At 30.4% G+C, this 57,671-nt stretch carries 54 protein-coding genes, 1 other RNA gene, 1 riboswitch and 1 other annotated feature (1 of these 57 running past the window's edge); of the genes, 12 read left to right on the top strand and 43 right to left on the bottom strand.

What is annotated here, in order from left to right:
- The 26 genes from LJD34_RS04710 to dnaA form a co-directional block, all read right to left on the bottom strand.
- A partial coding sequence (locus LJD34_RS04710) for an acyl-CoA dehydratase activase-related protein (RefSeq protein ID WP_227359303.1) occupies positions 1-3,987 on the bottom strand: 3,987 nt, incomplete at its 3' end.
- Positions 3,980-4,417 carry a MarR family winged helix-turn-helix transcriptional regulator gene (locus LJD34_RS04715; protein ID WP_052011040.1) on the bottom strand — a complete coding sequence of 146 codons (438 nt, stop codon included), beginning with the start codon at positions 4,415-4,417 and terminating at the stop codon, positions 3,980-3,982. The genes LJD34_RS04710 and LJD34_RS04715, both read right to left, overlap by 8 nt.
- A 106-nt stretch (positions 4,418-4,523) precedes the next feature.
- Complete coding sequence (locus LJD34_RS04720; protein WP_032091126.1) at positions 4,524-5,165, bottom strand: YggS family pyridoxal phosphate-dependent enzyme; 642 nt, start codon at positions 5,163-5,165, stop codon at positions 4,524-4,526.
- A gap of 65 nt (positions 5,166-5,230) precedes the next feature.
- A complete protein-coding gene (locus LJD34_RS04725) occupies positions 5,231-5,767 on the bottom strand; it encodes an ECF transporter S component (protein WP_117782971.1) in 537 nt (178 codons plus the stop codon).
- Positions 5,768-5,775: 8 nt separating this feature from the next.
- On the bottom strand, positions 5,776-6,555 hold the full coding sequence (locus LJD34_RS04730) for a DUF4430 domain-containing protein (RefSeq protein ID WP_119362459.1): 780 nt from the start codon (positions 6,553-6,555) through the stop codon (positions 5,776-5,778).
- Positions 6,539-7,624, bottom strand: a complete 1,086-nt coding sequence (locus LJD34_RS04735; protein WP_032091123.1) for a hypothetical protein — start codon at positions 7,622-7,624, stop codon at positions 6,539-6,541. Before LJD34_RS04735 ends, LJD34_RS04730 begins: the two co-directional genes overlap by 17 nt.
- A gap of 91 nt (positions 7,625-7,715) precedes the next feature.
- A riboswitch (cobalamin riboswitch) is annotated at positions 7,716-7,897 on the bottom strand.
- An 88-nt stretch (positions 7,898-7,985) separates the two neighbouring features.
- Positions 7,986-9,947 (bottom strand): methionine--tRNA ligase, encoded by a 1,962-nt coding sequence (metG, locus tag LJD34_RS04740; RefSeq protein ID WP_227359304.1) that lies wholly within the window; start codon positions 9,945-9,947, stop codon positions 7,986-7,988.
- Between the two features lie 37 nt (positions 9,948-9,984).
- Positions 9,985-10,181 (bottom strand) — a binding site (T-box leader).
- Between the two features lie 103 nt (positions 10,182-10,284).
- Positions 10,285-11,628, bottom strand: a complete 1,344-nt coding sequence (locus LJD34_RS04745; protein ID WP_227359305.1) for a polysaccharide deacetylase family protein — start codon at positions 11,626-11,628, stop codon at positions 10,285-10,287.
- Between the two features lie 80 nt (positions 11,629-11,708).
- Positions 11,709-12,557, bottom strand: coding sequence for a 16S rRNA (cytidine(1402)-2'-O)-methyltransferase (rsmI, locus tag LJD34_RS04750; protein WP_032091120.1), 849 nt, complete (start codon positions 12,555-12,557; stop codon positions 11,709-11,711).
- Positions 12,550-13,287, bottom strand: a complete 738-nt coding sequence (locus LJD34_RS04755) for a tRNA1(Val) (adenine(37)-N6)-methyltransferase (protein WP_032091119.1) — start codon at positions 13,285-13,287, stop codon at positions 12,550-12,552. Before LJD34_RS04755 ends, rsmI begins: the two co-directional genes overlap by 8 nt.
- Positions 13,265-14,107 (bottom strand): stage 0 sporulation family protein, encoded by an 843-nt coding sequence (locus tag LJD34_RS04760; RefSeq protein ID WP_032091118.1) that lies wholly within the window; start codon positions 14,105-14,107, stop codon positions 13,265-13,267. The genes LJD34_RS04755 and LJD34_RS04760 overlap by 23 nt, the downstream gene beginning before the upstream one ends.
- Before the next feature lie 12 nt (positions 14,108-14,119).
- Entirely contained in the window at positions 14,120-15,064 is a 945-nt protein-coding gene (locus tag LJD34_RS04765) for an AAA family ATPase (protein ID WP_227359306.1), read from the bottom strand.
- The gene (tmk, locus tag LJD34_RS04770) at positions 15,061-15,681 is read right to left on the bottom strand and encodes a dTMP kinase (RefSeq protein WP_032091116.1); all 621 of its coding nucleotides are present in this window, start codon (positions 15,679-15,681) and stop codon (positions 15,061-15,063) included. Before tmk ends, LJD34_RS04765 begins: the two co-directional genes overlap by 4 nt.
- A gap of 74 nt (positions 15,682-15,755) precedes the next feature.
- Positions 15,756-16,346 (bottom strand): recombination mediator RecR, encoded by a 591-nt coding sequence (gene recR, locus LJD34_RS04775; RefSeq protein ID WP_022002033.1) that lies wholly within the window; start codon positions 16,344-16,346, stop codon positions 15,756-15,758.
- 9 nt (positions 16,347-16,355) lie between these two features.
- Entirely contained in the window at positions 16,356-18,170 is a 1,815-nt protein-coding gene (gene dnaX / locus LJD34_RS04780) for a DNA polymerase III subunit gamma/tau (protein WP_227359307.1), read from the bottom strand.
- A gap of 50 nt (positions 18,171-18,220) precedes the next feature.
- Positions 18,221-18,673, bottom strand: a complete 453-nt coding sequence (locus LJD34_RS04785; protein WP_032091114.1) for a nucleoside deaminase — start codon at positions 18,671-18,673, stop codon at positions 18,221-18,223.
- 16 nt (positions 18,674-18,689) lie between these two features.
- An RNA gene (gene ffs / locus LJD34_RS04790) (signal recognition particle sRNA small type) lies at positions 18,690-18,778 on the bottom strand.
- A gap of 25 nt (positions 18,779-18,803) precedes the next feature.
- Positions 18,804-19,310, bottom strand: coding sequence for a GNAT family N-acetyltransferase (locus tag LJD34_RS04795; protein WP_117844693.1), 507 nt, complete (start codon positions 19,308-19,310; stop codon positions 18,804-18,806).
- A gap of 40 nt (positions 19,311-19,350) precedes the next feature.
- Complete coding sequence (gene serS / locus LJD34_RS04800) at positions 19,351-20,637, bottom strand: serine--tRNA ligase (protein ID WP_022002037.1); 1,287 nt, start codon at positions 20,635-20,637, stop codon at positions 19,351-19,353.
- A gap of 48 nt (positions 20,638-20,685) precedes the next feature.
- The gene (locus tag LJD34_RS04805) at positions 20,686-21,087 is read right to left on the bottom strand and encodes a DUF4186 domain-containing protein (RefSeq protein ID WP_227359308.1); all 402 of its coding nucleotides are present in this window, start codon (positions 21,085-21,087) and stop codon (positions 20,686-20,688) included.
- Positions 21,068-23,536 carry a DNA gyrase subunit A gene (gyrA, locus tag LJD34_RS04810; protein WP_227359309.1) on the bottom strand — a complete coding sequence of 823 codons (2,469 nt, stop codon included), beginning with the start codon at positions 23,534-23,536 and terminating at the stop codon, positions 21,068-21,070. The genes LJD34_RS04805 and gyrA overlap by 20 nt, the downstream gene beginning before the upstream one ends.
- A 12-nt stretch (positions 23,537-23,548) precedes the next feature.
- On the bottom strand, positions 23,549-25,477 hold the full coding sequence (gene gyrB / locus LJD34_RS04815) for a DNA topoisomerase (ATP-hydrolyzing) subunit B (RefSeq protein WP_032091110.1): 1,929 nt from the start codon (positions 25,475-25,477) through the stop codon (positions 23,549-23,551).
- The gene (recF, locus tag LJD34_RS04820) at positions 25,477-26,565 is read right to left on the bottom strand and encodes a DNA replication/repair protein RecF (RefSeq protein WP_147579812.1); all 1,089 of its coding nucleotides are present in this window, start codon (positions 26,563-26,565) and stop codon (positions 25,477-25,479) included. Before recF ends, gyrB begins: the two co-directional genes overlap by 1 nt.
- On the bottom strand, positions 26,552-26,767 hold the full coding sequence (yaaA, locus tag LJD34_RS04825) for a S4 domain-containing protein YaaA (RefSeq protein ID WP_022002042.1): 216 nt from the start codon (positions 26,765-26,767) through the stop codon (positions 26,552-26,554). Before yaaA ends, recF begins: the two co-directional genes overlap by 14 nt.
- Positions 26,768-26,966: 199 nt before the next feature.
- Positions 26,967-28,076, bottom strand: coding sequence for a DNA polymerase III subunit beta (gene dnaN / locus LJD34_RS04830; RefSeq protein WP_227359310.1), 1,110 nt, complete (start codon positions 28,074-28,076; stop codon positions 26,967-26,969).
- Between the two features lie 143 nt (positions 28,077-28,219).
- A complete protein-coding gene (dnaA, locus tag LJD34_RS04835; RefSeq protein WP_147579814.1) occupies positions 28,220-29,551 on the bottom strand; it encodes a chromosomal replication initiator protein DnaA in 1,332 nt (443 codons plus the stop codon).
- A gap of 1,025 nt (positions 29,552-30,576) precedes the next feature.
- Between dnaA and rpmH the strand changes: the two genes are divergently transcribed.
- The 5 genes from rpmH to LJD34_RS04860 are packed head-to-tail and all read left to right on the top strand — an operon-like array spanning position 30,577 to position 33,596.
- Positions 30,577-30,711: a 50S ribosomal protein L34 gene (rpmH, locus tag LJD34_RS04840; protein WP_022002045.1), complete on the top strand. Its 135-nt coding sequence runs from the start codon at positions 30,577-30,579 to the stop codon at positions 30,709-30,711.
- 41 nt (positions 30,712-30,752) lie between these two features.
- Positions 30,753-31,094: a ribonuclease P protein component gene (rnpA, locus tag LJD34_RS04845; protein ID WP_032091106.1), complete on the top strand. Its 342-nt coding sequence runs from the start codon at positions 30,753-30,755 to the stop codon at positions 31,092-31,094.
- Positions 31,091-32,002: a YidC/Oxa1 family membrane protein insertase gene (locus tag LJD34_RS04850; protein ID WP_227359311.1), complete on the top strand. Its 912-nt coding sequence runs from the start codon at positions 31,091-31,093 to the stop codon at positions 32,000-32,002. Before rnpA ends, LJD34_RS04850 begins: the two co-directional genes overlap by 4 nt.
- 14 nt (positions 32,003-32,016) lie before the next feature.
- Positions 32,017-32,616, top strand: coding sequence for a protein jag (locus tag LJD34_RS04855; protein ID WP_032091104.1), 600 nt, complete (start codon positions 32,017-32,019; stop codon positions 32,614-32,616).
- A 35-nt stretch (positions 32,617-32,651) separates the two neighbouring features.
- Complete coding sequence (locus LJD34_RS04860; protein WP_032091103.1) at positions 32,652-33,596, top strand: AEC family transporter; 945 nt, start codon at positions 32,652-32,654, stop codon at positions 33,594-33,596.
- Between the two features lie 28 nt (positions 33,597-33,624).
- Here LJD34_RS04860 and LJD34_RS04865 read toward each other — a convergent pair whose 3' ends face one another.
- The gene (locus LJD34_RS04865) at positions 33,625-35,232 is read right to left on the bottom strand and encodes a VanW family protein (RefSeq protein WP_227359312.1); all 1,608 of its coding nucleotides are present in this window, start codon (positions 35,230-35,232) and stop codon (positions 33,625-33,627) included.
- A gap of 161 nt (positions 35,233-35,393) precedes the next feature.
- Between LJD34_RS04865 and mnmE the strand changes: the two genes are divergently transcribed.
- From mnmE to LJD34_RS04880, 3 genes are read left to right on the top strand one after another with little or no spacing between them, the layout of a single operon-like run.
- Entirely contained in the window at positions 35,394-36,728 is a 1,335-nt protein-coding gene (mnmE, locus tag LJD34_RS04870; RefSeq protein ID WP_227213309.1) for a tRNA uridine-5-carboxymethylaminomethyl(34) synthesis GTPase MnmE, read from the top strand.
- The gene (locus tag LJD34_RS04875; RefSeq protein ID WP_227279114.1) at positions 36,694-36,951 is read left to right on the top strand and encodes a hypothetical protein; all 258 of its coding nucleotides are present in this window, start codon (positions 36,694-36,696) and stop codon (positions 36,949-36,951) included. Before mnmE ends, LJD34_RS04875 begins: the two co-directional genes overlap by 35 nt.
- Before the next feature lie 5 nt (positions 36,952-36,956).
- Positions 36,957-37,778, top strand: a complete 822-nt coding sequence (locus LJD34_RS04880; RefSeq protein WP_227359313.1) for a mechanosensitive ion channel family protein — start codon at positions 36,957-36,959, stop codon at positions 37,776-37,778.
- 422 nt (positions 37,779-38,200) lie between these two features.
- Here the strand turns inward: LJD34_RS04880 and LJD34_RS04885 are convergent, their stop codons facing one another.
- Positions 38,201-39,313, bottom strand: coding sequence for a 5-methyltetrahydropteroyltriglutamate--homocysteine S-methyltransferase (locus tag LJD34_RS04885; protein ID WP_227359314.1), 1,113 nt, complete (start codon positions 39,311-39,313; stop codon positions 38,201-38,203).
- Positions 39,314-39,538: 225 nt separating this feature from the next.
- Between LJD34_RS04885 and LJD34_RS04890 the strand changes: the two genes are divergently transcribed.
- Positions 39,539-39,691 carry a hypothetical protein gene (locus tag LJD34_RS04890; RefSeq protein WP_155522374.1) on the top strand — a complete coding sequence of 51 codons (153 nt, stop codon included), beginning with the start codon at positions 39,539-39,541 and terminating at the stop codon, positions 39,689-39,691.
- 93 nt (positions 39,692-39,784) lie between these two features.
- Here LJD34_RS04890 and LJD34_RS04895 read toward each other — a convergent pair whose 3' ends face one another.
- The 3 genes from LJD34_RS04895 to LJD34_RS04905 are packed head-to-tail and all read right to left on the bottom strand — an operon-like array spanning position 39,785 to position 42,634.
- Positions 39,785-40,681: a BglII/BstYI family type II restriction endonuclease gene (locus LJD34_RS04895; protein ID WP_118632175.1), complete on the bottom strand. Its 897-nt coding sequence runs from the start codon at positions 40,679-40,681 to the stop codon at positions 39,785-39,787.
- A 28-nt stretch (positions 40,682-40,709) separates the two neighbouring features.
- A complete protein-coding gene (locus tag LJD34_RS04900) occupies positions 40,710-41,141 on the bottom strand; it encodes a very short patch repair endonuclease (protein ID WP_227359315.1) in 432 nt (143 codons plus the stop codon).
- Positions 41,142-41,143: 2 nt separating this feature from the next.
- Entirely contained in the window at positions 41,144-42,634 is a 1,491-nt protein-coding gene (locus LJD34_RS04905) for a Sau3AI family type II restriction endonuclease (RefSeq protein WP_227359316.1), read from the bottom strand.
- A 187-nt stretch (positions 42,635-42,821) separates the two neighbouring features.
- On the opposite strand from LJD34_RS04905, the gene dcm reads away from it, so the two are divergent.
- Positions 42,822-44,102 (top strand): DNA (cytosine-5-)-methyltransferase, encoded by a 1,281-nt coding sequence (dcm, locus tag LJD34_RS04910; RefSeq protein WP_227359317.1) that lies wholly within the window; start codon positions 42,822-42,824, stop codon positions 44,100-44,102.
- A gap of 135 nt (positions 44,103-44,237) precedes the next feature.
- Positions 44,238-44,732 carry a hypothetical protein gene (locus LJD34_RS04915; protein ID WP_227359318.1) on the top strand — a complete coding sequence of 165 codons (495 nt, stop codon included), beginning with the start codon at positions 44,238-44,240 and terminating at the stop codon, positions 44,730-44,732.
- Between the two features lie 118 nt (positions 44,733-44,850).
- On the opposite strand, the gene LJD34_RS04920 is transcribed toward LJD34_RS04915, so the two are convergent.
- From LJD34_RS04920 to LJD34_RS04940, 5 genes are all read right to left on the bottom strand, one after another.
- Positions 44,851-45,072 carry a hypothetical protein gene (locus tag LJD34_RS04920; RefSeq protein ID WP_227359319.1) on the bottom strand — a complete coding sequence of 74 codons (222 nt, stop codon included), beginning with the start codon at positions 45,070-45,072 and terminating at the stop codon, positions 44,851-44,853.
- A complete protein-coding gene (locus LJD34_RS04925) occupies positions 45,059-46,672 on the bottom strand; it encodes a recombinase family protein (RefSeq protein ID WP_009203313.1) in 1,614 nt (537 codons plus the stop codon). Before LJD34_RS04925 ends, LJD34_RS04920 begins: the two co-directional genes overlap by 14 nt.
- A 297-nt stretch (positions 46,673-46,969) precedes the next feature.
- Entirely contained in the window at positions 46,970-47,821 is an 852-nt protein-coding gene (locus tag LJD34_RS04930; RefSeq protein WP_009203312.1) for a metallophosphoesterase family protein, read from the bottom strand.
- 495 nt (positions 47,822-48,316) lie between these two features.
- On the bottom strand, positions 48,317-48,553 hold the full coding sequence (locus LJD34_RS04935; RefSeq protein ID WP_005335589.1) for a helix-turn-helix domain-containing protein: 237 nt from the start codon (positions 48,551-48,553) through the stop codon (positions 48,317-48,319).
- A gap of 2 nt (positions 48,554-48,555) precedes the next feature.
- Positions 48,556-48,972 carry a sigma-70 family RNA polymerase sigma factor gene (locus LJD34_RS04940; protein WP_005335591.1) on the bottom strand — a complete coding sequence of 139 codons (417 nt, stop codon included), beginning with the start codon at positions 48,970-48,972 and terminating at the stop codon, positions 48,556-48,558.
- A 582-nt stretch (positions 48,973-49,554) separates the two neighbouring features.
- Here LJD34_RS04940 and LJD34_RS04945 point away from each other — a divergent pair.
- Positions 49,555-49,911 (top strand): helix-turn-helix domain-containing protein, encoded by a 357-nt coding sequence (locus LJD34_RS04945; protein WP_005335595.1) that lies wholly within the window; start codon positions 49,555-49,557, stop codon positions 49,909-49,911.
- Here the strand turns inward: LJD34_RS04945 and LJD34_RS04950 are convergent.
- From LJD34_RS04950 to LJD34_RS04980, 7 genes are all read right to left on the bottom strand, one after another.
- Entirely contained in the window at positions 49,908-50,291 is a 384-nt protein-coding gene (locus tag LJD34_RS04950) for a metal-dependent transcriptional regulator (RefSeq protein ID WP_005335597.1), read from the bottom strand. The genes LJD34_RS04945 and LJD34_RS04950 overlap by 4 nt on opposite strands.
- A 38-nt stretch (positions 50,292-50,329) precedes the next feature.
- Positions 50,330-52,063 (bottom strand): ABC transporter ATP-binding protein, encoded by a 1,734-nt coding sequence (locus LJD34_RS04955; RefSeq protein WP_009203311.1) that lies wholly within the window; start codon positions 52,061-52,063, stop codon positions 50,330-50,332.
- Positions 52,064-52,068: 5 nt separating this feature from the next.
- The gene (locus tag LJD34_RS04960; RefSeq protein WP_005335600.1) at positions 52,069-53,883 is read right to left on the bottom strand and encodes an ABC transporter ATP-binding protein; all 1,815 of its coding nucleotides are present in this window, start codon (positions 53,881-53,883) and stop codon (positions 52,069-52,071) included.
- A gap of 132 nt (positions 53,884-54,015) precedes the next feature.
- Positions 54,016-54,963, bottom strand: a complete 948-nt coding sequence (locus tag LJD34_RS04965; protein WP_008788620.1) for a helix-turn-helix domain-containing protein — start codon at positions 54,961-54,963, stop codon at positions 54,016-54,018.
- 125 nt (positions 54,964-55,088) lie between these two features.
- Positions 55,089-55,994, bottom strand: coding sequence for a conjugal transfer protein (locus LJD34_RS04970; protein ID WP_005335602.1), 906 nt, complete (start codon positions 55,992-55,994; stop codon positions 55,089-55,091).
- A gap of 14 nt (positions 55,995-56,008) precedes the next feature.
- Positions 56,009-57,013, bottom strand: coding sequence for a lysozyme family protein (locus LJD34_RS04975; protein ID WP_009203310.1), 1,005 nt, complete (start codon positions 57,011-57,013; stop codon positions 56,009-56,011).
- Positions 57,010-57,671, bottom strand: the 3' end of a protein-coding gene (locus tag LJD34_RS04980; RefSeq protein ID WP_040344134.1) for a CD3337/EF1877 family mobilome membrane protein. Its footprint extends 1,468 nt past the window's final position; the window shows 662 of its 2,130 coding nt (coding positions 1,469-2,130); its start codon lies off the right edge, out of view; the stop codon is at positions 57,010-57,012. Before LJD34_RS04980 ends, LJD34_RS04975 begins: the two co-directional genes overlap by 4 nt.

Genomic DNA, 57,671 nt, shown 5'->3' on the forward strand with positions numbered 1-57,671 from the left:
ACCTTCACCTGTTTGGTTACCAATTGAAACAACTTCTTTAGCTTTATCAGCAAGATGTTCAATAGAAGCTGGTGGAGCAAAACGTTTTGATTTTTCTAAAGCTTTGATCATATCTTTTCTTAAGAAATCAACGGCTTTAATTGCGAATTCACATAGCTTAGTAGCTTTAGCTGTCGCATTGAAATGTTTTCTTTCAAATGTTGTTGAATAGAAACAATATTGGAAGAAATCAATTAAATCTGGCATAACCGCTTCTCCACCTTCTCTTTCAATAATATCAACAATTTGATTATTAGCAGTTGGATGGAATTTAACAAGGATTTCTCCTACTAAACCAACTCTTGGTTTCTTGATATCCAATAAAGGTAATTCATCAAAATCTTTTACGATTTGATAAACATTTTTCTTAAATTCTTTCATGCTACCTGTTTCAATATTTTTCATACATTTTTCTACCCATGATTGATAAAGTCTATTAGCACTTCCTTTTTCTTTTTCATATGGTCTTACACGATAAAGGACTCTCATGAATAAATCTCCATACATTGCACCGATAATAACTTTCTTAGCAAGAGGATAAGTAATCTTAAATCCTGGATTTGATTCAATACCTTGTAAGTTAGCACTAATAACTGGTACTTGTTCTAAACCAGCATCTTTTAAAGCTTTACGGATAAATCCGATATAGTTTGTCGCACGACATCCACCACCTGTTTGAGAAATGATCAAGGCTGTTTTGTTGACATCATATTCACCGCTTGTTAAAGCTTCCATCATTTGTCCAGCAACAAGGATACTTGGATAGCAGGCATCATTATTAACATATTTTAATCCTGCTTCTGTAGCTCCTTTATCTACTGATGGTAAGACTTTTAAGTTATAACCACTTTCTTGCATTGCTTTTTCAACAAATTGGAAATGGATTGGTGACATTTGTGGACATAGAATCGTCCAACGATCATCTTTCATTTCTTTAGTGAATGGTACTTTCACTGGTTTATATTTTTTAGATAAATCAATTTCTTTATTTTCTTGTTTATCAATTGTTGCTTTTAAGGAACGGATACGGATACGAATAGCACCTAAGTTACTTCCTTCATCAATTTTAATAAGTGTATAAATCTTGTTTCTCGCATTTAAGATTTCAGCTACTTGATCTGATGTTACAGCATCTAACCCACAACCAAATGATGTTAATTGAATTAATTGTAAGTTTGGTTGAGATGAAACAAAGGATGCTGCATGGTACATTCTTGAGTGATATGTCCATTGATCCACAACACGTAATTCTTCTAATTCTTTATCTAAATGACAAACACTGTCTTCTGTTAAAACAGCCATGCCTTCACCAGTAATTAAATCAGCTAATCCATGGTTGATTTCTGGATCGACATGATATGGCCTACCTGATAAAACAACCCCTGTCATATTATTTTCTTTTAAGTAAGCAAGGACTTTTTCTCCTTCTCCTTGGATATCTAAACGACATTGTTGTAATTCTTCATAAGCATGTTCAATCGCTGCTTTTAATTCTTTATCACTAATACCAAATGATTTAAATTCATCTTTTAAGTTTGTAAACATTGTTTTACGATTACTTAAATCTATGAATGGATTTCTAAAGATGATTTCATTTATTTCTAAGTTATCTACGTTATTTCTAATAACTTCTGGATAAGAAGTTACGACTGGACAGTTGTAATGATTTCCTTGAGTAACATTTTCTTTTCTTTCATAAGCAACTGAAGGATAGAAAATATATTTAATTCCTTTTTCAATTAAACTTTCAATATGTCCATGTGATAATTTAGCTGGATAACATACACTTTCTGATGGAATAGATTCAATTCCTTTTTCATAGATTTTTTTACTTGAACGTGGTGATAAGACTACTCTGAATTTTAAATCAGTAAATAATGTATGCCAGAAAGGATAGTTTTCATACATATTTAAAACACGAGGAATTCCTACTGTTCCACGTTTTGCTTCTTTAGCCGTTAATGAACGATAATTGAAAACTCGACGATATTTATAATCATATAAGTTTGGTAATTGTTTTGATTTAGGAGGTAAGTTTGCTCCTCTTTCACATCTGTTTCCACTGATATGTTCACTACCATCATTAAATGAAGAAACTGTTAACATACAATGATTTGTACATTTTTGACAATAACGAATTGTACTTTCATAACCGAAAGCATCAACTTGTTCCTTATTAAGTAATGTTGTTCCTTGTCCTTGATATCTTTCTCTAGCAATTAAAGCAATACCAAAAGCACCCATTAATCCAGCGATATCTGGACGAATCGCTTTGATTCCTGTTTCTTGTTCAAAAGCTCTTAAAACAGATTCATTATAGAATGTTCCACCTTGTACTAATACTGATTTACCAATACTTTCAGGCGAACGTAATTTAATAACTTTATATAAAGCATTTTTAATAACAGAATAAGCAAGACCTGCAGAAATATCTTCAATCTTAGCTCCTTCTTTTTGTGCTTGTTTTACTTTAGAGTTCATAAATACAGTACAACGTGATCCTAAATCAATTGGTGCTGTTGATTGTAAAGCTAGATTAGCGAAATCAGCAACATTATACCCTAATGATTTTGCGAATGTTTCAATAAATGAGCCACATCCTGATGAACAAGCTTCATTTAATAAAATATCTTGAATAATACCATCTTCGATCTTGATAGCTTTCATATCTTGTCCACCGATGTCTAAGATAAATGAAACATCATCTTTAAAATATTTAGCGGCTGTAAAGTGAGAAATTGTTTCTACTTCACTGACATCCATTTTAAATGCAGATTTAATTAAAGCTTCACCATATCCAGTTGAACCAGCATGAACAAGTTCTACTCCTTTAGGTAAGATTTCATAGATTTCTTTTAAGATCTTACGAACAACTTCAATTGGATTTCCTTCATTAGATGAATAGAATGTATATAACACAGAACCATCTTCATCAACTAATACAGCTTTAGATGTTGTCGAACCAACATCTACACCTAAGAAAGCTTTTCCTTGATATGTATTTAAATCTCTTTTCTTTACTTTAGTACGATAATGTCTATTTCTAAATTCAATACGATCTTCTTCTGTTTCAAATAATGGTTTCAAAGTATCAGTTTCATCGGAAATACCATCTTTTAATGATTCTAAAATAGTAACAAGTTGATCAATTGATGTTTGATTCACTTTATCTTCTCTAGCAAGTAAACAAGCTCCCATAGCAACGAATAATTGTGAGTTTTGAGGAAAGATAACATCTTCATCTTTTAAATTTAATGATTCAATAAAACGTGTACGTAATTGATCTAAGAAATAAAGAGGACCACCTAAGAAAGCAACTTTACCACGAATAGGTTTACCACAAGCAAGACCACTAATTGTTTGATTAACAACTGCTTGGAAAATAGAAATAGCGATATCTTCTCGAGCTGCCCCTTCATTGATTAATGGTTGGATATCTGTTTTAGCGAATACACCACAACGAGATGCAATTGGATAAATTGTTTCATAGTTTTTAGCAAGTTCATTTAATCCAGCAGCATCTGTTTGTAATAAGGAAGCCATTTGATCAATAAATGCTCCTGTACCCCCTGCACAAGTCCCGTTCATTCTTTGTTCAAGAGTTGATTCAAAGTAAGTGATTTTAGCATCTTCTCCACCTAATTCAATTGCTACATCACATTCAGGAATATAAGTTTCCACTGTTTTTGTACAAGCAATCACTTCTTGAACAAATTCTACATTTAAATGTTTTGATAAAGATAAACCACCTGATCCTGTCATCACTACTTTAACTGGTAAGTTTCCATAGTGTTCTTGAACTTCTTTAATTAGACTTTCTATTGCTGGTTTAACATCAGAATAGTGTCTTTGATATTTTGAATAGATACATTGATGTTCTTGATCTTCCACATATAATTTTACTGTTGTTGATCCAACATCAATTCCCATGTAATATAATTTATCCATTTTTTGACTCCTTTACTAAATTAAGTGTCATTTTAGAAATTGTATCTCTAAATTGTTTCACTTCTTTTTCATCAATTCCATCTAACATAATTTTTTCTAATTGAATAACATGATTATCAATCTTTTCTACTGTACTATACGCATGTTCAGTTGCTTTGATTTTTTTCATACGTTTATCATTTTCAACAGGTTCTTTTGTGATATATCCGTTCTTTTCTAAAGAATTTAAAAGACCTGTTGCAGTTGATCTTCTAATATTAAAATATTTTTCTATGTCTTTTTGATAAACTTCTTCATCATTTTCACATAAATAAATAAGAATTAACCCCTGCGGTCCTGATAACATACAATCAATACCATGAATATCATCTAAATAACGTCCCATATATTTAGACAAAACACGTATTTCCATTCCTATTCGATGTTCCATAAATGTCTCCTTTTTTGTTCGGCTGCTAACATTATACGCTTTTGTCACACTATGTCAAATTATTTGAAATTAATTACTAAAACAAAAAAAATAGATATTTTCATATCTATTTAAATAATGCACTTCCTATACGAATCATTGTAGAACCATGATTTAAAGCTTCATGATAATCATTAGACATTCCCATTGATAACTGATCCAATTGATACATTGGATAATCTTTTTGAAGTCTTTGTAAAAGCTCTTGTGTCATTTTAAAATACTTTTCAGTTTCACTACTTTCAATATGTGGTGCCATCATCATAAGTCCTCTTACTTTGACATGAGGATAATCTTTTAAACTATTAAATACTTCATCAATTTCTTCTACTTCAAAACCATGTTTACTTTCTTCTTTAGCAATATTCACTTGAATTAAAACAGGCATTTCTAAATCTCTTTTAGCTGCTTGTTTTTCTATTTCTTTTAATAAAGAATAACGATCAACAGCATGAATTAAAGTTACTTTATCAATAATATATTTAACTTTATTAGGTTGTAATGTTCCAATAAATTGAAACTCACCATTTCCATGATAATTTTCATACTTTTCTAAAAAAGCTTGTACTCTATTTTCTCCAAAACATGTAACTCCTAATTTTTCTAATTTTTCAATTTCTTTAACATCTACATATTTTGTAGCTGCAACTAATTTTGCTGGTTTTACTTCTTCTAATATCTTTTTAACTGCTTCTTCATTTACAATCATAAAACTCTTCCTTTCATGATAAATTCTTACTTTATTATAATTCAATCAAAAAGAAAAACAAGAACTTAGTCTTGTTTTAATCTTATTCTTTCTGATTCCTTTTTTAATACTTTCATTAAAATAGGTGCACATATTAAATAAAAACAAAAATTACCTACTGCATGAAAAGTATCAAATAACAATCCTGCCATATAATAAACAATATATAAAGAAGGACCACCTAACATTAATTGTTCTAGAGAAACAACTATACCAAAGACATATCCCATCAAAAAGGAAAAAATGGCCATTGGAAATAACTTAGGTTCTTTATGTATTTTCTTTAAAAAATCTAATAAAACCTGTGTAATCAAACAAATAACGACCCACGCAAGAATTTGAAAAAAAGTCCATGTTCCCATACCTAAAAACAAATTAGAAACAACAGTTGTAACAATACTTAATTTAACTCCAAAACCTAATCCAAATAACATAACTGAAATAATAATGATAGATGTAACAGGCTTAATATTAGGTAATGCTTGCAGATATATACGTGAAGCAATATTAACAGCTGCCAATATTCCTATTAAACTAATTTCTTTTACTTTACTCGAATGCATATAGTCTCCTATTCATAGTTAACATAATACCAAACAACTTTATCGCCATCTTTTAAATTGTATTTAATTGCTGCCATATTAGGGGCAACACCATTAACACTATACATCCATCCAGACATTGGCCCATGTTGCTTTTCTTTTAAACCACCTATTCCTGAAACATAATAATCACTACCCTCAACTTCTTTACCATTTTTAGCTGCTATAATTTTTAATACACTTAAAGCATTACTATTTTTATCAACATTTAAAGTACCAGCCATCATTGTATTTCCCATTCCAATTACTTGAATATTTATTGTAATTTTTTCATTAGTTGGTTGTTGATTCGATGAACTATTGGTTGATGAATTATTTGACTGATTATTACTTGTTTGTCCACTATTTGATTGAGATTGATTCGTAGAACTTTGAGAATGACCTGCACTACTACTTTTACTATTGCTTTGAGTTGTAGATGATGATTTACTATTTGATTTATTTTCATCATTTGTTTTTGTTTCATCTGTTGATTGTGTTGATGATTGACTGTCATTTTGTGTAGATTCACTTGTTTCTTGTGTTTGATCAGTTGTCTCTTGTTTCTCTTCTTTTTTAGTTTCCTTAGTATTTTTTTCTTTCTTATTTTTTGTAGTGTCTACTTGTGCTACTTGATTGGTTTTATAATTTCCAGTAACACCATTATAAATAGAAAAACTACCAATAAAAACAAAAGAAATTGTAATAAATAATATTACAATTCTTTTTGTTTTATCCATATTTTTTATTTTATTAATGAACTCTTTCATATTCTTTTCTTAATACTAAGAATAATCCACCAGACACCATTGATAATGAAACAAAGATAACAACATTAGTTTCATCTCCAGTTTTTACTGAAGTTGTTTTTTGATTTGTTGTTTCAACTTTATTTGTAGATTGGCTATCTTTTTTTGTATCTGTTGGTTGTGCTGGTTTTGTGTTATCAGGTTGTTCTGGATTCATCATTTTATCATAAGCTTTTTTAGCTTTAATAATAACTGATCCATTTTTATATGTTCCTAATGTTTTAGCTACTTCTGCAGTTGTATATTCTGCATTATAACCACTTGGGAATGATCCATCACTTAATTGTGTATTTAATAGACAATCTACTGGATGAACAGTATAACTATCATTTAATAAAGCATTTGTATCATATGCGAACATTCCTTCTAATACTTGTGATTGAGTATCTACATTATCAGCAGTAACCCATCCTGTTGTTGTCATTGTTGTATTATTTTTAATATAATCAATTGCTTTATTGATAGTAGTCGCATATTTTTCTTTATTCACAACTGCTAAACCTTCAATAACCCATCCTGTAGTATCATAATCAGCGTAATAAGTTCCGCCCCATTCATAACCACAAACACTAGATGATGCTAAATCTGTATTTAACTTATCAGCAAGTAAATTTGTTTTTTCTGATGATGTAGCATATAAAGCATATAATGTCCAAATATCTGAAGAAGCTCCCCAGCTACCTTCAACATTACCATTTTCATCAATTTGGCTTTCTAATGTTTCTTTGTCTTCTGTAGGATCAATTCCTAATAAAACTTCTGTTACAATTTTTTTAGAAAGTGATGTTTTACTAAAATCTACTGAAGAAATATCAAATTGATTGCTTTCTGCTTCTAACCCTAAAGATTCTACAGCAAGAATTTTATCTGCATTATTTAAATTGTTGTTATTTTTATAATATTCAACAACTTTAGAATAAGCAGCGTTAATTTTTGATGTATCATATGATGTTGCTGATACACCAGAAATGGCAGTCATGAAACATACAACTGAAATCATAAAACTGCATACAATTTTTCTCATTTTCATATTCTTTCCCCTTTCAAATTAAATAACTCCTAAATAAAAACTAGGCATAGTTATCCTAGTTTATCTAGAAGAACTACTTTATACTCCGTAAAGTGTATCCTTAGATATAGGCAAGTATTCCGACTCTGTTTCATTGTTTAAGCGTCTTCCCAGTTTCCCAGTGACTTTTATGCTTATTCTCCACATTACGGCGGCGGGACCGTTCAGGTATTTCACCTGATTCCTTTTTAATTTAAATATATAATATTTAAAACCTATAAATATTATTCAATTTTACTTTGTACTTGGACATTATATTATAATTGATAAAAAAAATATAGACAGAATAGAAAAAAATCGCATGAAATCATGCGATTTTAGATTATCTGATTGTTGTACCTACTGGTAATTCTCCTGCATCTACAACACCTAATACTTTTTTATCTCCACCGGCAAGAACCATACCTTGAGATTCTACACCTCTTAATTTAGCTGGTTTTAAGTTTGTGACAACAATAACTTTTTTACCAACAAATTCTTCTGGTGAATAAACATCAGCAATACCACTTACGATTTGTCTTGGTGTTTCTTCACCAACATCAATTTGGCTTACTAATAATTTATCAGCATTTGGATGTTTTTCACATTTAATAACTTTTCCTACTTTTAATTGAATTTTAGAAAAGTCATCAATTGTAATTTCTTCTTTTGTTTCTTTAGCTTCTTTTTCTTTCTTTTCTTTTACAGCTTTGATAGAAGCTTTTTGTTTTGCTTCAATAACTTCTACTTTTTTAGCAACTTCTTTTGGATCTAATCTAGCAAATAACATTTCTGGTTTTTCAACTACTTTTGTTCCTGATGCATAGTTTCCAAATTCTTTTAAGCTTTCAAAATCACGTTGATCTGTATTAATTTGATCTAAGATTTTTGTAGCTGTTGAAGGCATATATGGATATAGCATAACTGCTGAGAAACGAATTGATTCAATTAAGTTATATAATACTGTAGCTAAACGATCTTTTTTAGTTTCATCTTTAGCTAATGCCCATGGCATTGTTTCATCAATATATTTATTTGTTCTTCTTAATAAGTTGAAGATTTCATCTAATGCATTTGATGCTTTGAATTCATCCATTTTAGCAATAGATTTAGCTGGCATAGCTAACGCTAAATCTTTTAATTCTTGATCTACGTCTTCACATACGTTTTTGTTTTCTACAATACCACCAAAGTATTTATTAGACATAGCAATTGTTCTATTAACTAAGTTTCCTAAAACGTTAGCAAGATCACTATTAATTCTTTCTACTAATAAATCCCATGTAATACTTCCATCATTATCATATGGAATTTCATGTAATACGAAATATCTTACTGCATCAACACCAAAGATATCTACTAAATCATCTGCATAGATAACATTTCCTTTTGATTTAGACATTTTACTTTCACCTTGTAATAACCATGGATGTCCAAATACTTGTTTAGGTAATGGAATATCTAATGCCATTAACATAATTGGCCAATAAATTGTGTGGAATCGAACGATATCTTTACCAATTAAATGTAAATCAGCAGGCCAGTATTTTTTATATAATTCACCATGATTTCCATCTGCATCATATCCAAGTCCTGTAATATAGTTTGTTAAGGCATCAATCCATACATAAACAACATGTTTAGGATCAAAATCAACTGGAATAGACCATTTAAATGATGTTCTAGAAACACATAAATCTTGTAATCCAGGTTTTAAGAAGTTATTCATCATTTCATTTTTTCTTGAAACTGGTTGAATAAATTCTGGATGATCTTCGATATGTTTAATTAAACGATCTTGATATTTAGATAATTTAAAGAAGTATGCTTCTTCTTTAGCATCATGTACATCTCCCCCACAATCAGGACATTTACCATCAACTAATTGTGATTCAGTAAAGAATGATTCACATGCTGTACAATATTTACCTTCATAATGACCTAAATAAATATCACCTTTGTCATATAACTTTTTAAAGATTTTTTGTACTTGTTTTTCATGATATTCATCAGTTGTTCTCATGAATCGATCATATGATGTATCCATCATATCCCAAATATTTTTAACTACACCTGCAACTTGATCTACATATTGCTTAGGTTCAATTCCTGCTTCTTTAGCTTTAATTTCAATTTTTTGTCCATGTTCATCTGTTCCTGTTTGGAATCGAACATTGTACCCTTCTTGTCTTTTAAAACGAGCAATTGCATCAGCTAAAATAATTTCATAAGTATTTCCAATATGAGGTTTACCTGAAGTATAAGTAATTGCTGTTGTAAGATAATAATCTTTTTCGTCTTTCATCTTCTAATCTCCTTTATAAAAATAAAAAACGCCCTTATAAAAGGACGAATAATCGCGGTACCACCTTTTTTACACATTGCTGTGTCACTCAAAACTTTAACGCAGTTAACGATTATTTCTAACTATTTGAAATAACTACTCCTGGGCCATCTCTTAAAGTTTAACATACTGATTTTCACCAGCCATCAGCTCTCTAAATGTCTTGCTTTAACATCTTCCATTCTTCGTATTTATTGTATCCTTATTAACTTTATCAAACCCTTAAATCAATGTCAATGAGTTTCATTGAAAGAAAATATGTTTCACGTGAAACAAAAATAGTATAGCCTAAACTATACTATTTATATTCAGAATGTCCTTTATATTTTAATAAATCTGATACAGTAACGAATTGATAACCTTCTTTACTTAATTGATCTAAAGCCATTTCTAATCCAGCAACAGAATTTTCATGAATATCATGAATCAAGACAATATTACCATCACCAGTTTTAGACTTAGCATCTCTAATAATATTATCACATACGATTTGAGCACCATTTGTTACTTTACTATAACGCCAATCTTCTGTATCTCCATCCCATAGAATCATACTTAAACCATAAGAATAGAATGCAGATTTAACTGTATCATTTTTTGCTCCATAAGGTGGTCTTATTAATGTTGGTTCTGTTCCACAGGCTTTAAAACATGCTTCTTGTGTTTTCTTAATTTCTTCATCTAAAGCAGTAGCATCTAATTTTGTAAGTTGTGCATGTTGATATGTATGACTTGCTATCTCATGTCCTCTTTCATAAACTGATTTAACAATATCTGGATAAAGATTCATGTTTTGACCTAATTCGAAGAATGTTCCTCGACCGTTATATTTTTCAAATGCATTCATTGCTCTTTCTGTTAATGTTTTATGTGGTCCATCATCCAATGTAATAGCAACCATTTTTTTCTTTGGATCTACTTTCATTAACTTAGGTGCTTTGACATCTAATGGTGCATTAGATGGAATATTTTTATTTGCTAATTTTATGTAATCTTTATTTTCTTTATAATTAATAGTAATTTTATTTTTTAGTTTTTGATCTGTAAAATATGTAAAACTATCTTGATCTACTTTAATAGAAGTTGATTCTTTATCATACTCACTCACTCCTAAAGTATTTAATAAATCACCATATTTACCATGTAAACAATCTTTTAATGTTAACAATTGATTTGTTTTACAATCATATGTCATTATAGATTTTGTTGCTTTTGTTTTTGTCTCATCTTCATTAATACGCTTATAATCTAATTCAACAACAACATATTGTTTATAAATCTTTTTACAAGAGTAATCTAGATATAATATATCTTTTTGATCCTTTCTCTTTTTTTCCGATTTTAAATATGTGCTATATGATTCTTTAATAATTTTATTTAAATTCTTTTCTTTTAATTTAGGATAGTATAATGAAATGTAAAAATCATCATTTTCTTTTTCATAGTGTTGTACTGTTCCATATTGTTTATTTGTTTCATTATAAGTATTATAATCTTCATATTTATTTTTCTCATTAAATAGTAAAAAATAAATACCCCCCAATATTAATATCACAACCAATAATGTAATAATTACAGGTATGGATTTTAATCTTCTTTTGCTTCCATGTCTACCATAATTGTAGCTTTGTTTACTATACATATTTCCTTGTTCCTCCTGCTTATAGTATACCACAAATATATAATTTTATCTTTTGTTTCACGTGAAACAAAAAAATACCATTATTTAGAATGGTATTCTTGATAAACACTATTTTTATTAAGATTTCTTTGTTTAGCAACTTCTTTAATTGCATCTTTAGTAGACATTCCTTTTTCAATATACATATCTACGTCTTCCTTGATTGTTGTTTCAAAAGTTATTTCTTCTTCTACTTCTTGACTACCTTCAACAACAATAACCATTTCTCCTTTTAATTCTTCTAAAATAGAAATAATTTCAGAAATATGACCTCTGATGATTTCTTCATGTTTTTTAGTAATTTCTCTACATAAAGCAATATTTCTATCTCCTAGAATATCTAACATTAAATTTAATGTTTTTTTAATTCTATGTGGTGATTCATAAAAAACAATTGTTTCTTTATATTTTTTTAAATCAATTAATTCTTTTTTCTTTTTCTTATCTAAATGATCTAAAAAACCATAAAACATAAATGGTTGTGGAGCAATTCCTGAAACAACTAAAGCATCTAAACAAGCATTACATCCTGAAATAGGAACAACATTTATTTCATGTTCTATTGCTTCTTTAACTAATTCATATCCAGGATCAGAAATAGCAGGATAACCGGCATCACTTACTAAAGCAATATCATTTCCTTCTTCTAATAATTGTATAAGTTTAGGAATTGATTGTTTTATGTTATGTTCATGATGAGAAATAAGTTTTGTTGAAATTTCAAAATGATTTAAAAGCTTAACAGTATTTCTTGTATCTTCTGCAGCAATATATTTTACATTTTTTAAAGTATTAATAGATCGATATGTCATTTCATCTAAATTACCAATAGGTGTTGCTACTAAATATAATGTTGGTCTTTCATTTTCAAAACTCTTTTGTCTATTCATCTATCTTCTCTCCAAACATTCTTCTTACTTCATTACTGTAACTTCCATCATCATTATGTGCATATAATGGTGGTTCGATTTTTAATCCTTTTTTTCCTTTATACATTCCTTCTACTAATAAGACATGTGAATCTCTATTCATTTTAGGATATACAAAACGTATTCTTTTAGGTTCAATATCATATTTTTGCATAATATTTAAAATATCAATCATACGATCAGGTCGATGAACAATTGCAAATCTTCCTTTGTTATCTAATAAATAAGCTGCCGCTGAAATAATACCTTCTAAATCAATTTTTATTTCATGACGTGCTATTGTTAAATATTCATTATCATTTAAATTACTATTTTCCCCTACTTCAAAAAATGGTGGATTGCAAACAATCAGCTGTGCTTTTGGTAACTCTTTGACAACATCTTTAATATCTCCATGAACGATTTCGATTTGGTCATTTAAATCATTCATCTCAACATTTCTTCTAGCAAGATCAACCGCTTCATCTTGAATTTCTATACCTATAATTTTTTTAAGTGTTCTTTTTGAAAGCAATAATGGAATAGCAGCATTATTTGTACCAAAATCAACAATATTTTTTACATCTTTATTGATTGTACAAAACTGTGATAATAAAACAGTATCCAAAGAAAAGTTAAACATATCTTTTCTTTGGATAATTTTCAAATCATTATGTGCTAATAAATAATTAATGACTTCTTGGTTTTCCATTTTTCTTTCCTGCATGATTATTTTTATCAAATTTAATTTCGTCTAAACCAACGAATACAATTCCATTATTTGTTTCAATTTTAACAAGATCATTAATAACATTTAATCCTGTTACTTTTACATCTTTATCTTGATATTTTACATGTGATCCTATTTTAGGAAAACGTTCTTTTTCTAAAGAATAAATTTCATCTTCATATTTTAAACAACACATTAATCTTCCACATGCACCTGATATTTTTTCTATATTAATTGCTAACATTTGATTTTTAGCCATATTAATAGAAACTCCATTAAATTCTCCTAAAAGAGTTGAACAACATAATGGTAAACCACATGTTCCAATTCCACCAATTACTTTTGCTTTATCTCTTGGACCAATTTGTCTTAACTCTATTCTGCATTTGAAAACAACAGCTAATTCCTTTAATAGTTCCCTAAAATCAACACGATCATCGGAAGTGTACATAAAAATAACTTTTGCTTTATCTAATGTATATTCACAATTAGTAAGTTGCATATTAACATCATATCTTGAAACAATTTCTTTACATGTTACTAATGCTTGTTTTGCATCCCTAACATTTTTTTGATAATTTTCTATATCTTTTTTTGTAGCTTTTCTAACTATCTTTTTTAATTCTGTATCTAAATTAAATTCTGATATATCTTTTAATTCCTGTGATATTTCTCCAAGTTCTAATCCTCTAGCAGTTTCTACAACTACTCGGTCATCTTTTTTTAATTTTAAATTTGTGGAAAAATAATAGATCTTACCAGCACTTTTAAATTTTACACTTGCAAGTTTAATTTCTTCCATATAAATTCCTTTCTATATTCTATACATCATACTATCCATAAGTAATGGAATATTAGCATTTGTATCTAATAAGTATGATGTTTCTAATAATAATTCAATTTTCTTTATTATATCATTGTTATCATATGTTAGTGAATTAAAAAATTCTACGTGATTACAAAAAACAGCTTTTTCATTTTGTTTCACGTGAAACATATCCTTAAGTGCAAGAATAATTAAATTAATAAATAATTTAATATTTTCCTTTTCTTTATGATCTTTAAGCATATGAATTTGTGTGTTTATGATAAGATTTTCTCTATATAAAAATAAATCCTCAATAAAATTAATTGCTTGTAACATAATATCATCAAAATTATCCTGATTTAAATTTTCTAAATCATCTTCATCTTTAATAATATAAGATAAGACACTTGCTTTTTCTTCTTCATATCCTTTAGCAATCAATTTTTCTTTAAGTACTTCTTTATTATCTGGTTTTAATTCTATAACCTGACATCTAGATATAATAGTTGGTAAAATACGATTGATATTTTTAGTTGTAAAAATTGCATAAATACCTTCTGTTGGTTCTTCTAATATTTTAAGTAAAGCATTCATAGCTTCTTTGGTTGTTTTTTCAACATTCTTTAAAATATAAACTTTTGCCTTACCTTCAAGAGAAGACTTTTTGAAAGTTTCTTGTATATTTTCAATGTGTTTCTTTTTAATACTTTCCTCTTCTCCATCAATTTCTATAATATCTGCATATTGATGGTTTAATACTTTTTTACAATCTATACATTGTTCACAAGCTAAGGTTTCATTACATATAAGTGACATTGTTAGAAACTGTAATGGTTGATCAGTATTATTTCCAACAAGTAAGAATGCATGTGGTATTTTTTTTAAGTTAAATTCATTTTCAATAATTCTATAGAATAAAGGTTGATTTTCTTTTAAATAATCTTTGATCATAATATTTTCTTAATTTCCTTTAAGGCATCTTGTACAACATCTTCAACCTTTTGATCTGCATTGATTTTTACAATACGATCACTATATTGTTTACAAATTGTTAAATAACCTTCATAAACATTTTTATGAAAATCACTTTTTTCTAAATCTAATCGGTTGGTTTCTCTTTGATTAACTTTAATTCTTTCTAATCCTTTTTTATAATCAATATCAAAAAATAAAGTTTTATCTGGCATAACATCGTTTATCGCAAATAAATTCATATTATAAACTTCATCAATTCCTAGATTTCTAGCAACACCTTGATAAGCAAGTGAACTATCTACAAAACGATCACATAATACAATATACCCTTCTTTTAAAGCTGGTAATACTTTTTCTACAAGATGTTGTCTTCTTGCTGCTGCATATAATAAAGCTTCTGTACGTGCATCCATTTTTGTATTTTTCTTATCTAAAATAACATTTCTTATTTGTTCAGCAATATCAACCCCACCTGGTTCTCTTGTAAGTAAGACTTTATATCCTGATTCATTTAATATTTTTACAAGTTCTTTAGAAACTGTTGTTTTTCCACTACCTTCTGGTCCTTCTAATGTAATAAACTTTCCTGTCATAATACTTCTCTCCTCTTTCTTCATTATTATAACTGATTTTTCTATTTAAACAAGAAAAGACCTCTTGCAAGGTCTTATATTTTCTTTCTTCCTTCTAAAGATTTTAATAATGTTAATTCATCTGCATAATCAATATTACTTCCTATTGGTAATCCATTAGCAATTCTACTTGTTTCTATTCCTTTTTTCGCTAACAACTTAGCTAGAAACAATGCTGTTGTTTCACCTTCTCTTGTAGGATTCGTTGCAATAATCACTTCTTTAACTCCATCAAGTCTTTCAAATAAAGAATTAATATTTAAATCATCTATCGTTTTACCATCAATCATAGAAATCGTCCCATGTAAAACATGATATAATCCATGATATTCTCTTACCTTTTCCATAGCAAAAACATCTTTAGGACTTTCTACAACACAAATAACTGATTGATCCCTTGTTTCATCTTTACAAATTTCACAAAGTTCACCTTCACAAATATGTCCACATTTTTTACAGTAATGGATATTATCTTGAAAATGAGCTAACACATTTGCAAACTCTTGGACATATTCTTTATCCATTGATAAAACATGATAAGCTAATCTTTCTGCAGATTTACCACCTATTCCTGGTAGTCTTTTAAAACATTCAACTAAATCTGTAAATGACTTTGGATAATTCATAATACACTCCTATTCTTCAAATTCAACAATCTCATCACCAAACATATCAATCGCATATTGTTGAGCTTCTGTAAGTTCTACAACCGGTTCATGATATTCATCAATATGATGTAAAACAATTGGTTGTGGTTGTGGTAATTTTTTTTCTTTATTAAGTTGAATAAATTTTTGTCTCATATTTGGCCAATCTGCTTCCATTACTGCAATAAAATCATATTCTGATCCTAAAACTTCCTTTAAGAAATTTTTTAATGGATAATAATTTTCTGTATAGTTAATACTATTCACTTCTGGTTGATATTTCAATGTCAAAATAAAACCTTTTTCGCCAGCAGCTACAGGTTTAGCATCACATAGCATATTTGCATATTTAGCAGTATTAAGATTATAACAATATCTTCTAATAACTGGCCATTTATCTTGAATATCATTTAAAACTGTTCTTTTCGCCTGTACTAAAATATTTAAAATGTCATTAAAGTCTACTTCTATTTGAGCTGTTGTTTTTACTTCTTTTACTTCTTCTTTTACTTCTTCTTTAGCTTCTTCCACAGGAGTTTCTACTTGTTCAACTTTCGGTTCTTTCTTTTCTTCTACCTTTTCTTGTAAATCTTCTTGAGGTTCAATTACTGGTTCTTGTACCTTTTCTACTGGTTTTTCAACCACTTCTTCTTGTTGAACTTCAACCAATGTTTCATGTGAAACATTTTCAATAACTTTTGGTTCTTCTACAACAACTTCTTTATGTTCATTTTCAATTTGATTACATATCTTTAATAAAGCTAATTCAAAATATGTTGATGAATCTACAGCCTGTCCATAATGACTACTTGCATCCATAAAAATATCAATCATTTGAAATGCTTCTTCTACTAATATATAAGGAACAATTTGTTGGATATCGTTTTTATGCAAAACAAATAATAAAGATAAATCTTGCGTGTTTTTAAAAATAATAACATCTTTTAAAACATCTATTAAATCTTGTGTCAATCTCTTTAAATCAATACTTAAAGACATCATATGATCTAATGTTTTTAAAACATTCTTCATATCCTTTGTCAGTAATAATTTAATTAAACGTATTTTTGCATCATTTGCTAATAAACCATAAACTTTATTAATATTTTCTACTGTTAAATGTCTATCATACGCTAAACATTGTTCTAAAATACTTAAAGCATCCCTCATTCCCCCATCAGCCAACTTAGAAATAATTTCAAGAGATTCTTCATCATATTCTACATTTTCTTCTTTTAATACATATTCCAAACGACTAATAATATCATGTTCATCCACACGTTTGAAATCAAATCTTTGACAACGTGAAATGATAGTTGGCAAAATTTTATGTGGTTCTGTTGTTGCTAGAATAAATACGATATGTGCTGGAGGTTCTTCTAATGTTTTTAATAAAGCATTGAATGCTTCAGGTGTCATCATATGAACTTCATCAATAATATAAACTTTATATTTAGCATTAATAGGGGCATATTTTACTTTATCTATCAAATCTCTAACTTCATTGACTCCATTATTACTTGCTGCATCAATTTCAATAACATCAGGATGATCTCCTTGAGTAATTGCTTTACAGTTAGGACATTCATTACATGGAGGATGATCTCCTGTACAGTTAATAGCTTTAGCTAATATTTTAGCAATCGTTGTTTTCCCTGTTCCACGTGGTCCAGCAAATAAATAAGCATGCGCTATTCTATTTTCTTTAATTGCATTTTTTAATGTAATTGTAACATGACTTTGTCCAGCGACATCTTCAAATGTTTGCGGACGATAAGTACGATACAAGGCTTTATATGACATATTCTCAACTCCTATCTCCTACATTATACACGAAAAAAAGATATGAGTAATCATATCTTTTGACGTTTCTTTTTAAAATAGTCTTTTATTAACTTTGAACATTTATCTTTTAAAATATCTGATTGAATCATGGGAATATAATTAAGTTTAGGATCTGGTAAATGAATCAATTTATCTAAAGACATCCATCTTGTATCACTTGCACCATAAACAACTCTTTGAATATGACTTTGAATAATAGCTCCCGAACACATTAAACAAGGTTCTAAAGTTGTATAAAGTGTACATTCATCTAAGCGCCATCTTTCTATTTTTTTACAAGCTTCTTCAATAGCTAACATTTCTGCATGACCATAAGTTTGATTTAAATACTCTCTTTGATTATATGCACGGGCAATAATTTGATCATCTTTTACAATGATACATCCAATTGGCACATCATCATGTTTTAATGCTTTTAAAGCTTCTTGATAAGCTATTTCCATATATTCTTCATCATTCATCTTTTTTTCCTCTAAAAATAAAGACCATCACACATAGACGGTACTTCTTAATGCTGCTACCTTCCGGTCCTGACATGGTTCGAAGCCGCCTATTGTAATGGCAAATATGATTATAGCGTATTTTAGATTTTTAATCAATATATAAATTCATTAAAAGTGCATCATAATACTTTTGATTGACATTAAACATTTGAGGGTATCTCCCTATTTCTTGAAAATTAAACTTTTTATAAAGATTAATAGCTGATAAATTATCCTCTTTCACTTCTAAATCAAGAATTTTTAAAGATGTTTCTTTGATCATTTCTAAAGCTTCTTCCATCATCATTGAAGCAATCCCCATATTCCAATATTCTTTTTTTACAGTGATTGCAAAATGACCAATATGTTTTAATCTTTCTTTTTGTTCACCTTGAATAGATAATAAAGAAACAAGTTCATCATCAATAAAACCACATAAAAGTAAACTATTCTCTTGATCAATAAAATCTTGAATAACTTCCATTTCTTCAAATTCATTTAAATAACATTCATTTAAACCATAAGTTAAGTTATCACTTTCTCCCCCAACCTGATTTAAATAATCAATAATCATTGAAGCATCCTCAATTTCTGCTTCACTTATAAATAATTCCATCTTTCTTTTACCTTTCTATAAAAAAGAGTCACCGAAGTGACTATTTTTTAGGAATAATAATATCTTTACCACCCATATAAGGACGTAACGCTTCTGGAATATTAATAGATCCATCTTCATTATAGTTATTTTCAATAAAAGCAATAACTGCTCTTGTTGAAGCTAAAACTGTATTATTTAAAGTAGAAACATAATAATTTCCATTTTCACCTTTAGCACGAATACCTAAACGTCTAGCTTGTGCATCTCCTAATGTTGAACAAGAACCAACTTCAAAATATTTTTGTTGTCTTGGTGACCAAGCTTCAACATCACATGATTTAACTTTTAAATCAGCTAAATCTCCAGAACAACATTCTAATGTTCTTACTGGAATATCTAAACTTCTAAATAATTCAACTGTATATGACCACATTTTGTCATACCATTCCATAGCTTCTTCTGGTTTACATAAAACAACCATTTCTTGTTTTTCAAATTGATGAACACGATAAATACCACGTTCTTCAATACCATGAGCACCTACTTCTTTTCTAAAACATGGTGAATAAGAAGTCATTGTAATTGGTAATTCTTCTTCTTTAACGATTTGATCTTTAAATTTACCAATCATACTATGTTCAGAAGTTCCAATTAAGTATAAATCTTCACCTTCAATTTTATACATCATAGCATCCATTTCATCAAATGACATAACACCTGTAACAACATCACTACGAATCATGAATGGTGGAATACAATAAGTAAATCCTTTATCAATCATGAAATCTCTAGCGTATGAAAGCATTGCTGATGATAAACGAGCGATATCTCCCATTAAATAATAGAAACCATTTCCACTTGTTCTACCTGAAGCTTCTTTATCTAAACCATTAAAACGAGCAATGATATCAGCATGATATGGAATTTCATACTCAGGTACAACCGGATCTCCGTATTTTTGAATTTCTACGTTTTCTGAATCATCTTTTCCAATAGGTACTGAATCATGAATGATATTTGGTATTTTCATCATGATTTCTTTTAATTCTTTACCATATTCTTCTTCTTTAACTTCTAAATCTTTTAATTCTTCTGCCATAGAAGTTACTTTTGCTTTAATTTCTTCAGCTTCATCTCTTTTGCCTTCTCTCATTAAAGCACCAATTTCTTTAGAATATTTATTTCTTAAACTTCTAATTTCACTTGCTCTTGTGACAACTTCACGATAATCTTTATCTAATTTATAAGCTTCATCTACTAATCCAACTTTTTCATCTTGAAATTTTTTCTTCATATTTTCTTTGACTAAAGTAGGATTTTCTCTAATTAAATTAATATCAATCATTTTCTTTCCCCTTATATTATTAATAACTGCCTTGATTATACATCAAGGCTATTTTCTTTGCAATTCTCTTTTAATCCAAGCCATAATCACTTGAACAATCATCTCTTGTTGACTGTCATTTAACTGTGTATGTGGCTTAATATGATACCACTTATATAAACACCCTCGACAACATGAAGCCGTGGCATGTTGAGCAATAAACACAGGATGATTTTTCATCGGTGTTTGCTTTCCATCATTTAAAATCACAGCCGGTGCTATTCTTTTAGAAATAAAATCTCTGGCGTGTTGTTCTATAACATCTAAGCCTTTTTCATTACAATAATCTTTATACTTTTTAGCAAGATGAAAAGAACTTCTAAACTTTGAATGATCTAAACGATTAAACAATTTTTTTAATTCTTCTCCATTCATTTCTAAAAGAGTCAGATTACTCTGACTCTTCTTCACCTTCTTCTACAACTTCTTCTTCATTTTTAGCAACAACTTCCACAGAAGAAACCTTGCTATCATGTACTTTAATAAGTCTTACACCTTGAGTCGCACGTCCTGCTGTTTTAACTTGTTCCATAGGTAAACGAATCACAATACCATCATCTGTAATAATTAATAAATCTTCATTACCTTCTACTGCTCTAATTGCTACAATTTGTCCATTACGTTCAGTAACATTAATTGTTTTAACACCTTTTCCACCACGATTAGAAACACGATATTCATCAATTGGTGACATCTTACCATAACCTTTTTCCGTAACAACCATAATTAATTGTCCTTCTCGGTTTGTTGTCATACCAATAACTTTAGAACCATCAACATTAATACCTCTTACACCACTTGCACTTCTTCCCATTGGTCTAACATGACCTTCAGAGAATCTTACAAGTTTACCATTACTAGCAGCAATTAAGATTTCATCATCCCCTTTAGTTAATTTAACACCAACTAAAGAATCATCTTCTTTTAACTTAATAGCAATCTTACCTGTTTGTCTAATGTTTTCAAATTCTGAAATATCAACACGTTTAACTATTCCTTGTTCAGTTGCAAAGAATAAATACCAATGTTTATCTTCTTCAATCATTTTCTTATTAATATTAATTAATGATTTAACACTTTCATCTTTATCAAGATTTAAAATATTAACAATTGGTAATCCCTTAGCCGTTCTACCAAATTCAGGAATATTATATCCTTTCAAACGGTATACCTTTCCTTTATTTGTAAAGATTAATAAATCATCATGTGTTGACATATGAATAAGTGAACTAATGACATCATCTTGTGTTGTTGCCATACCTTTGACACCACGTCCACCTCTATTTTGAGATTTATAAGTATCTACTGGCATACGTTTTACATAACCATTATTAGTAAGTGAAATAATAACATCTTCTACTGGAATTAAATCTTCATCTTCAATATCAAATGTACCTTGAATAATTTCAGTACGACGTTTATCACCATATTTTTCTTTCATTTCTAATAATTCATTTCTAATGATTTCTAAGATACGTTCTTCATTAGCAAGAATATCTTTTAAATCAGCAATTGTAATTAATAAATTATTTAATTCTTCTTCAATCTTTTCTCTTTCCAAACCAGCTAAACGTTGTAATTGCATTTCTCTTACAGCTTTAGCTTGTTTATCAGACATTCCAAATTCATCCATTAATCTTTGTTGAATGATTTCAGTTGTTCTACTTGTACGAATTAATTGAATAATTTCATCGATATGATCTAAGGCTTTCTTTAAACCTTCTAAAATATGTGCTCTTGCTTCTGCTTTATTTAATTCAAATTGTGTTCTACGACGAATAACTTCTTCTTGATGTTGTAAATAATATTGAATTAATTCTTTAAGTGTTAAAGTTTTAGGTTCATTATTAACTAAAGCAATATTATTGACACCAAATGTTGTTTGTAAAGAAGTTAATTTATATAATTGATTTAAAATAACTTCTGCTTGAACATCTCTCTTTAATTCAATGACAATTCGAATTCCTTCACGGTTTGATTCATCACGAACATCACTAATACCTTCAACAACTTTATCACGTGCTAAATGCGCAATCTTTTCGACTAATCTTGCTTTATTTACTTGATAAGGAATTTCATAAGCAACAATTCTTTGTCTACCCTTATGTTCTTCAATTTCTGTTTTAGCACGCATAACAATAAGACCATTACCTGTTTCATAGGCTTTTTTAATAGCGCTCTTTCCTAAAATATATCCACCAGTTGGAAAATCAGGTCCTTGAATATAATTTTCCATTAATTCTAAAACAGTAATATCAGGATTTTTACTTACCGCAATAACGGCATCAATCACTTCACCAATATTATGAGGTGGCATATTTGTAGCCATCCCAACAGCGATTCCTGTTGTCCCATTGACCAATAAGTTAGGAATACGACAAGGTAATACCGATGGTTCTCTTTCTTCACCATCATAGTTTGGAATAAAATCAATCGTATCTTTATTGATATCTCTCATTAATTCCATTGAAATTTTAGACATTCTCGCTTCAGTATAACGCATAGCGGCAGCGCCGTCACCGTCAATTGAACCAAAGTTTCCATGACCATCTACAAGCATATAACGATATGAGAAATCTTGTGCCATTCTCACTAAGGCTTCATAAATTGAAGAATCTCCATGAGGGTGATATTTCCCCATAACTTCCCCAACGATACGCGCAGATTTCTTATACGCTTTATCACTATAACAACCAAGTTCATTCATACCATAAACAATACGTCTTTGAACTGGTTTCATTCCATCTCTTACATCAGGTAATGCACGTGCTACGATAACTGACATGGCATAATTCATGAAAGAAGTTTTCATTTCTGATGTTAATTGAATTTTTCTAATTCCTTTTTCTTGATTATCCATTTTCTACTCCTTCTAAATATCTAAATCAGTTACATATTTTGCGTTTTCTTGAATAAATTCTCTACGAGGTTCAACTTTTTCTCCCATTAATACATCAAAAATCATATCAGCTTCCATTGCTTCATCTAATTCAATACGATTTAAAATACGATGTTCAGGATCCATTGTTGTTTCCCATAATTGGTCCGCATTCATTTCTCCTAACCCTTTATATCTTTGGATAGAATATTTTGCACCTTCACCTAACTTTGTTCTTAAATCATCTAATTCTTCATCACTATATAAATAATGTTCTTCTTTTCCATGTTTTAATAAATAAAGTGGAGGTTGAGCCGCATAAACAAAGCCACCTTCAATTAAAGGTTTTAAATAACGATATAAGAAAGTTAACATTAAAATACGAATATGTCCTCCATCGACATCGGCGTCGGTCATAATAACGATTTTATGATAACGTAATTTATTAATATCAAAATCTTCACCAATTCCTGTACCAAAAGCAGTAATCATGCTACGAATCGTATCACTTGATAAAACACGATCTAATCGCGCTTTTTCAACATTTAAGATTTTACCACGAAGCGGTAAGATAGCTTGAATACGACGATCTCTACCCATCTTAGCACTACCTCCGGCAGAATCCCCTTCGACAATGAAGATTTCACATTCACTAGCATCTCTTGATGAGCAGTCAGCTAATTTCCCAGGCAATGATGTAATTTCCATTCCTGTTTTTCTTCTTGTCATTTCACGTGCTTTTTTCGCAGCTAAACGTGCATGAGAAGCAACGATTGCTTTTTCAACAATAATTTTGGCAGTATCAGGATTTTCTAATAAAAATTGATCCAATGATTTAGAAATAATATTTGAAGCAATTTTTCTTACTTCTGCATTTCCTAATTTTGTTTTTGTTTGTCCTTCATATTGAGGATCAGGATGTTTAACAGAAATAATCGCTGTTAAACCTTCACGACAATCTTCTCCTGATAAAGCATCATCTTTTTCTTTTAAGAAGTTTCCTTTTCTTGCATAGTTATTAATAACCCTTGTAAGAGCTAAACGGAAACCTTCTTCATGTGTTCCTCCTTCATGTGTATTAATATTATTACAGAAAGAGTAAATATTTTCTTGATAACCATCATTATATTGCATTGAAACTTCAATCTTAATATCATTTTGCATATCTTCTACATAAATGATTTCATCATGAATTGGTGTTTTATTTTTGTTGATATAAGCAACATATTCCTTAATACCACCTTCATACATATAATCATGTTCACGATTTTGTCCATCTCTTAAATCAGTTAAACTAATTCTTAATCCCTTATTTAAGAAAGCAAGTTCTCTAATTCTTTGTCTTAAAACTTCATAATCATAAGTTGTTGTTTCTTTAAAGATTTCAGCATCTGCTTTAAAAGTAACCTTTGTTCCTTGCTTATCAGTATGTCCTAATTCTTTTAATGGTGCAACTGGTGTCCCACCATTTTCAAATCTTTGATAGTATTCTTTTCCATCACGATAAACATTGACTTCTAGCCATGAAGATAAGGCATTAACAACAGAAGCACCTACACCATGCAATCCACCGGAAACTTTGTAGCCTCCGCCACCAAATTTACCACCAGCATGTAAAACAGTAAAAATTGTTTCAACTGTTGATTTACCTGTCTTAGCGTGTTTTCCAGTTGGCATTCCACGACCATCATCAATAACTTCAACTACATCGTCATCTTTCAAAATCACTTTAATATGACTTGCATACCCTGCTAAAGCTTCATCGATTGAGTTATCAACAATTTCCCAAACCAAATGATGTAACCCTCTAGATGATGTTGTACCAATATACATACCCGGTCTTTTTCTAACAGCTTCTAATCCTTCTAATACTTGGATATCTGACTCATCATAGCTATGTTGTACTTTATTTTCTTCTGCCATCATTTTTCCTCCCTATGATTAATATTAATTTTCTTAGCTTCTTTAATAACATGATGTTCTATTCCATCTATTGATGTTGTTGTAATAAACGTTTGAATACGATTATTTAAAATATCTAAAAGTTTTGTTTTTCTTTGATCATCTAATTCTGATAAAACATCATCTAATAAAAGAATAGGATATTCTCCAATTTCTTCTTTTATTAATTCTATTAAAGCTATTTTCATACTTAAAACAATTGTTCTTTGTTGACCTTGAGAAGCAAACTGATGTGCACTCTTATTATCAATAAAGATCTTCATATCTTCCTTATGAATTCCATAATAAGTACTTAAATATCTTGAATCTCTTTCAAATCCTTTTTGATAAAGTTTTAAAATATCTTCTTTATTAACATTTTTAATAAAACATTCATACTGCAATTCAACGATCTCATGACAATTTGCAATATTTAAATAAATATCTTTTACTTTTAAAGATAAACGTTCGATAAAATTATTTCTTTTTTCAATAATCTTAATTTGAACTTCAGCTAATTGCTCATCTAAAGTTTCTAGATATTCATCATATTTACCTCTTCTTTGATTCAATAATTTAAGATACTGATTTCTTTCCTTTAATAATCGATTATACTTAGTAAGATAAAAAACATAAATTGGTGAGATTTTAGATAACTCCAAATCTAAAAACTTTCTTCTAATACTCGGAGAACCTTTAACCAATGATAAATCATCTGGTACAAAGACAACCGCATTTAAATAACCTACATAATCTGAAATCTTTAAAATATCTTTTCCATCTACTTTTGCTTTTTTGGATTCCTTAGATAAAATAAGTTCTAATTGATGCATTCTTTCATTAGAAAAAACATTTCCTTTTACTTTTGCAAAGTCATGATCAAATTGAATCATTTGATCATTGATATGTGTTCTAAAAGATTTACAGACAGATAATAAATAGATTGCTTCGATAATATTCGTTTTCCCTTGAGCATTCCCACCAATTAAAATATTAATTCCTTGATCAAACTCAATAAAAAAATGATTATAATTTCTAAAATCAGTCAGTTCTAAATTATTGATGCGCATTTATACAATAAAAATTTCCTTCAAATTCAACTTGATCACCATCATGAAGCTTTTTTCCTCTTCTAAGTTCCACTTCACCATTGACCTTTACTTGACCATCTTTAATAATCATTTTTGCTTCAATCCCACTAGATACAAGATTAACAAATTTTAAAAATTGATCTAATTTAATATATTCATCTTTAATTGGTATTTCTTTCATACTTAACCTTCTTTTCTCTATAATTGTACTAAGTTAGTATATCATAAAAATCATAAAAATTCAAAATATTGCGCTATATTCGCTATTTTTATTTATGAATAGAAAAATACTTTTTTGATAAAAAAGCTCTTAAAATAAAAATTACTCCCCAAATAAACAATTAAAAGGAAAATTTACAAAAAAAAGAAGCTTTCGCTTCTTAATATGTTCTAACTGGTAAAACAAGTTGTAATAATTCATCAGAATCAAAATCTTTAACGATGAATGGTTTCATTTCTCCAGTGAATAATATTTTTATTTTATCACCACTAAATGATTTAATAGCATCACTTGCATATTTACAACTAAATGAAATAGTAAGTGGTTCTCCTTTATAGAAAGAAGAAGCTAAATTTTCTTCTACTGAACCAATTTCTTGTTGATATGAAGATAAAATAACTTGTTCATTAGACATATCTAATTTCACAATATTATTTTGTTCATTTAATAATAATGAAACACGGTCAATCGCATTTAATAAATCAGCTCTATTAATATCTAATTCATAATCAAATTCTAAAGGAATCAATCGAGCTGTATCAGGATAAGATCCATCAATTAAACGTGTTTGAATAATATTTTTATCAAACACAAATAATACTTTACGTTCAGATACATATAATTCAATAAGTTCATCTTTTTCAATAATCTTACTAATTTCATCTAAACTTAATTTAGGAATCGTAATATTAAAAGTCACATCTTCATCAATAGAAATAATCTTTTTAGATAAACGATAACTATCAGTAGCAACAACTTCTAAAACATGATCATGCGCTTTAAAATTGATACCAGTTAAAATAGGTCTTGTTTCTTTATCACTAGCAGCAAACTTTGTTTCTCCAATAATATTTTTTAATACAAGAGCATTCATCATAAAATGAGTTCCTGTTTTACTTAAATCAATACGTGGATATTCAATAGCATCAGTACCATTTAAGCTGTATTCAATTTGACTTCCTTTAATACGAGTAAGTAAACCATCAATAATTTCAATTTCAATATCATCACTATTGATCTTTCTTACAATATCAAAGATATAACGACTATTTAAAACAACTGCTCCTTCTTTAAGGATTACTAAGTCATCATCTTCATCAATAATTGTTTGAATAGTGATATCACTATCACTTCCTGTTAAGATAAGTTGATGAGCTTGTAAATCAAATTTAATCCCTGTTAAAACAGGTAAAGGACTACGAACAGATACAGCTCTTGTTGCTTTAGCAAGTGCGTTTAATAATTTGATTCTTTTAATTCTAAAATGCATATTTGCCTCCTGTTATTTATATATTTAAAAATAAGTCATTATTACTATTAGCATGTGAACAATGTGCATAAATATAAAATATGTTGATTTTATCAATGTTTTTTATATGAATATCAATGTGCACATATTGTTGATATTAGTCACTATATTGTGCCTAACTTTTGTTTAAGCTTATCTACAGCGAGTTTATAATCTGGATCTTTTTTGATTTTTGTTTCTACTCTTTTACAAGCTTTCATAACTGTAGAATGGTCTCGATTGGAAAAAGTTGTTCCAATTTCACTAAAAGTAATATCCAAAAGTTCCCTCATTAAATACATACATATTTCACGAGGTGTTACCAAGTTTCTCGTTCTATTTTTAGAAATAATTTGACTAATGGTTAAATAATAGAATTCAGCGGTTGTTTTTAAAATGAATTCTTTTGTTAGTGGTTCTTGTGCTTTTTTTATAGTTTTTTGATCTTTAAAGACTTCAGATGCAAAATTCATATCTATGTAATTAGTTGATTCCATGATACTACAGAAGAATAGTCGTTTTAATTGACCTTCTAAAGAACGAATATCATTACAATAATTCATAACCATGAAGTCTAAAACATCATCTGTAATAATTAAATCTGTATTACCTAGATTTTCTATTTTCTTCTCTAAAATTGCCTTTGCTGTTTCAAATTCAGGTGGATCTATTCCAAAAGATAGACCTGATTTAAAACGACTAATTAAACGTTCTTCAATTCCTTGAAGTTCATCAGGCATTTTATCACTTGTAATAACAATTTGATGATTGTTATTAATGATTTCATTAAATATATGGAAGAACATCTCACTACTTTTTTCTTTTCCAAATAAAAATTGAATATCATCAATTAATAAAATATCAAGATTTCTATAATAACTATAAATCTCATCTGTTGTATTTGTTTTTATAGAATTAATAATTTCATCTACAAAATCCTTAGAAGTAATATATCTTACTAATAAATTAGGATTTGTTTCTTTTGCTTTATTTCCAATAGCATTTAATAAATGTGTTTTTCCAAGCCCTGGATGACTATATAAAAATAAAGGATTAAAGTTCATACCAGGTTTAGTTGATACAAGTAAAGCAGCATTTTGTGCCATACGGTTTGAATTTCCTACGATAAAATTAGCAAATGTCATATCAGGATGAAGATGACTATCGATTTTAGGAACCCTTTTTTGTTTAGATTTTTTATATTCTTCTACTTCTAATACTTTGATTTTTATTGGTTTAGAAAAAGAATTAGAAAGAATAGATTCTATTTCTGCTTGTTTTTCTAAAATAGCATCAATATTCCATTTTAATTCAGTGGTGATAATAACTTGATTATCTTCAATTTCTTCTAGAGTTGCAGGTTTAAATAGTGAGTCCAAGATGATCTTATCATCAACTATTTTATTTTTTTCTAAAGTTTCTACACAAGATGACCAGATTTTGTTTAAATCTTGCACAATTTTCAACTCCCTTTCGACTCAATTATATAAAAGATGTGAACTCTTTTAAAGGAAAAATACTGTCTGCACAATAGCTTCACAATTTTATTCACAAAAAATGTGAGAAATATCAATCATTTAGAGTACTTATTCACATTATTCACAACTTCGTTTTTCGCTATGAATTTTATTAAATGTGAACTTAGTGCATATTGTATAGAATAAAAAACAATGTGCACATAGCTGTTCACAATAAAAAATACGCTGATATCAGTATATTTTTTACTAATTCACCCATATGAATAACTCGATTCACCACGTGAATAAGCATGTGCAAAACTTGTCAAAACATAAAATTTAACAAAAAATGAATATTCACAATGTGAATTTTAAGAAAAAATCCGATTTTTCCTAGAAAAATGGAAGAAATGTAAGATAAAGGTTAAGATGAAATAATATTCACTTTAGGATGTGAATATCTAAAATAAAGAGTTTATTCACATTAGATTAGTGACTATTTTGAATATATTGTATAAATATTGATACAAAAGTACGTAAATACTTAGAAGTGCACACTTGATTTTAGGGGGAAAAACAAGGATTTATAAGGAGTTGGAGGAAAATGTGAATAAGTTTTTTTTATGAGCTTTAAAGAAATTCACATGTTGTCGTACGTACTTGATTGAAAAATGTTCACAAATAATGTGCATTTAATAAGAGTTATGCTTAGTGATGGTACTTTTTTTGATAAAAGTACTTATTTTTATACAATTTTCTATCTATTTCGATATATCATAAGATGTGAATAATAAAGTAAGGAAACTTATTCACAATAAAGAGAATTTTTCTAAATTAAAAAAGTTCACAAAAAAATGTGCAAATAATCATTAGAAATTGTTATTCTTATTATTTGTCATCATTAAAAATCATGAATTTAAGAGTAGAAATATAGAATTTAGAATTGACTTGTCACAATAATTCCTATAAGATATAGGAGCATATGTTATTTGTATAAAAAGATAAAAATTTTGGAGGTGTAAAATATGAAAAGAACATATCAACCAAATAAAAGAAAAAGAGCAAAAACTCATGGTTTTAGAGCTAGAATGGCAACTGTTGGAGGAAGAAAAGTAATCGCACGTCGCCGTAAAAGAGGAAGAAAAGTATTAACTGCTTAATGTAAAATCCACTTTTTCGGTGGATTTTTTTCTAAAATTTTATGAAAAAAGAATTTAGAGTAAAAAGAAATGAAGATTTTAGCAAGATTATTGCTAGAAAAAAGAGTTTTGCGAATTCTTGTTTTATTATTTATAAAGATGAAAATCAAATGGGCCACGGACGCGTTGGTATTTCTGTAAGCAAGAAATTAGGAAATGCTGTTACTAGAAATAAAATCAAAAGACAGTTACGCATGATGATTCAAGAATGTTTTCATTTTGATGAAGAAGTTGACTATATAGTAATTGTAAGAAAAAGATTCTTAGATAATACATATATAGAAAATAAAAAAGAATTAGAGTATTTGTACAAAAAAGTAAAGAGAAAGGAGATCAGCAAATGATCTTAGATAACAAAACTAAAAAATATTTTAAAATTATTTGTTTAGTTTTATTTGTTGTAGCCTTAACTGGATGTACAGCAAATCTTGATTCAAGTGGTAAACTGATTGCTAAAAGAGCAATTAATTTAAACACACCATGGTCTATGAAGTCAGGAATTTTTGATTTCTTATTAGTTATTCCTATTTCTAAAAGTATTATTTATTTAGGAGATGTTTTATTAAATAATATCGCTTTAGGTGTTGTATTAATTACTATTTTAATTAATATTATCATTTTACCAATTATGATTAAATCGACAGTATCTCAACAAAAGATGCAATTGATTCAACCAGAAATGGAAAAAATTCAAAATAAATATAAAGGTAGAAAAGATCAAACTTCTCAAATGAGAATGTCTGCAGAAATTCAAGCTTTATATAAGAAAAATGATGTCAGTATGTTGGCTTCATTTACAACATTCTTAACATTACCAATTATGTTTGCAATGTGGCAAGCGGTTCAACGTATTGAAATCTTATATCAAACAAATACGTTTGGTATTAACTTAGGTGCTAAACCAATCGATCACGTATTTAAATTCGAGATTGCCTATATTGTATTACTTGCCATTGTTGCTTTAACTCAATATTTTGCGATGAAAATCAATACAATCATGTCAAAAAGAAATCCAAAATATAGAGAAACATCACAAATGCAATCAATGAACATGATGAATAATTTCATGACATTATTTATCATTTACTTTGCAGCAATTATGCCTGCAGCAATGTCACTTTATTGGATGACAACAAACATTATTACAATTGTTAGAACATGGTATATTTATATTTACCATGTTGAAAAAGCACAAAAAGAAGTTGATCAAGCAAATACAAATTATTTAACAAAAAGACAAAATAAAAAATAAATAGAGGTATTTATATGAAAACTTATACTGGAAAAACAGTAGATGATGCTGTTAGTAAAGCATGCCTTGATTTAGGTGTAACAATTGATCAATTAAATTATGAAGTTACTTTAGAAACTAAAGGTTTATTTAGTAAAAAAGCTGAAATTGCTTGTTGGACAGTAGAAATGGTTCAAGAATATATTGAAAATCTTATAAGAAAAATCTTAACAGATATGCAATTTGAAGTAGAAACTGTTTCTTATGTTCAAGATGGTAGAATTTATTGCAATATTAATACAAGCAATAACTCTATTTTAATTGGTAAAGCTGGTGTCATTTTAAGAGCCATTAACTTAATTATTAAAAATGCTGTCAGTACAACATTTAAAAAACGTTTAGAAGTAAGCGTTGATATCAATGGTTATAAAGAAGAACGTTATAAAAAAGTTGCAAGTATGGCAAGACGTTTTGGTAAAACAGTTTTAAGAACAAAAGCTGATTTAAAATTAGATCCAATGCCTGCAGATGAAAGAAAAGTGATGCATCAAGAGATTGCAAAGATGGATCATTTAAAAACTGAATCTAAAGGTGAAGGAAAAAATAGATATATGACAATCTCATATGTAGATTAAGCCGCTTATGCGGTTTTTTCTTTAGGGAGGAAATAATGGAAAATTTAATTTTTAGTTTAAATGCGACGGTTCCTGTTTTTGCGATGATTATATTAGGGATGTTATTTAAAAAAATAGGAATTATTGATGATGTTTTTGCATCAAAAATGAATAAATTTGTCTTTTTAATACCATTACCAGTATTACTATTTAAAGACTTAGCGACATTAGATTTTAAGGAAATTTGGGATACGAAGTTCGTCTTATTTTGTTTTTTTATTACCATTTTTAGTATTTTAATAGTAACAATACTTTCTTTTTTATTAAAAAATAAAAAGAATCAGGGAGAATTTATTCAAGCAAGTTATCGTAGTTCAGCGGCATTACTAGGAATTGCATTAATTCAAAATGTATATGGAAAAGCAACAATGGCGCCTTTAATGATTATTGGAAGTGTACCTTTGTATAACATTATGGCTGTCGTTGTCCTTTCTTTCTTTTCACCTGAAAGAAAAGGAATAAGTAAAGAAATGTGGATGAAAACTTTAAAAGGTATTATCACCAATCCTATTTTAATTGGAATTGTGATTGGACTTTGTTGGTCATTACTTCATTTACCAATGCCTACAATGTTAGATAAAACAGTCACTTCGATTGGGAATGTAGCTACTCCTCTTGGTTTAATGGCAATGGGTGCCACATTTAATTATAAAAAAGCTTTAGGAGATTTAAAACCAGCCCTTTGTGCTACTTTCATTAAATTATTTGGTTTCTGTACTCTCTTTTTACCATTAGCTATATTCTTTGGATTTAGACAAGAACAACTGATTGCTATTCTTGTTATGCTTGGCTCAGCAACCACAGTATCATGTTATGTTATGGCTAAAAACATGGGACATGAAGGAGTTCTTACAAGTACAGTGGTCATGTTGACAACTTTAATAAGTGGTTTTTCTATTACTATGTGGCTTTATATTTTAAAAACTTTACAATTCTTATAAAAAAATGAGTGATTTTAGTCACTCATTTTTACTGTTGTGTAGTAGTAGGTTCAGCTGGAATTGTTGTTTCCGGTGTAGCTGGAGTTGCTTCAGGTTGTGCTTCAGGAGCTTGTTCAACTTTCATTGTACCCACAGCAATAATTGCTTCATGACCTTTATAATAACTATTGGCTTCTTTTTTCTTTGAAAGTAATTTACCATCTTTATCATAAACTAAACGATAAGAAACGGCTTTACCACCATTAGATCCAGCTTGTTTAGTTACTTGTTGACCTTCAGGAATAGTTGCATCATTTTCATATTTTGTGTTATATGCGACATCCCCTGTTCTTTCACTTGTAAACTTCACATAACTTCCATCAACATCAGTTCCAATAATTTTACATGTTAACTTACCACCAGCATAACTTGCTTCTATTTTAATTGGATAATCTCTATTATTTTTAAATTTAAAATCAGGACCACCCCAAGAAACAGTGGCATCTCTTCCAATTGGTACATAACTTGAAATATACGTATGATTTGTTCTTTCAGTTACTTCTAAATTAGCTAAAACAACAGCATTATATAATGTTGAAGAAGTTTGACAAACGCCACCTCCAACTTCTTGAACAGTTTCGCCATTTAAATAAGCTCCTGCTTCACCAAAACCATTTTCTTTTGTTCTTTTTCCAACTGTTTGATTGTAAGAAAATTCTTCACCTGGAAGTAAGATCACATTACATTTTTCACCAGCAAGTCTAACATTGTTTTTTCTTACAGATGAACCATTTACAGTTGTTGTATATTCACCTAAAACATCTTTAAATAAATTCTTTTCTAAATCTTCTTTAGTAATACTTGGAACAATAGCTTTTGCTTTAACTTCAAATTCTTTTCCTTCTTTAGCTTTATTAAAAGCATTAATTGAATCATCTAAATCATATTTAGCACCATATTGTTCAGCTACAATTTTATAATCATTATTTTTATCTAAAGTCGCATTTTTACCTTTCTTAGATAAAGTCTTATAAATTGTTTTCATAACACTTTCATCTTCTGAAACAGATGAAGGTTTAATCTTTAAAGTTTTATTAAAATCATATTCATTTAAAGCAGTTTGAATTGTGTTATAAACATCTTTTTGTTTAACTGCTTCACCACTTTTACCTTTAGTAAAGATAACTTTTGTTTTTTCAACTTTATAAGTTGTAGGTACTAAAGTTGAATAATCTAAAATACCTGATTTTTTGATATCTTTATTAAGTAGTTTTTGATTTTTAATATCTATAGAAATGTTTTCATTATGTTGTAGTAAGTAATGATATCCTTTTGTAAAGAAATTATTATATTTCTTTTGAATATTATTGATTTGTTTTTTAATATTGACTTTAACATTATCTTTCATATCTATTTGATACTTTTGATCATTCATTTCAAGATTTAATAATAATTGATTTTGATCTTTTTGATACTTATTTTCAAGTTTAGAAATGACCTCTTCTTTAGACATATTATTAACCTTTATGCCATTAATTGTCATATTTTTAATAAACCCTTTACCTGATGCTAGAAAACATAAAATGATATAAATAACCAATATCACTCCTATAACAGCACCTCCGATTATAGGAACTTTTTTATTCAGCTTTTTCATTTTTTCACCCCTATTTGTAAATAATAATATATGATTAAAATATAGAAATCAATCGAAAAAAATCATATATCAAAAATAAAAAATATTTGTTATAATGAGGGAGTTATTTATTGATAAAATCAACAAAATAAGATAGTATCAAAAAGAAAGGTGGTATGAAAATGAATGATGATATTATTGTTGCAGTAGCAACATCAAGACTAGAAGCAGCAATTTCAATTATCCGTTTATCAGGAAAAGATGTTATTGCATTTGTTCAACAGTTTTTTACAGGAAAGATTATAAATAAAGAGAGTCATACCATTACATACGGTTATATAAAAGATAATGGTGAAAAAATAGATGAAGTATTAGTAAATATCTATCGTGGGAAAAGAACTTTTACAGGAGAAGAAATGGTTGAAATCAATTGCCATGGTGGTGTTTATATTACAAATAAAGTAGTTGATCTTTGTTTACATCATGGAGCAAGACTGGCAGAACGTGGTGAATTCAGTAAACGTGCTTTTTTAAATGGACGTATTGATTTATCGCAAGCAGAAGCTATTAGTGATATTATTACGGCTAAAAATAGTTATGCTTCTTCTCTTGCTTTAAAAGGAATTCAAGGAAGTATTAGTCATTTTATTAAAGATTTAAAAGAAGATTTAATTCAAATTATTACGCAAATAGAAGTCAATATTGATTATCCTGAATATGAAGATGTAGAAGAATTAACAGCAGATAAGCTTTTACCAATGTCTACTTCTTTAATTGAAAAGATGAATAAAATCATTGAAGATTCTAAAAATATTAAATTATTAAAAGAGGGAATTCAAACAGCCATCATTGGTAAACCCAACGTTGGTAAATCTAGTTTATTAAATGCGATGTTAAAAGAAGAAAAAGCGATTGTCACAAATATTGCTGGAACAACAAGAGATGTCGTTGAAGGATCAGTAACAGTAGATGGTATTTTATTAAATATGATCGATACAGCAGGAATTAGAGAAACAGATAATATTGTAGAAAGTCTTGGGGTTGAAAAATCAAAAGAAATGATTAAAAAAGCAGATCTTGTTTTATTAGTTATTGATGGAAGTAAAGAACTTGATCAAGAAGATCAAAAGTTACTTGAACTTACAGAAGATACAAATCGTATTATTATTATTAATAAAGCAGATTTAGGTAAGAAAGTTGATTTAGAAGGAATTGAAATATCGGCTAAAGAACAAGATATTTTAGCACTTACTAAAGAAATTAAAAAGAAATTTAATTTAGGACTTATGAGTAATCAAGAAGATTATTATCTTACTAATGCTAGACAAACACAATTATTAGAAAAAGCAGCTTCTTCTTTACAAATAGCAATTGATGCAATGAAGATGTCTATACCATCAGATCTTATTGTAGAAGATCTTTATGATAGTTGGTCTTGTTTAAAAGAAATATTAGGAGAACAAGCAAAAGAAGATTTATTAGATGAATTATTTAAACGCTTTTGCATCGGTAAATAAGATGAATACAAATGAAATATTAGCACAAAGATTTTATCGTTTTTTTAAATATACAAGGAATGTAGCATTAATTGCGTTTATTGTTTTCTTTATATTAAATGCAATTAATACAGGAAATAGTATTTTATATTGGATTTGTTATGGATGTTTAATGGTTTCTATTGTAGGAGCAATGCAATCAGTTTTGTTGTATGTTCTTTCAAAGTATTATAAAAAGAGGTAATTTGAATGGAAAAAATATTTGAACAAATTGATAATTTGTTTGTAAATGGGGTTATTAATGGCATTATTTCAATTGTTATTGCAGGGATTGTTTTAATTGCAATCAATAAATTATTAAATAAGTTTATTAAAAAGAAATGGCCTGATAATTATGTTTTACAAAAAAGAATTAAAAAGATTATTCTCATTACAATCTTTTTAGCAATTATTTGTAGTGAAGTGAAGTTTTTAAAATCATTTGCGACTGCCTTACTTGCATCTGGAGGAATCGTTGCCGTAGTTATTGGACTTGCCAGTCAAGAAGCTGCCGGTAATCTTATTAATGGTGCCATGATTATGGCTTATAAGCCTTATAAGATTGGTGATTTTATTGTTGTTACAGGGCATAATGTTAGAGGAACTGTTATTGATATTTCACTTAGACATAGTGTTATTGAAACATTAGAAAAGACACAAATGATTGTTCCTAATGATATTATGAATAAAGCAATTATAGAAAATATTTCACAAATCGAACATGTTAAAGCAAATTATCTTTATATCGATATTTCTTATGAAAGTGATATAGATCAAGCAATCAAAGTGATTCAAGATCTTGTTGTAAAACATCCTTTATTCATCGATGGAAGAAAAGATAAAAAGGATTCATTAGTCCCTGTGATTGTTTCTGATTTAAAAGATAGCAGTATTCAATTAAGAGCAACAATCACTAGTGAAGATAATGTACAAGGATTCCAGTTACTTGCCGATATTCGTAAAGATTTAGTGACTGAATTTAAAAAGGAAGGTATTGAAATACCTTACCCTCATATGCATATTGTAAAATAGTATACGCCTATGTATTACAAAACAAAAAAAGGAGAAAACATGGATTACCAATGTTATTCTCCTTTTCTTTTTATAAGAACTGTTAAAGATTATTTATTTACAATATTGACGATTCAAGAAAGATAACTTATTATAAATACATAATTTGACATTAGAATATGTACAAATTATAAAAATCAGGTACAACTCTTGGTTTCTCTGCTGCGGAGAGTTTAAATATGAGTAGAATAAGAATTAGTTGTAGGACTTTGAATATCAGAGTCCTTTTTATTAGAAAAAATATAAATCAATTAAAAAGCACCTGATTTAATCAAGTGCTTAAACATTAGCGCATAGGCTGCAATAATAATCATAGGGGTAATCCTTCTATATGGTTGTATTGTATGATATAAAGTCAATGTAATAAAAAAGAAATATGAGGATTATCCCCATACTTCTTCAGCGATTTCTTTTACAAGTTTAAGTTTAGCCCATTGTTGTTCTTCTGTTAATTTATTACCAATTTCACATGAAGCAAAACCACATTGAGGACTTAAATATAAACGTTCTAAAGGAATATATTTAGTTGCTTCATAGATTCTTCTTTTAACAAGTTCTTTATCTTCTAAATCAGGTTTCTTTGTTGTAATAAGACCTAAAACAACTTTCTTATCTCCTGATACTTTCTTTAATGGAGCAAAACCACCAGAACGATGATCATCATATTCTAAGAAATAAGCATCTACATTTTCTTCACCAAAGAGTAAATCAGCAACACCATCATAAGCTCCTGAACTAAAGTAAGTAGAATGATAATTTCCTCTACATACATGAGTATTAATTGTTAGATCTTCAGGTGCACTTGCAACAACTTTATTATTTAAATCTAATAATAGTTGTTTATATTTTTCTAATTCTTCCCCTTTTCTTCCTGTTAAACTTACAGCAAGTTCAGGATTAACCATACCACCCCATACACAATCATCAAATTGTAATTGACGGCATCCAGCATGATAAATTTCTTGAACAAATTCATTGTATGCTTTAACAACATCATCCCCAAAAGCTTCTTCACTACCATAGAAACCTAATGTTTTATCTAATAAATCAGCTCCTGTAAAGAAAGCGTAGAATTGACCTGGTGAAGGAATTGTTTGTTTAGCTACAGTATTTTCATCTTCTAATGCTTTCACAAATTTAAAGTGTTCAACAAAAGGATGATCTTTACAAGAAATCTTTCCTGTCATATAAGTATCATCAATCATAGCTGCTTCTCCATCAAATGTTTGATTGCCATCTACAGTCTTTTTATGTTCAACCCCTTCAAATCCCCACATAAAGTCTAAATGCCAAGTAGAACGTCTAAATTCACCATCTGTGATAGTATGATAACCTAACTCTTTAAGTTTATTTACAAGTTCTACAATACATTCATCTTCTACTTTAGTAAGTTCTTCTTTAGTTATATTATTTAATTCATAATTTTTTCTAGCTTCTTTTAATCTTTCAGGACGTAAAAAACTTCCTACAAATTCATATCTATTTAATTGATTCATATCATTCATTCCTTTCAAACTATGTCTTTATTTTATCAATCAAAACATAGTTTGAATAATACAAATAATAGCTACTTAGATATAGTTTTAAACTATATTCACCATTGTGCATAATGCACAAATGTATGCAATATTCTCATAACCTCAACACATATAATTTTTATACTTTCTTACATATAATATAAGTAACAAAAGGGATATAAAATACTAAGGAGGAACAAAAACATGTGTGTAAACTACTATTCATATTTAACAACTAATCAAGCAGATTCTCAACCAGGTTGGGCTAAAAAAGACAGATTCGATTCGAGCAACACAACATTATCAAAAATTAAAAATCACGTTGTTAAAAACTATTTCTCTAAACTATTTAAATAATATATAATATTGAAAAACCTGCACGAGATGCAGGTTTTTTAGTGGTGTTTAAATATCAGTTAATAATATGTTCGTTATATCAACATGCATTGATTATTTATTTTCATATTTAGATATGATTTTTTCTATATCAATTTTAGAAATAAAATCCTTAAGATTAAAATATTTTTCTTTTTGAGATGGACTTAATTTTTTGTAAACAGTATTAGGAATTATTTTTACTTCTATATTTTTTATTTTAATAGAATTATTGATTATATTTCCATCGATTACTATATTATTTTCTTCAAAAGGTATATTTTTTTCTTTTAAAATTTCAGTAATATATTTAACCTTCGTTTTTGTGTTTTTAGGAAGAGTGTTTTCAGGCGATAAATCTGCGTTATTATATATTGTCTTATTATGAATAGAATAATTATCTAAAGACTCTAAACCAATGATCATTATAGGAACAGTTAATTGATTTTGCATAGGTTTTAGATGTTGAAGGTATTTTTCATAGCTGCCAATAGCTCCATCAAACCCACCGGTTCTTTTAAAGTCGTCAGTTGCACAAATTATTACACCTGCAGAAGTGTTGATAGCTTTTTCTACGTGATTCAATTCACTGGCAAGCACTAATTTTATTAAGTTCCATGCAACAGCACTTCCGTGATTAAAAGCAACTTCTATTGCAATTTCTGGTGATGCAAAATCTATTGTCCATGGATTTTTATCATTTGTACTTGATGGTCTATATTCACTTTCATTAAAAATAGGAACTTGCGAATGCCAGTGTTTCTTTTTTGTTAATTTTTCATCAATCAATGTATTTATTGGCTCTGAAAAGCTCTTAATATCATTTCTTGTGGAATTATTAAAATATGTGCATATTTCTTCTTCTGTAATATTATCTAAAACATTAAGTATTTGGGAATAATCTTCTTTATATTTCTCATCATTTTCAAAAATAACTTCAGCATTTCTAAATGAATATTTTTTGTATTTCATATTTTCTCCTTAATTAAAGTATTAAAAATTATTGATTATTTATATCATCAATTAAACAAATAACCTCTTCTACACATTGATTGCAGTATTTTATTACGTCATTACTCCAAAAGTGTATAGGATACCATTCCATTTGCCTTAGTAATTTATCATTTTTTAAATCTCTATCAATATTTTCTTGTATTTTTTCAATCCAGTAATCTTTATTATTTTTTAATTTAGTCTTTCTTTGTTCAAAATCTTTACCATGCCAAAATTCACCATCTATAAAAATTGCTATTCTATATTTAGTTAAAGCAATATCTGGTGAGCCAGGTAATTCTTTATAATTTAATCTATATCTATACCCTTTATGCCATAAAGATTTAGCTAACATAACTTCTGCAGAATTCTTTTTTGTTTTAACATGAGACATTCTTTTAGAAATTTCAGGAGATGTTTCTAATTTTTGGTGCTTCATAGTTATTTATATTTTAATTGTTTAAGAATGTAATCATTATTGATCCAAAAGCTATGTGTGGTCATCCATTGGCCATCTGGTAATTCGTTTGCATCTCTTTGAATATTTCCTTGAGTGTACCCATCTTTTAATTTAAAAGCAGCTTTTTGAGCATGTGGCCGTATATGTATGATAGGATTATCTGATTTTTTGGGTAAATCATTTTTTATACGATTGTTTGTTTTTATAAATGATACGCCAGTTATGATTTTTTCTTGGATAGCTATCCAACCATCTTTTACTGTTTCTTCTAAATCTCTATAAGGCATGTTCCACATTTGTGCGCCTAGGAGATTGTAAGTTTCTCCATTTGATTTAAAGACAACAAATAAGAATTTTGTTGTTGAAAAGTATTCATGAATATAAGAAGTGTCCCAAGTTTCATTTGCTAAATCTTTATATTTAAACGATGGAAAAGACATATTTTCTCTATTTTTACCATTCTCTTCTAATCGAATAGCTTTTACTTTAATATTAGCTTTTTCAAATTCTTCAGCGTGATTTCCTTTGATGCCTAGCATTCTAAAACATAAATCAATCCATTGAGATTTATTATTATTATATTCTCTATCAAATAATGAACATAGCTCTTTATCTGTTTTATTTTTATAACGGTCAATTTTGCTAATAATGATTTGCTCGAATGATAAATGTTTAAGTTCATCTATATTTTTGATAATGGATTCATTTTCTAATTTATGAGTCAGTACGTAATCTTGTAATACGTGTGTCATATAACTATTTTTTAAGCAAAATGCTCTTCTTTTTGCAGGAATATGATTTCCATAATATTGCTCACGCCAACTATTTTGTGCAGTACTTCCTTTGGTACATGCACCTAAATAATAAGTATCACTTTCACTTAGTTCATGGGCTTTTCCTTCTTTGATTTTTTGAGTAATAACTTTGTAATCATTAATAATAATTTCTAAATCTTCAGGAGGTGGCGTAAATAAATTTACATATTTAATTTGGTTGTCTAATCTGTTTTTTGACTTATCTCTTATGTATTGAACGAGAAGTATTTTATTGATTTTTTCATATACATGACTTTTATAAAAATCATCTTCAACAGGATCTTTATAAGAAATCATTGTAATAACTAATCGTTCGCCAGCAGTTAAAGTACCATCTTTCTTTATATCAATAGGAGTTTGTTTGATTTCTACACCTATTTTATCTAAGTCAGCATTTTGATTAGAATTAGGCTCATATCCAAAGTAGAATTTTTCAATAAAGTTACCTAACTGCCCCTTTGCATTATTTAAAGTTAATAGCTTGTCGTTTTTTAAACTATTTATAAATTTTTCTGATCTATTCATTTTATTGCCATTATCTGCTTCTAAAATATATTTTTTGCATAAATTAAGGATATCTCTAAAAGTAGAGTTTTCCATTTTTTTAGCATAATTTAAAACGCTATTTAAATCAGTATCATCATAATCAAAAAGCATTTTCATCACCTCTTTTGCTAGTCTTTATCATATAAAAATATTATACAATTTTAATAAAAGAAACTCGACAATTATATTAAAAAAAACTTGATCGACTTGACTCAAAATGTTATTATATGTTATAGTAATGCGTCAAAATACGAAGTGCTGGACATTTTTTTATAAAAGGGAAGGAAAAGTCAGAAAAATGAGGAAAGATGTAATAGAATTATTTGCTGGTGTTGGTGGATTTAGAGTTGGATTAAATGATATTCATGAATTTGATGAAAATGGTGTTGCAATAGAAAACAGAGATTGGAATTTTGTATGGTCAAATCAATGGGAACCATCTACAAGAGTTCAACATGCTTTTGAATGCTATCAAACAAGATTTGATTTGCATGAGTCAGATGATGAAAACAATCCACTTCATTGGTGTAATAAAGATATTTCAACTGTTCCTGCAAATATCATTCCTAATCATTCATTACTTGTCGGAGGATTTCCCTGCCAAGACTATTCTGTAGCTAGATCTTTATCAGGGGAAAAAGGTATTAAAGGTAAAAAAGGTGTTCTATTTTGGGAAATATCTAGGATATTAAAAGAAAAGAATACACCTTTTGTTTTGTTGGAAAATGTGGACAGGTTATTAAAATCACCAGCAAGTCAACGTGGTCGTGACTTTGGTATTATGTTAAGAACATTCTATGATTTAGGATATAATGTGGAATGGAGAGTTATTAATGCTGCTGAATATGGATGTGCTCAAAAAAGAAGAAGAACTTTTATATTTGCTTGGAAAAGAAATTTAAATTATAATGCTATATCGCAAAATACCCCTTTTCAAATTATGTATAATGTAGGATTGTTTGCAAGAAATTACCCTATAGAAAATAATGCTATTAAAAATAATAATGTGAATCAAGATATTGATTTAACAATATATACAGATACAGTAGAAATGACAGAAAAATTTAAAACTCCTTTTTACAATACTGGAGTAATGATAAATGGAATTGTAAATACTTTTGATTCATTTCCTATTGTTGAGCCTTTTATTTCGATGCGAGAAGTGAGAGAAAATAGAGCGGGATTAAATGAATATTTTTTAACCGATATACAAAGGGAAAAATTTGAAATTTTAAGAGGAAGTAAAAAAATCTTAAGGACAAAACCAAATGGAGAGACATACTATTATTCTGAAGGAAGTATGGCATTTCCGGATTCTCTTGATTTACCAGGTAGAACAATGTTGACGAGTGAAGCTTCAATCAATAGAAGTACTCATGTCATAGAAGATGAAGAAACAGGTAATTTAAGATTTATTACCCCCGTTGAAGCAGAAAGATTGCAATCATTTCCTGATAATTGGACAAACACAGGAATGCCCTTAAAAAGACGCTATTTTATGATGGGAAATGCGTTAGTTACGCAAATTATTAATCGTCTTGAAAATGATTTAGCAAATATAATAATTAATGAGCCATAAAAAATAGCATTTAAAGTTTGAGATTATATCTTACTTTAGATGCTATTTTAATTTTGATATGTGAAATAAATAGGAACTAATATAATATTGCGGTACAATAAGGTTAGGTATAATCATAGGAAAGGAAAAAGAAAAATGCGAACATTATCTCAAATTTCATCAATTGCAACATTAATTTTATTTATTTTTTATTTTATTGGGAGAGCTTGGACATTGCTTAAAGATATAAAATATCCAAATTTATATATGACATTAGATATGAAGGATAAGGATGAATATGATGAATTTGATATAGATTTAGATGGTAATGATATTATTTTAGCTAAATATACTCAAGATATTAGATGGCTTAAAATTTCAAAAGTTAAATGGAAAAGTGATTTCAAATCTTATACAGTTTCAAAAGAGTTAAAAAAAATAAATTATGTTTCAGCTAATAAAGAAATAACTATATGTGTTAATGTTCCAGAAGGAATTCCTGATAAAATTTTACAATTTGAATTAGCAAGTGGAATACAAGGAGAATTACTTATTGGAAGTGATGGGAGACAAAATAGTGAAGGAGTTTCAGTTTCGAATATTAAGTTAAAAAAGACATTAAAGGCATGGATTTATTATATGGTAAGATAATATAACTAGAATTTTTATGGTTTATAAGAACTGAAATATTAAAAAGTGTATTTTCTTAATAGTTAGGTAAATCATTTAAAACAAAAAGGAACGATATGCTTTACATCGTTCCTCTGTTTTAATACTTAATTCTAAAATAATCCAGATAAGCTTTATATCTATCTTGAGCAGCGAGACAAGTATCTACTAAATAATCTCTTTCATTATGCCATTCCTTTAATCCTCGATAGTAGAACATTTTTAAATTATCTTCGATAATGAATGGTACAATATTGTATTTTAAACATTCTTTAAACATAATTAATCTACCAATTCTACCATTACCATCATGCAATACCACATTGGGACTCACAAAGAAATCTATAATTGATTTCCACTTTTTGAGTACGTTCTTTGCCGGTTCCCTCTGCTTGATACACATATATACTGTCAATCAGTTCAACCAGCATAGAACGGTTTAACTCTGTTACATTTTCATACTTGCGTATGGTTTCTAAAAATTTGTTTGTATTTTTCGTCTTGTAGTCCTCGGCTTCGATTTTCTCTTTTAATGCCTTACGCCTTTCTTCAAGTTCTCTCTGCTCATTTTCATAAGTTACAGACATTTTCTCAAAACGTCCATCAGAAATCTTTCCTGCTACATTCTGCTCAAACAGCTTCATTATGATACTGTCAATTTCAGCAATACGCTTTTCTGCCAGTTCCAATTCCTGTTTAAACTGCTTGATTTTCTTACCGCCGCCGGATTCACTCAACACCCTCATTTCTTCAATGAACTGGTCGCCTAATGTTTCCATATTCTTGATATGCTTTTGAATGTCGTCCATGACAATCTTCACTAATGCGTCATAGGAAATTGCATGAGTTGTGCAGAGGTTGCTGTTTCTGGCATATGTCCTGCAACGAAATCTCGGCTCTCTCCCGTTTGGATTGGAGAACGCCATATTGCGTCCACAGTCCGGGCATTTTACAAGCCCCACAAACATATTTGGTCGTCCAGTCTTATTTGGTCTTTTCTTTACACTGATGAATTTCTGTACCAGTTCAAAGGTTTCTTCATCAATGATAGCTTCATGGGTGTTTTTTACAACAATCCAATCTTCCTTAGGAACCGCTACCAGTTTTCTGTTCTTGAATGATTTTGTCTGTGTCTTGTGCGATACCATATGACCGAGATACACTTGATTTTCCAAAATCATCTTAACATTTTTTCCAACCCAGTCGGTAGGGAATCGGAACCCTGTGCTTGTTTCCAGCGTGCCATTCTTCATTGCTCTGTAGGCTCTCGGAATCAAAATCTTTTCTTCACACAATGTTCTTGCTATCTGATGAACACTGTTTCCCTGTTTCGACATTTCAAAAATACGCTTGACGATAGGCGCTGTTTCCGGGTCTATCAGTAGTTTACGCTTATTGTTCGGGTCAACCCTATAACCATACGGAGCGAATGAACCGCAGAACCCGCCACTTAAAGCAGTTGTTTTCTTGACGCTTCGGATTTTCTTTGAGGTATCACGTGCATAATACTCATTCATAATAGATTTGAATGGCATCATCTCGTTATCCTCATATCTTGTGTCAACATCATCATTCAGTGCGATAAAGAGAATGTCATTGTTCGGGAAGATTTCTTCCACGTAATACATGAACATGGCATTGTTGCGACCGAACCTTGACATATCCTTTACCATGATTCCACTAGGCTGTGTATCTTCCATAGCGTCCTCAATCATGCGGTTTAAATCCGGTCTGTTGAATGTTGTGCCGGAATAGCCATCATCTACATACTCGTCAATGATTTCAAATCCTTTTTCCTTTGAATAATATCGGAGCATTTGCAACTGGTTTGTGATACTGTTGCTTTCTTTATCAGCGTCACCATCATCTTTGGATAAACGTGCATATAATCTAACTCTTAATCTTGCTTGCTGTTTCGTCATTTTTACTCCTTTCCAACAGCAAACAAACAACTTATATCCTGTTAATATTATACCACGCTACTTAATTATTTTCAGCCGCTTATTACACTGTTCTCAATTTAATATCCATTGTTTTCCTGCTCGATTTCCTTTTGAATCAGCCTTTTAATCAAATGCTGCAAATCCACTGTACCGGAGAACACTGACGTTACATAAAAGGTCGTATTTCCTATTTTTATTGTATTGGACTGTACTGTTTTTCCTATAATCCCACCTCATTTCTTCCAACAAAAAAACACCATTTCTGGTGTCTTTCTGCTAATCTACACTGATTACTTTGCGTTCATACTTCTTTTCCTGCAAATCAATCTCCGCATAAACCATGTATTTGTCATTAAGTTCCGTCTGTCCAGTCTGAATACAGGTTGTCTGATGAATCTGGTTTATCCACTTTCCTTTCTCTGTGTCAGGACTTTCATGTATATGTCCGTGCAGAGAAAGAAGTGGCTGTTTTTCTTTCAGAAATTCGTAAATATCAACAGAGCATATATCCAAATCTTGATAGCGCAACTGTCCTAATCTCAATCCCGCAGGCGGCATGTGCATAACGTAAACCGCTTTTTGTCTATCGTCCGGCAATGGAAGTTTCTTCAGCACATCACACATATGCGGTAATTCTGTTCTGGAATATTCCAGCCAGTTGTAAATCCTGTCATAATCAACAGCATTAGAGATTCCGGCTACAGGACTTAACTGACGCTGCGGAATATAATGTGTTTCTGTAACAACCCTGTCTTTACAACCGAACGGATGGTCTAAAATATAGTTCATGCCGATAAATTCATATCCATTGACAGAAAATTTCCTACCAGCTATATTGCAGACATTTTCAAATCTGTCGCAAAGATTGTCAAACATTTCATCTGCTGCCAGTAAATCATCATTTCCAAGCATGGCAAGGTATGTGATGTCCTGCTTTTTCAGTTCCTCAAAATATTCATCAAGGAATCCATTGATAAAAAACGATTGCTCACTGTGGCGGTCACATTGTTTTGGTAACATATCCCCGCCATTTACAATGACTTTGATTTCCTTTTCAATGGCTACGTCCAGAATCTTTCTGTACTTCTTTTTATCTCCGTGTAAATCTGTAACATACAATATCTTCATATCACTTTCTACCCCTTTTAATACAGCATTTCTTCCTAATCATAGTTAAAAGTATACCATATCAGAGATAGATTATCAGCAGCTTATATCTGACATACAGACTGCAAAATTTTTGCCTTATGCACCTCCTTTACTGTGTGTTTCCGAAGCAGTCAGATGGCTTTGGAAGCTCCACTGGACTTTCACCATTCTCATTCCTATGAGCAGAACCGCACCATGCGAGTGTATCATTATTCAGATATACAGGTCATGGCAGAACGACCATTCCACAAGTCGCTCTCGGATCATTGCATGAATCGCTCGCTTTTTTAGGTCATGGCGTACAATTTCCGCTGGCTCGCTGCATATCAAACGTATCTGACTGCTTTATTCAGTTGTCAAAGAACTACCGACTGTATTTGCCAGTCTATGAAAATCCACTACCTAGATAATGGACTTTCATAGATTGACAAGCGGAGCAGAGGAAAGGGGAAAATGCTCCGCCCGTCTGAATGATTAGATTACGACTATCTCAAAGTTTGCAATCATATCCATGACTGCTGCCTGTATTCTGCCTTTTAATTCAGAATCCACTACCATGTAGACGTTACCGTATTCGTCATACAATTTGCGTAAGCTCAACTTTGATATGTACCCGTCATAGAAATCCAAGATTTCCTGTATTGCAGTTTCATCACCATTCGTAGCCGCCACAATCACAGCAAACGGTATATGTTTTTGGTCTTTGTCCATGCTTATTCCTCCTCCATCATTTTTCGTAATTCTTCCAGAGTGCTTGTCCTGTGACGGTAAACAGTAGTGCGTACCACGTTCATAAGCTCTCCGATTTCTGCGTCAGACATATCCATAAAGTATGACAACAAAATGATATTGCGTTTTCTCTCTGGCAAACATTTGAGTGCTTTGCTTAACTGGTCGTCAGATACTTGTACTTCCATGCCAAGAACATTGAACGCTGTATAATCGCTGGAATACTTGTCATAAACGCCTGCTTTGTTCAATTCCAAATCTGAAATTTCAGAAAACGGAACTTCATGTTTCAAGCGTCTTGAAATATCACGGTTATACTTCATTGCTGCTCTTTTAATGACTTTCTTTGTAAGGCAATCAAACTGTGCTTGAATAGCCTGTTGGAAAGAAGATGACTTCATGCTGATTCACCTCCTTTCTGCGTGAGAGTAGATGAGGGTGTTTTCCCTCTATCCCCCTTTCCGCACAGTAGCTACCCACGCAGCAGCTATTTGTTGCGTTTTCAGAAATGAACTTGAAAAATATTTTTACGCACGAAAAAAGCACAAGAGAAAAGGCTGTATAGCGTTCTTGTGCTTTATCATTTGTACCTGTTATATGATGTAAAAAACCACATTCAAGGGTGTATTGTCCTGCTATGGTAATTTCAGTTTTTTTGACAATAAAGGGTATGTCATAAAATGTCGATTATGAGATTCTTTCAATGCGGCTACCTCCTAGAGCCGCAAAACAAAAAAAACCTTATATGATTTATCCACCGAATTGAGGAAAAAGAAAAACGGCGGCTTTATCTTGACCGCCATCAAATCAGAAATATTTTTGGATAAGCAAAAAGGTTACTGCCGATAACGGTTTTTTTTATTTACCGTATAACAGTAATTTTGTTCTTTTAACACACTAGGAACTGACAAACCATATAACACGTTTTTCTATACCTGTTAGAAAATCAACAGGAACAGTAAAATGTATTGAGGTGATTACATATGCGTAAAAAAGAAGATAAGTACGATTTCAGAGCTTTTGGTCTTGCCATCAAAGAAGCTCGTATGAAACAGGGTCTAACCCGTGAACAAGTGGGAGCAATGATTGAGATTGACCCACGTTATCTGACAAATATTGAAAATAAGGGGCATCACCCAAGTTTACAAGTGCTTTATGACATTGTTCATTTATTGAATGTATCAGTAGACGCTTTTTTTCTTCCTGCTTCTGATCTGGCGAAAAGCACCAGAAGAATACAGTTAGAAAAGCAGCTTGATAACCTGTCTGATAAAGATTTAGTTATCATGGAAAGTGTCGCTGACGGAATTATTAAATCTAGGGAAGTGGAGGAAGATTAAACTTCCTCTTTTTCACTCCCTATACGAGTTGATTCTTTTAATTTTTGAAAACACTCGTCACTGATTACGTGTTCCAGTTTGCAAGCGTCTGATTCTGCTAGTTTTGGGTCTACACCCATTTCTGTAAGATATTTTGTAAAAAAGCAATGTCGCTCATAAATTTTCTCAGCCATAGCCTGCCTACTGTCTGTTAAAAGCAATTGACCATTATTATCCATTAGTAGGAATCCTTGTGTTTTAAGTTGCTTTACTGCATGACTTACACGAGGCTTTGAAAATCCCATATAATCAGCCACATCAATAGAGCGAACCATGCCTTTTTTGATTTTAAGTATAAGTATTGTTTCTAAATAATCTTCTAATGACTTTCCCAATGTCACATTATTATCACCTCTTAAATATTTGATTCAATCAGTTTTTAAATTGTCCACCCAAGACTTTCTTGCTGAATATGATACAATTTTTGATATACACCTTTTTTCTTCATCAATTCATTATGTGTGCCATATTCAACTAATTTGCCATCATCTAATACTAATATTTGGTCTGCGTCTACAACTGTTCTTAAACGGTGAGCAATCATAATTACTGTTTTGTTTTCAACCAATTGAGCTATAGCCTTTTGCACTAAAACTTCGTTCTCCGGGTCAAGAGAAGCAGTTGCTTCATCTAAAAAAATAATTGAAGCATTTTTTAATAAAGCACGTGCAATAGATATTCTTTGTCTTTCACCACCAGATAATGTACTACCATTTTCACCTAAAACAGTTTGATAACCGTATGGCATATTACGCACAAATTCATCACAGTATGCAGCTTTAGCAGCCGCCATAACTTCTTCCTCTGTGGCGTTAGGGTTTCCAATACTGATATTGTTAAAAACAGTATCATTAAATAATGTTACGTCTTGAAATACAAAAGCCATTTTTCGCATAAGACTTTCTGGCTCCATTGTTCGTATATCTTTACCACCAACACGAATTGTACCTTTCTGTATATCCCAAAATCTTGCAATCAATTTTGAAATTGTACTTTTCCCGCTTCCAGATGAACCTACCAATGCGGTGATACTTCCTTGTGGAATTTTACAAGTCACATCTTTAATGACATCTTTTGTATTATATCTGAATGTAACATGTTCCAACTCTATATCACAATTTTCAATTTCTTTATCATTTCCTTGCATTACAGATGTACTTAAAAGAGTACGCATTCTTTCTGTAACAACATTAAGATTTAGTAATGTAGTTAATTGTGAAAGAATCGCAAGAATTGGTCCATATATACGAGTAACCATCAAAAAGAACATTAGTAATGGGAGCAGTTCTATTTCACCTTTAACTAACAACATTGTTCCAACAAAAATGACAATACCAATTCCGGCTTGCAAAATCATGCTTGCACTCGACATAAATACGCCACAAATCATTTCTACTTTCACAGCAATCTTTTTCATAGATAATAATGCTTTGTTAAGAGCAGAAAAGTGAGAACCACTTAAATTACATGATTTAATAATTTTCATTCCCTCAAGGTATTCTTGTACTTGACTAGAAGCGTCTAGCTTTGCTTGTACTTGTCGTTCAAATAATTTTTTCTGATAGTTCTTACTTAACCAAATTATCAAAAATGCAACTGGCAGCGTAATATACATACATAACGCTAAACGCCAATCAAAGAAAGCAAGTAAAATACAAGTAAGAGTAACAGTAATACCATTTGCAATGAGAGGTGGAATTGTACTACTTAACATTGATTCCATGCTGCTACAATCAGACATCATGTTAGTTGTCAATTCTGACAAATCCTTTGTATTGAAGAAACTCATTGGTAATTTTCTTAAATGCTCTGCAATATTAAGTCTTGTTTTATTTGATTCTTGATAAGACGCAATGTATGTCTTTCTATAATCATTTCTTGCTGCTAAAAACACCAAAACAGCAGAAACAACTCCAATTCCCCAAAGCAACCATATATGATTCCATGCAATTTGCTTTCCTACATACGGGTTCAGTAATTCATTAAATAACATTACTGTAACACAAAACGGTAGCATTAAGGCTAGATTTGTTATCGTACAAGCAACAATAGCTTTTTTTAAATCTTTATAACCTTTATCTGATAGAAAAAGAAACTCTTTTAGTTTTTTCATCTTTATTACACCGCCTTTCCGCTGATTTTCCAATCAACCGCTTCTGTGTAATGGTTCCACATTTGCGAATAACGTCCACCAGCAGCAACTAATTCATTATGTTTACCTTCTTCAACTAGATGACCTTTTTCCATAACAATAATTTTGTCAGCATTACGAATCGTAGATAAACGGTGAGCAATAATAATAACTGTTTTATTCTGCATAAGTTTCTCGAATGCTTTTTGAATTAAATACTCATTTTCTGGGTCGCTAAATGCAGTTGCTTCATCAAGAACAATAATAGGGGAATCTTTGATAATAGCTCTAGCAATAGCGATACGTTGACGCTCACCGCCAGAAAGATGAATACCTTTTGTTCCAAATACAGTTTTGTAGCCATTAGGAAGTTTTGAAATAAATTCATGGCATTGTGCAGCTTTCGCGGCTTCAATGACTTGTTCTTCTGTAGCGTTTGGATTTCCCATGCGAATATTATCTAAAATACTCTGCTTGAATAAGAAAATATCTTGAAATACAAAGCTAACATGATTCATTAAGTCTTTTTCTGAAATATCTCTTATATCAACACCGCCGATTTTTACACTTCCCTCTGTAACGTCCCAAAAGCGTGAAATTAAATTTGCAATTGTACTTTTTCCACCACCAGATAAGCCAACAATAGCTGTTATTTGTCCTTGATTGGCTTTAAAAGATACATTTTCAATAGCCATTTCTTCTTTTTTTCCTGTATATGTAAAGCTAACATTATCAAACACAACATCATCTTTTTGAGTTTTTTTAGGACTGGTAGTTTGTGGTAGAACAGGTATATTGAAAATTTCGTCCATTCTTGCTACATTTCCGTCAATTTGCATAAATGATTCAGAGATATACATTATTTTGTTTAAAATACCAGCGATTGCCGGAACAAAAAGCAAGTAAAATATAAATGTCATAGTAAAGCTCTTATAATCTTGTGCATTAGCTCCTAACAAAATACCTACAGGAACGATAACCAAATATATATTGTTAATGATGGTAGTAAACGCTGGCATATAATTTTGCCAACCTAGAGAGAACTTTAGAACCCATTCTGTGTATTCTTTAATAGCATGTTCTAAACGAGCAAATGAAGAAGCTGTTTGATTAAATGCTTTCACAACAGGCATACCACGAACATATTCTACAGAAGCATTGTTCATATCTTCCAATGCGATCTGATATTTTCCCATGTTTTCTTTCATTGCTCCGCTACCAAATCCACTGAATTGTACGACAAAAGCAAGCACAATTCCAACTAATGAAGCAATACCAAATCGCCAATCAATAGCCAGTAGAATAATAACCATAACAATAGGCGCAGTTACAGAAGCAACAAAATCTGGAAATTGATGTGCAATGAAACCCTCAATGCTCTCAATGTTTTCATCCATTATTTTTCTTAAACGACCACTACCTATGGTTAAGTGATAACCTAAAGGAATTTTGGTAATATGTTCTGCGAAGTGAAGTTTTAATTCATAAAGTGTTCCAAATGCTGCCATATGAGAACTGAAAATTGCTAAAAAATATAATAGTATATTAGCAATAATACCAGCTAAAGCTATCCAGCCATAATTCATAACCTTGCTCATATCCAGCAATTCTAAATTAGGATAGACTTTTAAAATGGAACTAATAATAAAATATACCGCAATATACGGAACAAACGACGCTATAGCCGCTAACGAGGAAAGTATAGCCGATAAAAATACTAATCCTTTCTTATTGGAAGCTAATTCTAAACATCGTGCTAAACCCGTTTTGGGTTTGTTTTGTTTTGGCTTTTTGTTTGCCATAGTACGAATCCTCCTTAAATATAAAATACGTGGTGGGTTAGCTTAATCTAACCACACCACGTATTCTAAAGGAAATACTATTTTTCTTCTACTCCATCTCTAGTATATTTGGGTAAAAATAGCCCAAAAGTGTTATTTTTGTTTTCTGTAATCTTTCGGTAAAATACCATAAACAGATTGAAATGCTATTGCAAATTTACTAGCATTATTATATCCAAGACTTACCGCTATATCTCCAATTTTCATATTTTCATTTAAAAGCCAATGTGCTGCAATATTCATCTTATATTTCTTTAAATATGAATATGGTGTGTCACCATATATCTGTAAAAAAATTTTATGAAACAGTGATAAGTTAATTTGATTCCGAAAGGCGAGTTGTTCTAACGATACTCGTTCATCTAAATGAGTTATCATATATGTTTGAATTTCTTTAGTAGCTTGAATCTGACGTTTATCATAATATTTGAAATCACAGCCATGATTTTTAGTTAGCTGGTCTATATGGTAAAGTAATTCAATTGCTTTAATTTTGAAATATCCTAATTGTTCTATGTTAAGTGCTTCATATAATTCAGAAAATAAATGATGTAATTTAGGTGGAGTGGAACTTAAATATCCATTATTCTCAATCCCTAATGTTGAACCAATTTTATCAAGGTTAAGCGGAATAGTTTCCATCATTTTTTTGATTTCTTCTGATAAGGATTGTTTATCAATCACAAGGCTAAGTCCATAATATTTTTTTAATGGAAACGAGAAAGAAACTGGTAAATGTTGTGTTCCAGTCACACTAAAATATCCCTCTGGTAAATACGAAACTGTATGATTGGCATACTCACATTCATAGCGTCCAGAGCGACAATGTGTAATTGAAATAATATTAGGATTGAATTTTTGAGAAGGCATACTTATGTCTGTATCAAAGTCCAAAAAAGAGAGTTGAATACCATCAAAAAGCGTGTAACTTGTAACAATTCCTTTCCCTTGACACCCATAATCTATAATCATAAAATTTTCATCTTGCTTGATAATTTTTGCCTTATCACTGTACCAGTCTTTATTAAATGTAGAACTCACATTATGTACCTCCATATGTCGATTAGCAACATCTAACTATTATCATACTGTATTTTTTATCCCAAAACAATAAAAACATAAGCGTGCAAATCCGATTTATGTGAAAATGCACGCTTTTCTTCATGTTATTTTACAATCTTCCAGTTACTATCTTTTTCCAGCGTTAAGTCAAACTGTGAAATTTGCGTTGCTTTTGTCCTCTGGTCGAGATACTTTACCGATACCGATACTTTCACTTGTTCTCCATCTTGTATAAAGATAGGATTTACCAGCTCCGAGAACATATAGTCACAGTTGACAGGTTCAAGCACATTCCCCGATACATAGTAGGCAAGCTCTTTTTCCGTTGCGGTAGGGTACAGCTTAAAGAATGTTTCCAAAAACTCTGTCACTTCCTCTGTAGTGGCAGCGTCCACCGTTCCGTCCGATTCCTTGACTTTTGGTTCATAGCCGGATTTTGTTGGTATGCTGCTGATGGTCGGATTCTGTGTAATAACCAGATTTCCGTCACCATCTACATGAACTACCACCATGTAAGCGGAAGTGTAACCGATAGAAGTCTCTCCCTCTGTTACCGTTTGATCTACCGAGTAGACAACGGTAAAGTCGTCCGTTCCAGTCGCTTCAACCTCCCAAATCTTAACGTCCGTTACCGTAGAGCTTGTAGGTATGTCCATACAGACAGTATCAACATTCAAATCCTGCAAGCTCTTTGTAAGGTACTGGTTAATGGCTGTGGTTCTTTTCTCAATGGATTCCTGCGTGTTGCTCCAAGAATAGTAGGACTTCGCAAATGCCTTGACGAAATTCTCTATCTTGTTGGTATCAACAATACGCTGCTCAATGACTTCTTTCTCATGTACCGTGTGCATATCAATGGCGGTGAAATTCTTATACACCCCAAAGCTGATACTGGCAATCAACACCAGCCATAAGGCAATCACGGTTTTTTTATGCGTGCCAACTTTCATCACAGGCACTTTCTTTTCCTTTTTTGGTTTTGATTCCTTATCCTTTTTCTTAAATAGCATAGCACCATTCCTTTCTAATTGGTTTTCACCCGTCCGGCACCAATCAAGTGTTGCTGCCAGTACGAGCTTGTTAAATCTGCATATCCGATAGGGTCGCCAGCATGATACATTCTGTTGTTTCCAGCATAGATTCCTACATGAGTGACGTATGTTCCAGCGTTATAGGTTGAATGGAAGAACACCAAGTCACCAGCCTTTGCCTGTGACAGCGGTATGTGCTGTGCAGCGTCATACTGTGCCTGTGCGGTACGAGGTAAGCTGATACCAGCTTTTCCATAGCACCAAGACGTAAGACCAGAACAGTCAAAGCTAGTGTTGGGATTGCTGCCGCCATACACATATTTCCAGCCTTGATACTTCAACGCTTCATTGAAGATTGCCTGTGCGGTAGCGTCACTGAGACTAGGCACAGCCAAATACTGACTGACTAATTTCACATAGAACATATTCCCGTACTTGTAACGCCAGCCGCCATTTTCTTTTATGGAAATGTCATTCTTATAGGTGACTTTGACACCGCCGGATTTACCTTTTGCGAAGCTGACCGCCAGCTCAAAGGTGTACTTCTTTCCGTGTTTTGATACATAATCAATGAAGCCGCCACCATAGTTATAGGACTGTACCACTGTGTTGATGTCACAGTCTTTTGCTTCTGCGGATTTCAAAAGCTCCGAGAAGTATTTACACCCCTGTTTGATGGAATCCTCCACGGATAGGGAGTTAAGCGGTAATCCTAAAGATTCACTGGCTTGCATAACGTCTGTCGTGCCAGTGCCGCCGGATTCCACCTGCATAATCGCAAGCAGATAGTTCACATAGTCAGAGATTCTGTATTCCTTTGCATACTTTTCTACCGTAGACTGATGTTTCAATACTTCCGCTGATAGGTTCAGTCCAGAAAAATCAAGACTGGAAGAACCACTTTCTTCATCATCTGAGGTCACGATAAACAGAAACAGAAGCAGACAGATAATCACTGTGAAAATCCCACCGAACACAGCAAAATGCCTTAACTTCATTTCTTGCCGCCTTTCTTACTTGTAGATTTCTTCATTGTTGATTGATTTGTGGTCTTTTTCTGAACCGTCTTTGTCTGCTTCTGACGTTGTACCGTTTGCCTTGAAATATCTGTGGTAGCTTGTGAATGTTTATTTACTGCTGATGAAGCCTGTTTATCTGCCGGACGGGATTCTCTGACAACCTGTGTTCTTACATTCTCCTGTGATTTTGTCACAGGCTCTTTACTCTTGCTTGATTGCGGCTGCTCCTTTGTCACTGTGACAGGACGCTCTTTGACATTCTGCTCCGGCTTTAAAGCTGCCGCCTGTGAATCCGATTTTACAGGAACAGGCGTTGTGGCTGGTCGCTCATGCACCGGGGCAGCTCTCTTTGTCGCTGATCCGTTGCTTTGTCGCTCCTTATCCACAATCGGACGCTGCGGATTCTTTTTGTCTGACTGCGGCTGTTTCGATACCGATTTTTTATCCACAATTCCACGCTTTGAGGTAGACTGTGATTCCTGTGTATTGCTTTGTGAACTATGTACGGTCTGTGAGGAATCCGTCTGACTTTTCTTATCCGGCAATGCAAACGGCTTCTGTGATTTGGAATCCGGCAGAGCTGGCGGCTTGCTGTTACCTCCACTGGAAGAAGCAGAAGTATTGTGATTTGCTCTGG

It is taken from the genome of Faecalibacillus sp. MSK20_93 (genome assembly GCF_020589945.1).
GTDB classification, from domain to species: domain Bacteria; phylum Bacillota_I; class Bacilli_A; order Erysipelotrichales; family Coprobacillaceae; genus Faecalibacillus; species Faecalibacillus intestinalis.

Excerpts from the sequence above, each read along its gene's own strand:
- tmk (WP_032091116.1), bottom strand. The coding sequence starts at position 15,681 with ATGACAGGAAAGTTTATTACATTAGAAGGACCAGAAGGTAGTGGAAAA.
- recF (WP_147579812.1), bottom strand. The coding sequence starts at position 26,565 with ATGCGCATCAATAATTTAGAACTGACTGATTTTAGAAATTATAATCAT.
- recR (WP_022002033.1), bottom strand. The coding sequence starts at position 16,346 with ATGAATTATCCAAAGTCATTTACAGATTTAGTTGAATGTTTTAAAAGA.
- gyrA (WP_227359309.1), bottom strand. The coding sequence starts at position 23,536 with ATGGATAATCAAGAAAAAGGAATTAGAAAAATTCAATTAACATCAGAA.
- LJD34_RS04970 (WP_005335602.1), bottom strand. The coding sequence starts at position 55,994 with ATGCTATTTAAGAAAAAGGATAAGGAATCAAAACCAAAAAAGGAAAAG.
- LJD34_RS04725 (WP_117782971.1), bottom strand. The coding sequence starts at position 5,767 with ATGCATTCGAGTAAAGTAAAAGAAATTAGTTTAATAGGAATATTGGCA.
- LJD34_RS04855 (WP_032091104.1), top strand. The coding sequence starts at position 32,017 with ATGAAAACTTATACTGGAAAAACAGTAGATGATGCTGTTAGTAAAGCA.
- LJD34_RS04975 (WP_009203310.1), bottom strand. The coding sequence starts at position 57,013 with ATGAAGTTAAGGCATTTTGCTGTGTTCGGTGGGATTTTCACAGTGATT.
- LJD34_RS04880 (WP_227359313.1), top strand. The coding sequence starts at position 36,957 with ATGGAAAAAATATTTGAACAAATTGATAATTTGTTTGTAAATGGGGTT.
- LJD34_RS04715 (WP_052011040.1), bottom strand. The coding sequence starts at position 4,417 with ATGGAACATCGAATAGGAATGGAAATACGTGTTTTGTCTAAATATATG.
- LJD34_RS04945 (WP_005335595.1), top strand. The coding sequence starts at position 49,555 with ATGCGTAAAAAAGAAGATAAGTACGATTTCAGAGCTTTTGGTCTTGCC.
- LJD34_RS04745 (WP_227359305.1), bottom strand. The coding sequence starts at position 11,628 with ATGTATAGTAAACAAAGCTACAATTATGGTAGACATGGAAGCAAAAGA.
- LJD34_RS04895 (WP_118632175.1), bottom strand. The coding sequence starts at position 40,681 with ATGAAATACAAAAAATATTCATTTAGAAATGCTGAAGTTATTTTTGAA.
- LJD34_RS04960 (WP_005335600.1), bottom strand. The coding sequence starts at position 53,883 with ATGGCAAACAAAAAGCCAAAACAAAACAAACCCAAAACGGGTTTAGCA.
- LJD34_RS04900 (WP_227359315.1), bottom strand. The coding sequence starts at position 41,141 with ATGAAGCACCAAAAATTAGAAACATCTCCTGAAATTTCTAAAAGAATG.
- LJD34_RS04720 (WP_032091126.1), bottom strand. The coding sequence starts at position 5,165 with ATGATTGTAAATGAAGAAGCAGTTAAAAAGATATTAGAAGAAGTAAAA.
- LJD34_RS04865 (WP_227359312.1), bottom strand. The coding sequence starts at position 35,232 with ATGAAAAAGCTGAATAAAAAAGTTCCTATAATCGGAGGTGCTGTTATA.
- LJD34_RS04860 (WP_032091103.1), top strand. The coding sequence starts at position 32,652 with ATGGAAAATTTAATTTTTAGTTTAAATGCGACGGTTCCTGTTTTTGCG.
- serS (WP_022002037.1), bottom strand. The coding sequence starts at position 20,637 with ATGATTGATATTAATTTAATTAGAGAAAATCCTACTTTAGTCAAAGAA.
- yaaA (WP_022002042.1), bottom strand. The coding sequence starts at position 26,767 with ATGAAAGAAATACCAATTAAAGATGAATATATTAAATTAGATCAATTT.
- LJD34_RS04765 (WP_227359306.1), bottom strand. The coding sequence starts at position 15,064 with ATGATCAAAGATTATTTAAAAGAAAATCAACCTTTATTCTATAGAATT.
- LJD34_RS04940 (WP_005335591.1), bottom strand. The coding sequence starts at position 48,972 with ATGAAGTCATCTTCTTTCCAACAGGCTATTCAAGCACAGTTTGATTGC.
- LJD34_RS04785 (WP_032091114.1), bottom strand. The coding sequence starts at position 18,673 with ATGAATGATGAAGAATATATGGAAATAGCTTATCAAGAAGCTTTAAAA.
- LJD34_RS04760 (WP_032091118.1), bottom strand. The coding sequence starts at position 14,107 with ATGGAAGAAATTAAACTTGCAAGTGTAAAATTTAAAAGTGCTGGTAAG.
- gyrB (WP_032091110.1), bottom strand. The coding sequence starts at position 25,477 with ATGGCAGAAGAAAATAAAGTACAACATAGCTATGATGAGTCAGATATC.
- LJD34_RS04915 (WP_227359318.1), top strand. The coding sequence starts at position 44,238 with ATGCGAACATTATCTCAAATTTCATCAATTGCAACATTAATTTTATTT.
- LJD34_RS04905 (WP_227359316.1), bottom strand. The coding sequence starts at position 42,634 with ATGCTTTTTGATTATGATGATACTGATTTAAATAGCGTTTTAAATTAT.
- LJD34_RS04730 (WP_119362459.1), bottom strand. The coding sequence starts at position 6,555 with ATGAAAGAGTTCATTAATAAAATAAAAAATATGGATAAAACAAAAAGA.
- LJD34_RS04850 (WP_227359311.1), top strand. The coding sequence starts at position 31,091 with ATGATCTTAGATAACAAAACTAAAAAATATTTTAAAATTATTTGTTTA.
- rsmI (WP_032091120.1), bottom strand. The coding sequence starts at position 12,557 with ATGAATAGACAAAAGAGTTTTGAAAATGAAAGACCAACATTATATTTA.
- LJD34_RS04955 (WP_009203311.1), bottom strand. The coding sequence starts at position 52,063 with ATGAAAAAACTAAAAGAGTTTCTTTTTCTATCAGATAAAGGTTATAAA.
- dcm (WP_227359317.1), top strand. The coding sequence starts at position 42,822 with ATGAGGAAAGATGTAATAGAATTATTTGCTGGTGTTGGTGGATTTAGA.
- metG (WP_227359304.1), bottom strand. The coding sequence starts at position 9,947 with ATGAAAGACGAAAAAGATTATTATCTTACAACAGCAATTACTTATACT.
- LJD34_RS04795 (WP_117844693.1), bottom strand. The coding sequence starts at position 19,310 with ATGGAATTATTTATAAGTGAAGCAGAAATTGAGGATGCTTCAATGATT.
- LJD34_RS04755 (WP_032091119.1), bottom strand. The coding sequence starts at position 13,287 with ATGGAAAACCAAGAAGTCATTAATTATTTATTAGCACATAATGATTTG.
- LJD34_RS04735 (WP_032091123.1), bottom strand. The coding sequence starts at position 7,624 with ATGAAAATGAGAAAAATTGTATGCAGTTTTATGATTTCAGTTGTATGT.
- dnaX (WP_227359307.1), bottom strand. The coding sequence starts at position 18,170 with ATGTCATATAAAGCCTTGTATCGTACTTATCGTCCGCAAACATTTGAA.
- LJD34_RS04925 (WP_009203313.1), bottom strand. The coding sequence starts at position 46,672 with ATGACGAAACAGCAAGCAAGATTAAGAGTTAGATTATATGCACGTTTA.
- rpmH (WP_022002045.1), top strand. The coding sequence starts at position 30,577 with ATGAAAAGAACATATCAACCAAATAAAAGAAAAAGAGCAAAAACTCAT.
- LJD34_RS04875 (WP_227279114.1), top strand. The coding sequence starts at position 36,694 with ATGAATTATTTAAACGCTTTTGCATCGGTAAATAAGATGAATACAAAT.
- LJD34_RS04935 (WP_005335589.1), bottom strand. The coding sequence starts at position 48,553 with ATGGACAAAGACCAAAAACATATACCGTTTGCTGTGATTGTGGCGGCT.
- dnaN (WP_227359310.1), bottom strand. The coding sequence starts at position 28,076 with ATGCATTTTAGAATTAAAAGAATCAAATTATTAAACGCACTTGCTAAA.
- LJD34_RS04885 (WP_227359314.1), bottom strand. The coding sequence starts at position 39,313 with ATGAATCAATTAAATAGATATGAATTTGTAGGAAGTTTTTTACGTCCT.
- LJD34_RS04890 (WP_155522374.1), top strand. The coding sequence starts at position 39,539 with ATGTGTGTAAACTACTATTCATATTTAACAACTAATCAAGCAGATTCT.
- mnmE (WP_227213309.1), top strand. The coding sequence starts at position 35,394 with ATGAATGATGATATTATTGTTGCAGTAGCAACATCAAGACTAGAAGCA.
- rnpA (WP_032091106.1), top strand. The coding sequence starts at position 30,753 with ATGAAAAAAGAATTTAGAGTAAAAAGAAATGAAGATTTTAGCAAGATT.
- LJD34_RS04930 (WP_009203312.1), bottom strand. The coding sequence starts at position 47,821 with ATGAAGATATTGTATGTTACAGATTTACACGGAGATAAAAAGAAGTAC.